Here is a 56,134-nt window from a genome sequence, read left to right as displayed (position 1 = left end):
GTGTCGTTTATCTTCGGTTGCATCGACGCGCTCAAGGGCGCCGGGCTGGCGGACTGGATGCCGGCGCAACTGGCGCACCTGCCGCTCAGCGAGCAGGGCCTGGCGTGGCTGGTGCCGTCGGTGATGACCCTGGTGGTTGCGGTGGTGATTGACCGGATGCTGGGCAAGCGTAGCGAAGCGATCGCGTAACACGGCTTCGACGCTGTACCGAAATGCCCCGTATCAATCGATACGGGGCATTTTTTATGTGTGTGACGCTACACCTTCTAAAGTTGGAACACGGTCAGTGTGGGAGCTGGCTTGCCTGCGATGGCGTTTATGCAGTCACCGCTGAGTGGCCTGTTCTACCGGCATCGCAGGCAAGCCAGCTCCCACATTGGGATCGCATTTACCTTCTATAAGGACCCGCATGTCGTTCGTCGAAACCAACCAAATCCACCTGCTCGCCGCCTTCTGGTTCGCCCTCTGCTGGGGCGGCTACACCCGTTATGCCACCTGGAAAGCCCGTGACACCGCGTGTCTGGCCAGCGTGCTGCACCTGTACCGTGAAGACTGGATGCGCCGCATGCTGCTGCGTGACAACCGCATCGCCGACGCGAGTGTGATCGGCAACCTGGAGCGCAACGCCTCGTTCTTCGCCTCCAGCACCCTGATCATCCTCGCCGGTATTCTGACCGTGCTGGGCGCTTCCGAGCGCGCCGTGTCATTGCTGGCAGACATTCCCATGGTGCAGCAGGCGTCCCAGGGCATGTCTGAAATCAAATTGCTGTGCCTGGCGCTGGTATTTGTTTACGCGTTCTTCACGTTCAGTTGGTGCATGCGCCAATACAATTTTGCGGCCGTGCTGGTGGGTTCGGCGCCGATGGTGGGGGAGCGGCATGTGTCGGAGCAGGAGCGCAACGCGTTTGCACTGCGGGCGGCGCGGGTTATCTCGATGGCAGCCAACCAATTCAACTTTGGGCTGCGTTCTTATTATTTCGGCATGACCATGCTCGCCTGGTTTGTCAGCCCCTGGCTATTCATGTTGATGAGTAGTGGTGTTGTGCTGGTGCTGTATCGCCGGGAGTTTCATTCCGACGTATTGCAGGTGATGGTCTACACACCGACCGATATGCCAGTGGGGGAGCCGACTAAAGACGTGGCATCTTGACCGGAGCGGTCTTAGTCCGGCTTTGTAAATTCGCAGACAAAAGAAAGCCCGCTATATAAGCGGGCTTTCTTTTTTGCAGCAATGGCCAGGCTATTAAGGCTTGGCAGGTGCTGTTGGAGTAGCGGTGCCGTCTTCTTTTGCTTTTTCAGCGTTCGCATCAGCCTGAGCTTTGGCAGCATCGGCGTTTTCTTTTGCTGCGTCGTTCACTTTATCCTGAGCCTTCGCCATGTCTTTCTGAGCTTGCTCAGAATGCGATTGAGCATCTTGGGCTTTGTCTTCGGATTTTTTATCGCAGGCAGCGAGACCGAGGGCAGCGGCCAGCATCATGGAAATAGCGAGAGTCTTGCGCATGGGGTGTTTCTCCTTATGGATATATCTACTGGCCTTTCGAGCTTGAGGGGCCAGCATTAGTTCCTTTTTTCCAACAGATATATAAAGGTTTTTGAAAAGGAACTTTCCTGGGTAGTCACTTTCAGCCGAAATCACACTAATAAGAGTCTGCAAACAATGACCGAAAACCCTTTGTTAGAGCGTGCCACACGCTTTGTTTCAGCTTTGCGCCATTGCCAGGTGCTGGGTGTTTGCGTTCATGCGGCGAACGAAGAGGGCATGACGCTGCTTCTGCCTTATGGCGAATCCATCGTCGGAGACCCGCAGACCGGCGTGATTCATGGCGGCGCCCTGACTTCCCTGATGGACACCGCCTGCGGCATGGCGACCCTGTGCGTGTTGCCGGAGTTCGAGGTGTGCCCCACCCTCGACCTGCGCGTCGACTACATGCATCCCGCCGAACCGCATAAACCCGTGTATGGCTTCGCCCAATGCTACCGCGTCACCACCGACGTGATCTTCACACGCGGCTTTGCCTACCAGGACGACCCGCAGCAGCCGATTGCCCACGTAGTCGGCACTTTCATGCGCATGGGCAAGCGGCTCAAAGGCACGCAGGGGCTGGGCAGCACCATCAAGGGAGACCGGGCATGACGCACCGATTCAAAACCCGCCTCCAACAAGCCCATGCGCGCGGGGATTACACAGCCCTGCTGGACCTTATTCCCTACGCCAAACTGATCGGCATTGAATGCACCCGGCTTGGCGATGAGCTGCTGTTCAAGATGCCCGCCAACAAGGACAACATTGGTAACCCAATTTTGCCGGCGCTCCATGGCGGGGTGATTGCAGGTTTCATGGAGCTGTCCGCGGCACTGCATTTGCTGGTCTTTACCGGTTCGCCTGGTGTCCCGAAAATCATCGATTTCTCCCTGGATTACCTGCGCGCCGGCCAGTTTCGCGACACCTACGCCAAATGCCAGGTGTGGCGCCAGGGCCGGCGCGTGGCGAATGTGGCAATCACCGCGTGGCAAAGCACTGCGGCCGAACCGATTGCCACCGCTCGCGCACATTTCAAGATTGAGGAGTCGGTGCGCCCTTGAAATCCCTGTCTTAGCCCCCAACTTTGATGACAACCCGCCGCCAACCCTCAAGGGCGCGGCCATTGCCATCCAATTGGAGTTTGATGACCATGAGTGTGGAAACTCAAAAGGAAACCCTGGGCTTCCAGACCGAGGTGAAGCAACTGCTGCACCTCATGATCCATTCGCTGTATTCCAACAAGGAAATTTTCCTTCGCGAATTGATCTCGAACGCCTCTGACGCTGTCGACAAATTACGCTTCGAAGCCCTGTCCAAGCCTGAGTTGCTGGAAGGTGGCGCCGAACTGAAAATCCGTGTGAGCTTCGACAAGGACGCCAAGACCGTCACCCTCGAAGACAACGGCATCGGCATGAGCCGCGAAGACGCGATTACCCACCTGGGTACCATCGCCAAGTCCGGCACCGCAGATTTCATGAAGAACCTGTCGGGCGACCAGAAAAAAGATTCGCACCTGATCGGCCAATTCGGCGTGGGCTTCTACTCGGCCTTCATCGTGGCCGACAAGGTTGAAGTGTTCAGCCGCCGTGCCGGCCTCGCTGCCGGCGAAGGCGTGCATTGGTCTTCCAAAGGTGAAGGCGAATTCGAAATCGCCACTATCGACAAGGCCGACCGCGGTACCCGTATCGTGCTGCACCTCAAGTCGGGTGAAGATGAGTTCGCTGACGGCTACCGCCTGCGCAACATCATCAAAAAGTATTCCGACCACATCGCTTTGCCGATTGAGCTGCCGAAAGAACAGGCCGCTGCCGAAGGCGAAGAGCAGCCTGCGCAGGAGTGGGAAACCGTCAACCGCGCCAGCGCCCTGTGGACCCGTCCGCGTACCGAAATCAAGGACGAGGAATACCAGGAGTTCTACAAGCACATCGGGCACGACTACGAGAACCCGCTGAGCTGGAGCCACAACAAAGTCGAAGGCAAGCTGGAATACAGCTCGCTGCTCTACGTACCGGCGCGTGCGCCGTTCGACCTGTACCAGCGTGAAGCGCCGAAAGGCCTCAAGCTCTACGTACAGCGCGTGTTCGTGATGGACCAGGCGGAATCTTTCCTGCCCCTGTACTTGCGCTTCATCAAGGGTGTGGTCGACTCCAACGATTTGTCGCTGAACGTGTCGCGGGAAATCCTGCAGAAAGACCCTATCATCGACTCCATGAAGTCGGCGCTGACCAAGCGCGTGCTCGACATGCTGGAAAAACTGGCGAAAAACGAGCCTGAGCAATACAAGGGCTTCTGGAAAAACTTCGGCCAGGTCATGAAAGAAGGCCCGGCAGAAGATTTCGCCAACAAGGAAAAAATTGCCGGCCTGCTGCGCTTCGCTTCAACCCATGAAGAGGGCGGCGAGCAGGTGGTTTCCCTGGCCGAGTACCTGGCACGTGCCAAGGAAGGTCAGGACAAGATCTACTACCTGACCGGCGAAACCTACGCCCAGGTCAAGAACAGCCCGCACCTGGAAGTCTTCCGCAAGAAAGGCATCGAAGTGCTGCTGCTGACCGACCGCATCGATGAGTGGCTGATGAGCTACCTCAACGAGTTCGACGGCAAATCCTTCGTCGACGTGGCCCGTGGTGACCTGGACCTGGGTAACCTGGACTCCGAAGAAGAGAAGAAAGAAGCCGAAGAAGTCGCCAAGGCCAAAGAAGGTCTGGTGGAGCGTATCAAGGCGTCCCTGGGCGAAGCTGTCAGCGAAGTACGGGTTTCCCACCGCCTGACCGACTCCCCGGCGATCCTGGCCATCGGCGAAGCGGACCTGGGCATGCAGATGCGCCAGATCCTCGAAGCCAGCGGCCAGAAGGTTCCGGATTCCAAGCCGATCTTCGAGTTCAACCCGGCTCACCCGCTGATCGAGAAACTCGACGGCGAGCAAAGCGAAGAGCGTTTTGGCGACCTGTCGCACATCCTCTTCGACCAGGCGGCCCTGGCCGCCGGCGACAGCCTGAAAGACCCGGCCGCCTACGTGCGCCGACTGAACAAGCTGTTGGTGGAACTGTCGGTCTGACACCGTTGTAGAAAAACCCGCTTCGGCGGGTTTTTTCGTTCTAGTGCACCTCAACTGGAGTAAATGATGAGCCAAGTCACTGTACGTTCCGTGGTCTATCAGATTGATGGCCAGTCTTATGAAAGCCGCCTCGCGTTCGATGCCAGCCATAAAGGCCCGCTGCCGGGCCTGCTGATGGCGCCGAACTGGATGGGGGTGAGTGCGGGTGCCGAAGACATTGCCAAAAGCGTCGCCGCCAAGGGCTATGTGGTGCTGATCGCCGACCTGTACGGGCAGACCGTGCGCCCGTCGAATGGTGATGAAGCCGGCGCCGCGATGATGCCATTGAAAAATGACAACCCGCAGTTGCTCAAGCGCCTGCAAGCGGCGTTCGAGCAACTCAAGGCCCAGGCCGAGGTGGATACCTCGAAGCTGGCGACCTTCGGTTTCTGCTTTGGCGGTTTCTGCTCGCTGGAACTGGCGCGTACCGGTGCGCCGCTGAAGGCGGCCGTGTCGTTCCACGGCACCATCGATACCCGGAACCCGGACGGCGCGAAACACGTCAAGGGCTCGGTGCTGGTGCTGCACGGCGCCTCCGACCCGTTGGTGCCAAAAGAGCAACTGCCGGCGTTCGAAGCTGAAATGAATGCAGCGGGTGTGGACTGGCAATTGCTGAGCTACGGCGGTGCGGTGCATTCCTTCACCGACCCGCACGCGAATATGCCGGGCAAGATGATGTACGACGAGAAGACCGCCAAGCGCGCGTTCAAGTCGATGCATGACTTGCTGGATGAAGTGTTCAAGGTCTGATGGCCCCATCGCAGGCAAACCAGCTCCCACATTTTGTGGGAGCGGGCTTGCCCGCGATGACTACCTCGCCGGCAACTCAATCCTTTCAGATTCACCCGGCACCGTCGGCCAATCCCCGGCCGCCCAGCGCTTCCGGGCCTGCTCAATCACCGCAGGGTCGCTTGCGACAAAATTCCAGTTGATCCGCCGTGGCCCATCCAGCGGCGCACCGCCGAAAACCACCAAATGGCAATCGCCCTCGGCGAACAGCGTCATTTCCTGGCCTGCAGGCAATACAACCAGGGTATGCACCGCCAGCGCTTCACCATCAAGCTGAGCCTCGCCTTCCAGCACATACACCGCCCGTTCCTCATGCTCATCGGGGATCAGCAGCGTGGTGGCCGTCTGCATGTGCACGTGCGCATAAAGCGTGGGCGACAGCACCGGCACCGGCGATTTGAGGCAGAAGCCGTTACCGGCAATCAGGCGAATCTGCACACCCAGATTGTTGCTCACCGGCAGACTCGCTGCCGGGTGGTGGCTGTAATGCCCCGGCCCGGTCTCGTGATCCTTGGGGGACGCGAGCCACACTTGCAGCCCGTGCAGGCTAAACCCACGAGCCTTGACCGCCTCGGGGGTGCGTTCAACGTGGGCAATCGCACTGCCGGCCGTCATCCAACTGACGTCGCCGGCTTCTACCACCTGGTCCGAGCCCAGGCTGTCCTTGTGCTGCAAGGTGCCTTCAAACAGGTAGGTGAGGGTGGATAGCCCGATATGCGGGTGCTGGCGGATATTCATGCCGCTGCCGGGGGCATAACGTGTCGGCAACATGTGGTCGAAAAACACGAAAGGCCCGACGCTGCGGCATTCACGCGAGGGCAGCGGGCGCAGGATAGGCTGGCCTTCGACATCTTCGGGGCGGGGGCGGATCACGGTGGTCATGGGGCATCCCTGTCTGAGCGGGTTGGGTAGGACTGAGCATAACCCGCTCGACAGGCGGTTGGCGTTATTGGCTGAATGCGCCTTCGGACAGTTTTGTTTCGATGGTCACTTCAGCCGTGGTCATCAGCTTGTGCACCGGGCAGCGGTCGGCTACGCGGTGCAACTCGTCGCGCTGTTCGTCGGTGAGCACGCCCTTGAGGGTCAGCTTGACGTTGAGCTTGTACTTGCCTTTCTGCTCCTCGGTGCTGTCGTGGGTCACTTCCACGGTCACGCCGGTGAGGGGGATGTCTTTCTTCTGGGCATAGAGTTTGACGGTCAGCGCTTTGCACGAGGCCAGCGCGGCGTCGAAATAATCGTGGGGCGAGGGCGCCGAATCGTCGCCGCCCAGGCTCTTGGGCAGGTCGGTGAACAGTTCGTGGTTATTGATGTTCACGCTGTGACGAAAGTTGTCGTGGTTCAGGGTATTGACGGTAACAGGCATGGCAAACCTCACACGGTGGCAGAAAGAAGGTCATGCAGTTATAGAGCATGCTGGCACTCTGGTGTTCCGCGTTTTTTGCCGGCTGAACCGCGGCAGGCGGCAAAGGGTCTACCGATACCAGCCATCGCCGAGGTTGTACCGTGCCTTTGAACCGTCTGAGTCTTGCCCTGTTGTTTGCCGTCGCCAGTGTTGGTGTGCAGGCCCGTGACTACGTCTACAGCGATGCGCACCTGCATTACGTCGACTTCTTCCAGGAAACGGCGGGCATGGACAAATTGCTTCAGGCCATGGCCGACGCACGCATTGAGCATGTGATGATTTCCGGCATTCCCGTGGCGAAGAAATGGCACGAAGACGAACCCAAACGCCCGCGCTATTACGCCGGTGATGACGCCGATGCCTATTGGTACAGCGCCACGGATGTGATCGTTGCGGCGGCAGTCAACAAGCTCGCACCCGAGCAGCGCCGGCACTTTCATCCGTTTTTGTCGGGCTTCAACCCCAACGACAAGAACTCCGCCGCTCATATCCAGCGCATGATCGACCTCAACCCGGGCCTCTGGCAGGGCATCGGCGAGGTGTTTACCCGCCATGACGACCTGACCGCCCTGACCGCGGGCGACACGCCGCGCGCCAACAACGAGGCGATGACGCGCATCTATCACCTGGCGGCGGAAAATGACCTGCCGGTGATGCTGCACTCCAATATCACCTCCAAACGCGAGCGCAACCCGCTGTACCTGGCAGAAGTGGAAGAGCCGCTGCGCAACCACCCGCACACGCGTTTTATTTGGGCGCACGCCGGTACCAGCAAGGAGATCCATCGCCATCAGGTGCAAATGGACTTTTTGCTGCCGACCTTGAGCAGAATGCTCGGGGCTTACCCCAACCTCTACATTGACCTGTCCTGGAGCATGCTCACGCCGTATTTGCTGGATGACGCGGGCCAACCCCGCGCCGAGTGGCTGAAACTGGTGGAGCGCTTCCCGGACCGCTTCATGCTGGGCTCGGACGTGGTAGGGCGTTTCAACAAATTGGGGAAGGAACTGCGCCGCTTCGACCCCTTCCTCGATGCGCTGCCCGAGGACGTCTCTCACAAGGTCGCGCGGGATAACTTTCTGGCGATTCTGCCGAAATCCGCTCGCGATGAGCAGGCACATTGATATCGCCTTTTCGTCTTACGCAAAACCGCTGAAGCGCCGATACCTTTCTTGAGACCTGCTGCAGGTGGATGCAGCGCACATGAAAGGAATCCGGGCATGAGTATCCGCAGTCTGAATATCGCCCCGCGCGCCGGTCTGGGCTTTGGCGTGCTGGCGTTGATGGTGTTCGCCCTGGGCGGCTTCGCTCTGTTGCAGATGGCCAATATGCGCCAGCAATCCGACCAGGTGGAAAACAATTGGCTGCCCAGCGTGATGGCGGTGGGGGAAATGAGCCAGGACCTGCTGCGGGTCCGCGCGTTGACCTTGCGCCTGCTGGTCAACCGTGACCCGCAGGCGCTGGCGCAGAACGAGCAAAAACTTACCGACCTCAAAAGTGGCCTGCACAAGGCGCAAACCCTCTACGAGGCGCTGATCGTGCTCCCCGAAGAGCGCGCGCTGTTTGACCGTTTCAAGGCCCAGGAGCAGCAATACCTGCAACGTCAGGAACAGGTCATGGGATTTTCCAAAGCCAATCAGCTGGAAGAGGCGGTAAGGGTGGTCAATGGCGAGATGAATCAACTCGCCGACGAAATGGCCGGCACCCTGCATGATCTGGTCGAGTTGAATAAAACCAATGCCAACCATGCGGCGAACCTGGCGCAAAGCGTGTTCAGTCAATCCCGCATCTGGGTGGTGGGCATGATCGTGCTCACGGCGCTGATCACCCTCGGGCTGGCATTGTGGCTGACCCGCAGCATTGTGCTGCCGCTGGCGCAGTCGCTGAAAGTCGCCCAGGGCGTGGCCAGCGGCGATCTGACGGGCGAGATCAGCGTAGCCGGCAATGATGAGCCGGCGCGTTTGCAGCAGGCGCTTAAGGGCATGCAGGAGAACCTGCGTGACACCATTCGGCGCATTGCCGAGTCGTCAAACCAACTGGCCTCGGCTTCCGAAGAGCTCAGTTGCGTCACCGAAGACGCCACACGCGGGCTGCACCAGCAGAATCAGGAAATCGAACAGGCTGCCACGGCGGTCAATCAGATGACGGCGGCGGTCGAAGAGGTGGCGAGCAATGCGGTGGCCACGTCCCAGGCCTCGCGGGAGTCTGACCGGATTGCCCAGCAGGGGCGTGAGCAGGTGCACCAGACCGTGGAGTCGATTGAAGCGCTGGCTACCGATGTCACGGCCAATGCAGCCCAGGTCGAGGACTTGGCACACAAGGTGTACGGCATCAGCAAGGTGCTGGACGTGATTCGCTCGATCGCCGAGCAAACCAACCTGTTGGCGCTGAACGCGGCCATTGAGGCCGCGCGGGCCGGGGACGCCGGGCGCGGATTTGCGGTGGTGGCGGATGAGGTGCGGGCGCTGGCCCATCGTACGCAGCAGTCGACCCAGGAAATCGAGGTGATGATCAGCGGGATTCAGCAGGGCACGGATCAGGCCGTGAGTTCGATGCAACTGAGCAACAGCCGTGCGCGCTCCACTCTGGATATCGCCAAGTCGGCGGGCGCGGCGCTGGAGGAGATTGCGTCAGCGTTTACGTTGATCAATGAGCGCAACCTGGTGATTGCCAGCGCATCGGAGCAGCAGGCGGCGGTGGCGCGGGAGGTGGATCGCAATTTGATGAATATCCGCGATCTGGCGCATCAGACATCGACAGGGGCGAATCAGACGAGTGCGGCGAGCCAGGAGTTGTCGCGGTTGGCGGTGGATTTGAACACCATGGTGGCGCGGTTTTCGGTGTAGGGCGATAGGCTCGGGTGGCCCGATCGCAGGCAAGCCAGCTCCCACAGGTAACCGTATCTACTCGGTCAAACTGTGTGGGAGCTGGCTTGCCTGCGATGAAGGCGACTCGGCCTTCCAACTGCCCACAAAAAAGCCCCGAACCGGTCGGGGCTTTTTCAGGTGATCAACCTACAGGTCTTACTGACCCTGCCAGCGTTTCAGCACCAGGGTGGCGTTGGTGCCACCGAAGCCGAAGCTGTTGCTCATCACGGTGTCGATCTTGGCGTTCTCGACGGTCTTGGTCAGGATCGGCATATCTGCCACCACCGGATCAATCTCGTCGATGTTGGCCGAGCCGGCCATGAAGTTGCCTTCCATCATCAGCAGGCAATAGATCGCTTCATGAACGCCGGCGGCGCCCAGGGAGTGACCCGACAGGCTCTTGGTGGAGCTGATGGCCGGCGCCTTGTCACCGAATACCGCACGCACGCCTTCCATTTCCTTGGCGTCGCCGACCGGAGTCGAAGTGCCGTGGGTGTTCAGGTAGTCGATTGGGGTATCCACGGTGGACATGGCCATCTGCATGCAACGGATGGCGCCTTCGCCGCTCGGGGCAACCATGTCGTAGCCGTCGGAAGTGGCGCCGTAGCCGACGATTTCCGCGTAGATCTTGGCACCACGGGCCAGAGCGTGTTCCAGCTCCTCGACCACGACCATGCCGCCACCGCCGGCGATGACGAAACCGTCACGCTTGGCGTCGTAGGCGCGGGAGGCCTTTTCCGGGGTTTCGTTGTACTGGGTGGACAGCGCGCCCATGGCGTCGAACAGGAACGACTGGCTCCAGTGCTCTTCTTCACCGCCGCCGGCGAACACGATGTCCTGCTTGCCCAGCTGGATCTGCTCAACCGCAGTACCGATGCAGTGAGCACTGGTGGCGCAGGCCGAGGAGATCGAGTAGTTCACGCCCTTGATCTGGAACGGTGTGGCCAGGCAGGCCGAAACGGTGCTGCCCATGGTCCGCGTTACACGGTACGGGCCAACGCGCTTCACGCCTTTTTCGCGCAGGATGTCCAGCGCTTCCATCTGGTTCAGGGTCGATGCGCCGCCGGAGCCGGCGATCAGGCCGGTGCGTACGTTCGATACCTGGTCGTCGCTCAGGCCGGAGTCGGCGATGGCGTCTTTCATGGCCAGGTAGGCGTAGGCGGCAGCGTGGCCGACGAAGCGATAGATCTTGCGATCGATCAGTTCTTCGAGAGGCAGGTCGATGGAGCCGGAAACCTGGCTACGCAGACCCATTTCGGCATATTCCGGGTTGAAGCGGATGCCAGGGCGACTTGCACGCAGGTTAGCGGTGACGGTCTCTTTGTCATTGCCCAGGCAAGAAACAATGCCCAGACCAGTGATAACGACGCGGCGCATGCGGATAACCCTTAAAAGTTGTCAGTGGAAGTGAATACGCCGACGCGAAGGCCTTCGGCAGTATAGATCTCGCGACCGTCGACAGTCACCGAACCGTCGGCGATCGCCAGGTTCAGCTTGCCCTTGAGGACGCGCTTGATTTGAATGTTGTAGGTGACTTTCTTGGCGGTCGGCAGGACCTGGCCAAAGAACTTCACTTCACCCGAACCCAGGGCGCGGCCGCGGCCCGGCAGGCCTTGCCAGCCCAGGTAGAACCCGACCAGTTGCCACATGGCGTCGAGGCCCAGGCAGCCCGGCATCACGGGGTCGCCTTCGAAATGGCAGGCGAAGAACCACAGGTCCGGGGTGATATCCAGCTCGGCGACCAATTCACCTTTGCCGTACTTGCCACCCTCTTCGCTGATATGGGTGATGCGATCCACCATCAGCATGTTCGGGGCGGGCAGTTGCGCGTTACCTGGGCCGAACAGCTCACCGCGACTGCAGCGCAGCAGGTCTTCCCGAGTAAAGGCGTTTTGTTTGGTCATGCGAGCTCCTCAATAATCCCATGCGGCAGGGTTGGGTAAATCTTCCCGAACCGACTGAAGCGTTCATGCCTCAGGTCAGCAGCCTACACATAGACTATTGCGTTGTAGTGAAAGTCACAGCGTCAAGGCACTGAATGTACACTTGTTCACTGAAATTTTAAACCGAGCCTGTTTATAGGCCCGTTCGGGTGCCTAAGACTGCCGCACTTTCGTCTTTCACGCCAGTCGCAGTTGGTTGATGGCGCGGCGCTATTGCACCCAGCGATGCAGGATTTGCTGCAAATCCGTACGTTTGAACGGCTTGGCCAGGTAATCGTTCATTCCGGCTGCCAGGCACGCTTCGCGGTCGCCCTGCAAGGCGTTGGCGGTGAGTGCGATGATCGGCAGATCGGCGCAGCCGGGCAACTGGCGGATTTGCCGCGTGGCTTCATAGCCATCGATCAGCGGCAGACGACAGTCCATCAAAATGGCGGTGAAAATCAGGCTCTCGGCGCTACGGATTGCTTCGGCACCGTCGTTCGCCAGGCTCACTTCAAACCCCAGGCTGCGCAGCATGGCTTCGACCACGGTACGGTTGACCGGGTTGTCCTCTACCAGCAACACATGACGACCCTCGCCGGCGCCACTTTTGCCTTCGGCATCCAGGGCAATCGCCGGCAGGCTTTGCTGGTCGATGGCCAGCGGAATTTCCAGGGTAAACACCGAGCCCCGGCCTTCTTCACTCTGGGCGCGCAGCGTGCCGCCCATGCGTTCGGCCAGCGTGCGGGCGATGGGCAGGCCCAGGCCGGTGCCGCCGTAACGTCTTGAAATGGAACTGTCCGCCTGCTGGAACGCGTCGAACATCAGCTCCAGGCGCTCGGCTGAAATTCCGATGCCACTGTCGCGCACCGTGCACGTGAACCATACCAGTTCATGGTCGAGGGTCTGCCAATGGGGCTCGACGGTGACGGTGCCGTGCTCGGTGAATTTGAGCGCGTTGCCGATCAGGTTGACCAGAATCTGGCGGATGCGCGTCGGGTCGCCCTGCACGCGCAACGCATCCATTCCCGGCGGAATCGGCAGTTCCAGCGCCAGCCCGCGCTGCTGGGCGCTGTGCTGGAAGGCCTGGGCGCAACTGCTGATCAGGTCCGCCAGGTTAAACGAAATGTGTTCCAGCTCCAGCGCGGCGCGCTCGATGCGCGAGAAGTCGAGGATGTCGTTGATCACCTTGAGCAGATGTTCGGTGGACTCCGACGCCAGCGCCGCATACTCGGTCTGCTCCTCGGTCATCTCGGTGGTTTCCAGCAACTGCAGCATGCCCAGCACACCGTTCATGGGCGTGCGCAACTCGTGGCTCATCATCGCCAGGAAGTCCGACTTGGCATTGTTGGCCCGCTCGGCTTCCTCGCGGGTCTGGATCAACTGCGCCATGGCCTGTTGTTGCTCGCGACTGGCCTGGTGCAGGCCTTCGGCGAGGTTGTTGATATGCCGCGACAGGTCGCCCAGCTCCGAGTCATCCACAATCGGCAGCGGCGTCTTGTAGTCGCCTTGCTGGATGGCCTTCACCGCATGGCCCATGGCGCTGATCGGCTGCGACAGGCTGGCCGCCAGGCGCCGTGCCAGCAGGAAGGTAAACAGCAGCGCGAACAAGGCGAGGATGCCGGCCTTGAACAGGATTTCCTGCTGGCGCTGGCTGAAGGCATCGTTGGACATGCCGACGATCACCCGGCCCAGATAGTCCGCGCGCGGTGCCTTGGGTTCGTTGAGGTTGTCCTGGAAGAAGTCGGTGCCCAACTGGATATGCTGCAGCCGGATCGGCGCCTGAAACACTTTCACCGACAGCGAGCGGTCGTGCTTCTCCGACGGTTGCTCCACATACACCAGAATGTTCTCCGAGCTGTCCTGAATCTCCAGAAAGCGCACATGGGGCGTGGCCAGGGTGGCGCGCAACAGGCTGTCGAGTACGTCGTTGTTGCCGGAAATCACCCCGTATTCGGTGGCGGGCGCGAGCTGGTTGGCGATCAACTGGCCGGTGTGGTCCAGTTCCTGACGCAAATCCTGGATACGCACGAAGGTAAAGAAGCTGATCAACAGCAACGTCAGCAACAGCGCCGGGCCCAGGGTGATGAGCTGGGTGCGGGTGTTGATGTCCCAACGACGACGCAAGGTCATGGGCGTTTTTCTCCTTCAGCCAATCGGGCGGCGACGGCGGCTTCGTCCACCTGTTCGATTCCCAGTGAGCGCGCGACTTGCGGGTTGCCCACGACTTTGAAGTGTTCCGGGTACAGGGTGCGCGGCCAGGAGGCCGGCGAATGGTCCAGCAGGCGGTCGAGTACATCGAGCCAGTCCGCCTGGTCGCTGTAGGTGCTGGCCAGGGCGCCGGCCTTGACGAACCCGGCATTGGGCCCCACCAGCGGCAATTGCTGGGCGTAGCTGCTGAGCAGCAGGTTCTTCACGGTTTTCGGGTTGTACAACTGCGGGTCGTCGAGGCCGAGCAGCACGTCACTGTTCTTGAACAGGTTCTGCAACGGGCGACTGTCATTAATGTTGTCCCAGAGCTGCGGCACGATCTCCAGGCCCAGCGGCGCGGCATACTGAGTCAATTCGCGCAGCAGAAATTCACTGTCGGTGCCGTAAAGCACGCCGATTCGTCGGGCCTGGGGCAGGATGCCGGCGATCAGGTTCAGTTGGCGCTCCAGCGGCGGGTCACTCCACAACAAACTGATCTTTGCCGGGTGCGCATTGCCCAGGCGCTGGCGGGCCTGCAGGCGGCTGATCCGCAGCACCAGGGTTGGCGGGCCCTGGGTATCCTGCAGGCGCCAGTCGAGGCCGGGCAGGTCCAGCAGGATCAGGCGGGTACTCGCCGCAAGCTCGCTCGGTGCGGGCAAGTCCTTGAGCGCGGTGAAGGTAACGTGATCTTCGGGGCGTTGCAGGGCCAGAGCCTGGGTGAAGGCCTGCACCCCGGCGCCGTCTTCGGCGGCGGTCAGCAGGATGTCGGCGCTCCACGCCGGCGCCGTCAGCAGCAGGCACACGAGCAGCAGGCCGCGTCGCCAGAGGCGGGCAATAGAGAGGAGGGTCATCCGTGACTGATCGCCCATGTCAGAATTCCAGCTCCGCGCTGAAATAGAGGACATGACGGCTGTCGTAATTGTTGTCGGCCCAGGTGGTGGGCTGGTTATCGAGGCGTTGTTGCAACATGCCGGCCAGCTCCACGTTGGCTTTGCCCAGGGCAATGCGCTTGGCCACCCGCAGGTCGACCCGTTCGAAGCGATACTGATTGAGTGCGTCGTCGCCATAGTAGAACAGCGCGCTGGACCAGCCCTGGCCCCATTCACGCAACCAGCCGGCGGAGCCGCTGTTGCGCGCGGTTTGTGCCTTGTCCTTGGGGTTGCTGGCGGAAGCGTCGACGTAAGCATAGGTCAGCCGCAGCCGGTCGGCATTGCTCATGCGCCAGTCGAACTGCGACTCTGCCCCGGTAAACCGTGCGCTGTTGGCGTTGCTGGCAATGTATTGGTTATTGCGCAGCGGCGAGCTGATCATGTCGGTGATTTCGTCGTAGAACAGTTTCACGTCGACATTCAGCCCGAGGTCGGCAAAGAAGCCGTTGTAGCCCAGCTCGCGCGAACGCATCAACTCTTTATCGAGGTTGCCGGGCCCGCGCGTTACCACAAAATATTGCCCGGCGTTCTGCCCGTAGGCCGGCGAGCTGAGGTTGGTGACGCGGTAGCTCCAGTTGACGTTGTTCTCGAACATGTCCGGCGAGCGGATTGCCTCGGAATACACCGCGCGCAGGCCGTGGCGCGGGTTGATCAAATAGTTGACCGCGACCCGCGGCGTCAGCGAGTTGCCGCTCAGGTGGGTGTCTTCGTACATGGCGCCACCCTGCAGCAACCAATGCTCGCTGGCGCGCCATTCCAGGTGGCCGAACAGGCGCCAAGTGGTGTCGTCCAGGGTGCCATTGAAGTAGGTGTCGGAGTCGGCGCGGTCGTAGCGATAGTTCATGCCGCTGACCAGGCGCAGGCTGTCGGACAGGCTGAGGGTGTCCTGAATCTCGATGTCGTAGCGGCTTTCGCGGGTGCTCTGGTCGATATCGCCGCACACGCTCTGGTTGGCGCCGTTACGCCACTGATCCAGCACCTGGTTGCCCAGCGTTTGCTCGGCAGCGGTGCCAGGCGGGGCGGTGCCCTGGCTATAGGTGTCCATGTGGCGGGCCAACTGCTCGGCATAGTTGGGGTTGATCTGCCACAGCTGGGTCAGCTCCGGACTGAACGACACCTTGGCGTCGCAAGCCTTCCAGACTTGCTGGCGGTCCCATTGCTGGGCCGAACCCTGGATATACAGGCTGTGCTCCGGGTTGAATTCGTAGTTCCAGCGTACCGAGCCGGCGTAATCCTTGGCGGTGACGTCGGAATTGGTACCGCCTTCGGTAATCCCGGCGAACACCGGCACGTAAGTATAAGGCCGCTGATTGCTGCCTTCCTTGGCATCCAGTTGCCAGTCCAGGCTTTGCTGCGCGTTCAGGGTCTGGCTGACCGCCAGGCTGAAACGGCTGAGGCGCCGGCTGTCCCGGCGGTCGGCGCCGACGGCATCGCTGTCGAAGCCATCGTCCTGCTGGCCGGATAAAGACAGGCGCAAGTCGCCGGTCTCCCAGCCCACCCCCTGGCTGGCATAGAAGTCGTTGATCCCGCGTGCACCACGGATGACTTTCACCCGCGAGCCCTGGCTGTTGGCCGGCGAGCGCGTGAGGATGTTGACCACCGCCATCAACGCATTGGCGCCATAGCTGACGGTGTTGGGGCCGCGGAATACTTCGATGCGCTCGATATCCTCCATGGCCACCGGAATGTCGCTCCAGTCCACGGTCGCCAGGCCCGCGCGGTACACCGAGCGTCCGTCGATCAACACCTGCATGCGCCGCGCATCGCTGGCGCTGGTGCCATGGTAGTTCACCGCCGCCTGGTTGCCCGTGGTGTAGCCGACCATCATTCCCGGCACCAGCCGCAGCAGCTCGGCGATATCCCGCGCGCCGCTGGCCTTGATCAATTCGCTGTCGATCACCGTCATGCTGCCGGGCACGGCGGCGGCCGATTGCTTCAGGCGCGTAGCGGTCAGCACTTGCGGCAGCGGCTGGCTGTCGAGAAACAGGTCGTCGGACAGGGCTGGTGCACTGCACAACAGCATCAGCCAAAGGGATGAACGGGGAGGAGGGCCCAAATACACGGCACGGCCTTGATAATTGCGGATAGCCGCCCATGTTAACCGAGGCGCGGCCATTTGCCAGTCGCCGGACTTGCGATTGCGTCACACAAACGTGGCATTTTCCGACAAACGTGTGAATTGACACGGGGGCTGGCCGCAAGCGGGTCGGCCCGTATAATGCCGCCATCGCCACTGGTATGGATTAACGGATTGCATATGACTGAACAGCGCCCAATTGCGGTCCTGGGAGGCGGAAGTTTTGGTACCGCCGTGGCAAACCTGCTGGCCGAGAATGGCCACGCGGTGCGCCAGTGGATGCGTGATCCCGAGCAGGCCGAGGCCATTCGCGTCCACCGGGAAAACCCGCGTTACCTCAAAGGCATCAAAATTCACCCGGCGGTCGAGCCGGTGACCGACTTGCTGGAAACACTCAATGCCTGCGACCTGTGCTTCGTCGCGCTGCCGTCCAGCGCCTTGCGTTCGGTGCTGGCACCCCACGCCGAGCGCCTGGCGGGCAAGCTGCTGGTCAGCCTGACCAAGGGCATCGAAGCGCAGACCTTCAAGCTGATGAGCGAAATCCTCGAGGAAATCGCCCCGCAAGCGCGCATCGGCGTGCTGTCCGGGCCGAACCTGGCGCGCGAAGTGGCCGAGCACGCGCTGACCGCCACCGTGGTCGCCAGCGAAGACGAGGAACTCTGCGAACGTGTCCAGGCCGTGCTGCATGGCCGCACATTTCGCGTGTATGCCAGTGGCGACCGCTTCGGTGTGGAGCTGGGCGGCGCGCTGAAAAACGTCTACGCGATCATTGCCGGCATGGCCGTGGCGCTGGGCATGGGCGAAAACACCAAGAGCATGCTGATCACCCGCGCGCTGGCCGAGATGACCCGTTTTGCGGTGAACCAGGGCGCCAACCCGATGACCTTCCTCGGGTTGGCCGGTGTGGGCGACTTGATCGTCACCTGCTCCTCGCCCAAAAGCCGCAATTATCAGGTCGGTTTCGCCCTCGGGCAGGGCTTGACCCTGGACGACGCCGTCACGCGCCTGGGCGAAGTGGCCGAAGGCGTCAATACGCTTAAAGTGCTGAAGGCCAAGGCTCAGGAAGTGGGCGTGTACATGCCGCTGGTGGCCGGGCTGCACGCGATCCTGTTTGAAGGGCGCACCTTGAATCAGGTGATCGAGCTGCTGATGCGCGCCGAGCCGAAAACCGATGTCGACTTTATTTCCACCAGTGGTTTCAACTGAGGAACGCGTCATGAACGATCCGAAAGCAGCCCCCCAATACGAGTCCATCCTGCTGCGCATTCTGTGGATGCTGGTGTTTGCCCTGGTGTGGCAAGTGGCGCAGTTCCTGCTCGGCGCGCTGGTGGTGGTGCAATTGATTTACCGCCTGATCTACAGCGCACCGAACCTGGGGCTGATGAATTTCGGCGACAGCCTCAGCCAGTTTCTTGCCCAGATCGGCCGTTTCGGCAGCTTCCATACCGAGCAAAAACCCTGGCCGTTCGCCGATTGGCCGGCGCCGCGCGCACCCGACGGCGAAGCCGCCCACAGCGTGCCGCCGGCGCCGCACCCGGTGCGCGATGAGGAGCCGAAGCTGTGAAGCTATGGATTTTGCGCCACGGTGAAGCCGAAGCGCATGCGCGCACCGATGCCGAACGCAACCTGACCGAGCATGGTCGCGGCGAAGTGTTGCGCAGCGCGGCGCATCTGATCGGGCAGCCCATCGCCGCCATCATCGCCAGCCCGTATGTGCGGGCGCAGCAAACCGCACACCTGGTGCGCGACGCGCTGGGCTTCGAGCCGCAAATCCGCACGGTGCCGTGGCTGACGCCGGAAGGCAACCCGTTGCAGGTGCTGGAAAAGCTCGACACCGACGACAACGTGCTGCTGGTCAGCCACCAGCCTTTGGTCGGCAGCCTGATCAGCTTTTTGCAGCATGGCCATCAGCGCCAGCCGCAGCCGATGCACACCGCCAGCCTGGCGGAACTGGAAGGGGACTTTCCGCTGGCGGGGCTGATGAGCCTGGTCAGTGTGAAGAATCCGTAGGACGCATCGGCGCTTTTTTGTGTGCTATATAGTCAACCAAGCAAGTGCTTGGTTGGCTATCATCGGATCACAAAGGAGCGCGTCCCATGTCTGTCGCTTTTCGTTTGCCGTTGCAGGTCTTCTTCGAACGTGAAGCGCGGCACCCGCGCAAACCCTTTCTGGTACAGCCCCTGGGTGGCAGCGAAGTGCAGACCCTCACCTGGGAAGACGTCGGCCAGCAGGCCCGCCGCGCCGCACACTGGCTGCGCGCCCGGGAGTTGCCCCAGGGCTCGCACATTGCACTGATCTCCAAAAACTGCGCGCACTGGATCATCGCCGACCTCGCGATCTGGATGGCCGGGTATGTCTCGGTGCCGCTGTACCCGAACCTGACGGCCGACTCCGTGAGCCATGTGCTGACCCATTCCGAGGCCGCGCTGGTGCTGATCGGCAAGCTGGACGACTGGCCGGCGATGGCGCCGGGTATCCCCAGCGGGCTGCCGACCATCAGCCTGCCGCTGTGCCCGGCCGGGCCGTTCGATTTCAGCTGGGCCGACCTGCAAACCTGCTCGCCGATTCAGGACAACCCTGCGCCAGAGGCCGCGAGCCTGGCCACCATCGTCTACACCTCCGGCACTACGGGCTTGCCCAAAGGCGTGATGCAAACCTTTGGCGCCCTGGGGTTTGCCGCCACGCGCGGTACCGAGCTGTTCGGGTTGGGGGAGGGCGACCGGTTGCTGTCCTACCTGCCGCTGTGCCATGTGGCAGAGCGAATGTTTGTGGAGCTGGCCTCGATCTACACCGGGCAAACCGTGTTTTTTGCCGACAGCCTCGACACCTTTCTTGCCGACTTGCGCCGCGCACGACCCACGGCGCTGTTTGGCGTGCCGCGAATCTGGACCCGGTTCCAGATGGGCGTTTACGCCAAAATCCCGCAACAGCGCCTGGAGATGCTGCTGCGCCTGCCGTTTATCGGCAAGCGCGTGGGCCGTAAAGTTCTCGCGGGTTTGGGGCTGGATGAGCTGCGCATTGCACTGTCGGGCGCGGCGCCGGTGCCGGAAGCCCTGCTGTGCTGGTATCAGCGCCTGGGCCTGGACGTGCTGGAGGTGTATGGCATGACCGAAGCCTGCGGATATTCCCACGTGTCGCGCCCGGGCCAGCAAACCCTTGGCTGGATCGGCTTGCCGTGCCCTGGCGTTGAAGTGCGTATAGCGGCGAGTGGCGAAGTGCAGGTGCGCAGCGGCGCGACCATGCTGGGCTACTTCAAGGACCCGCAGAAAACCGCCGAGGCCCTGACCGAAGACGGCTTTTTGCGCACGGGCGACAAGGGCGAGCAGGCCGCTGATGGCCGTTTGCGCCTGACCGGGCGCCTCAAGGAAATTTTCAAAACCAGCAAGGGCAAATACGTCGCCCCGGCGCCGATCGAGAATCGCCTGGCCGAGCATGCGCGCATCGAACAGGTGTGCGTGGTGGGTGATGGCCTCACCGCACCCATGGCGCTGTGCGTGCTGTCGGCGGGTGAACAGGACCGTGACGCGCTGGGCGCCAGCCTTGAACGCTGGCTGGAGCAGGTCAACGGCGGGCTGGATAAACATGAACGTTTGCGTCAGTTGGTGGTGGTCAAAGACAGCTGGGCGGTGGACAACGGCTTCCTGACGCCGACATTGAAGATCAAGCGCAACGTCATCGAGTCGACCTACGGCGCACAGTTTCAAGCCTGGAGCGCGCGCAATGAATCCATTCTGTGGCAGGATTAGGGCCGTAATAAAACCAATAAGGACAATTGCATGAGCCTGTGGCGCACCCAACCGAATATCGAGCAACTCAACGCGATCCAGAAAAACACCATCGGTGAATTGCTGGATATCCGCTTCGAAAGCTTTGACGACGAATCCCTCACCGCCAGCATGGTGGTTGACCATCGCACCCATCAGCCCTACGGCCTGCTGCACGGCGGCGCGTCGGTGGTGCTGGCCGAGAGCGTGGGGTCCATGGCGGCCTATCTGTGCATCGATGCCAGCAAGTTCTATTGTGTGGGCCTTGAGGTCAACGCCAACCACCTGCGCGGCGTACGCAGCGGACGGGTGACGGCGGTGGCGCGGGCGATTCATATCGGGCGCACCACGCAGGTGTGGGACATTCGCCTGACCAGCGATGACGGCAAGGCCAGCTGCGTGTCGCGTCTGACCATGGCCGTGGTGCCGCTGGGTGAAACGCCGCCGGCGCGATAGGCATGGCGTGAGTGTCATCATTCCTGGCAGTTACAGTCATTGCTGAGCTGCCCGGGGCTGGTGACAATCAGCTTCTGTTTTTGTTGATGGATCCGGTATGTCGCAGCACGTGTTTTTTGCCCACGCCAATGGCTTCCCTTCGGCCACCTACGGCAAGTTGTTTGCCGCCCTGGCCCCGGAATACGCAGTGGCTCACCTGCCGCAGCACGGTCACGACCCCAGGTTTCCGGTGGACGATAACTGGCAGAACCTGGTGGACGAGTTGATCCACCACCTGGAGCAACAGCCCGAACCGGTGTGGGGCGTGGGCCATTCCCTCGGTGGCGTGTTGCATTTGCACGCGGCCATGCGTTGCCCGCAGTTGTACCGCGGTGTGGTGATGCTGGACTCGCCGGTGCTGACCCGCGCCGACCGCTGGGTGATCCGTGCGGCCAAACGCTTCGGTTTTATCGACCGCCTTACGCCAGCCGGGCGTACTTTGGGACGTCGTGAAGAATTCACCGACCTGGCCAGCGCGCGCAGTTATTTCGCCGGCAAAACCCTGTTTCGCGGGTTCGACCCGGAATGTTTTGATGCTTACTTGCAACACGGCCTGCATCAAGTGGGCGACCGCTTGCGCCTGCGTTTTGATCCGGCCACCGAAATCAGCATCTACCGGGGCGTGCCTCACACCAGCCCGGGCCAGGTGCGCCAGTTGAAAGTGCCGCTGGCAGTGGTGCGCGGTCGCCAGAGCCGGGTGGTGATGCGTCACCACGCCAGCGGCGTCGACCGCCTGCCCATGGGTGAAATGCTCACCATGCCCGGCGGCCACATGTTTCCCCTTGAGCGCCCGCAGGACACCGCGACCTTGATCAAAAACCTGTTTTCCCGCTGGGAAGCCCGCGAGCGCAGTTGCGCATGAGTACGCCGGTCGAGGAAGTGCGCCTGAGCCTGCCGCACATCGAGCTGGCAGCCCACCTGTTTGGGCCGGAGGACGGTTTGCCGGTGATCGCCCTGCATGGCTGGCTGGACAATGCCAACAGCTTCGCGCGGCTGGCGCCCAAGCTTGAAGGGTTGCGCATTGTCGCCCTGGACATGGCCGGGCACGGGCATTCTGCGCATCGTCCTGTAGGTGCCGGTTATGCGTTGTGGGATTACGTGCACGATGTGTTGCAAGTCGCCGAACAGCTGGGTTGGAAACGTTTTGCATTACTTGGCCATTCCCTCGGCGCGATCGTTTCTCTGGTGCTGGCGGGGGCCTTGCCGGAGCGGGTCACGCACCTCGGTTTGATCGATGGCGTGATCCCGCCGACCGCCAGCGGCGAGAATGCCGCCGAGCGTTTGGGCATGGCGTTGCAGGCGCAATTGAACCTGCGCGACAAGAGCAAACCGGTCTACACCACCCTGGATCGCGCGGTCGAAGCACGCATGAAAGGCGTGGTGGCCGTGAGCCGCGAAGCCGCCGAACTGCTGGCCCAGCGCGGTTTGATGCCGGTGCCGGGCGGTTACACCTGGCGCTCGGACAGCCGCCTGACCCTGGCCTCGCCGATGCGTCTGACCGACGAACAGGCGATGGCTTTCGTGAAGCGCGTGGGGTGCCCTGCGCAATTGGTGGTTGCGGCTGACGGCATGCTGGCGAAACATTCCGAATTGCTTTCTCAGCTACCCTTTACGGTGACCACGCTGCCCGGCGGCCATCATTTACACCTGAATGACGAGCCCGGTGCCGCTCTTGTTGCAGACTGTTTCAATCGGTTCTTCTCCACGCCTTGACTTGGCGGGGTCAACTGCCGAGGCTGGGCGGATTGAAAGGGAGTCAACCATGAACCATCTTGAAACTGCTGCGACCTCCAATGGCCAGGGCTCATCCATCCGATGAGCCTGCGTAAAGGCTGTATACGTGCCCTCGGGCTGTGCTGTTTCAGCCCGTTGGTGTTCGCCGCCGACGTGCCGGGCAGCCAGGATTTGCCGGCCGTTTCCCGCCAGGTCGACGCGCAGATTGTCGATTACCGGCCCGCTGAAGAAAAAGAACGCATCTACCCCATGGGCGCGATCCGCAAGATCAGCGGTCAACTACGCTATGAAGGCCAGGCCACAGCCCGCGGCCAGGCCACAGCCATTACCTACGAACTGCCGCCCGAGCACACTTCCAGCGCGGCCTTTACCGCGACCCGCGAAGCCTTGCAGGCCAAGGGCGCGCAGCTGTTGTTCTGGTGCCAGGCCCGCGATTGCGGCGAGAGCAGCCTGTGGGCCAATGAAGTGTTCGGCAACGCCAAGCTGGTCGGTGCCGACGGCCAGCAGGAATACCTGTTGTTGCGCCTGGCTGCACCGCAGGACAACACTCTGGTGGCGTTGTACGGCATCACCCGAGGCAACCGTCGCGCGTACCTGCATGTGGAGCAACTGGATGCCGGCGCACCACTGGGCGAGTTGCTGCCGACGTCGGCGACCTTGCTGCGTGAATTGAAAAGCACTGGAGAGCTGGACTTCCCAGCACTCAACCGTGAACCCGACGCCACCTGGCTGACCCTGATTTCCCGCGGGCTCAACCTTGACGCCACCTTACGCGTCAGCCTGACCGGCACCACCGCCGAAGCCTGGCGTCAGGGCCTGATCGACAGTGGCGTACGCGCTGCGCGCCTGGAAACCGGCACCGATACCGCCAAAGGCCTGCACCTGCATCTGATACGCTAGGCGTCACTGGGCGAACGGACCCGCGCCGTTCGCCTAAGCTCTCTTCCTACAGCCTTTTTTCGAGATACCCGATGCTCAATAACGATCGCCTGCTGGTGCAAATCCTGCTGCTGGTGCTGTTCGGTGCCAGCTTCTGGGTGATGGCGCCGTTCTGGTCGGCGCTGTTCTGGGGCGCGGTGCTGGCGTTTGCCAGCTGGCCGCTGATGCGTTTGCTCACCCGCTGGCTCGGCGGCCGGGAATCCCTGGCGGCGGGCATCCTGACGTTGGGCTGGATGTTGCTGGTGGCGGTGCCGCTGGTGTGGCTGGGTTTCAACCTGGCCGACCACGTGCGTGATGCCGTGGGCCTGATCAAGGATATTCAGGTGGACGGCTTGCCGGCCGCGCCGACCTGGCTGGGTTCGATCCCGTTCGTCGGCGAGCGGCTGGTGGCAACCTGGGACAGCATCGACCAACAGGGCGCGGCGCTGATGGTCAGCATCAAGCCGTACCTGGGGCAGGTGGGGAACTGGCTGCTGGCGCGCAGTGCGCAAATCGGCGGCGGCATTCTCGAACTGACCCTGAGCCTGGTGTTCGTGTTTTTCTTCTACCGTGACGGCCCGCGCCTGGCGACCTTTGTGCACCGCCTGCTCGAACGCCTGATCGGCGATCGCGCCGGTTACTACATCGAACTGGTGGCCGGCACCGTGCAACGGGTGGTCAACGGCGTGATCGGCACCGCCGCCGCCCAGGCCTTGCTGGCGCTGATCGGCTTCCTGATCGCGGGCGTGCCGGGCGCGCTGGTGTTGGGCATCGTCACCTTCCTGCTCAGCCTGATCCCGATGGGCCCGCCGCTGGTGTGGATCCCGGCCACGGCGTGGCTGGCGTGGAAGGGCGATTACACCTACGCGGTATTCCTGGGTATCTGGGGGACGTTCATCATCAGCGGCGTGGACAACGTGCTCAAACCGTACCTGATCAGCCGGGGCGGCAACCTGCCGCTGGTGATCGTGCTGCTGGGCGTGTTCGGCGGCTTGATCGCCTTCGGCTTTATCGGCCTGTTTATCGGCCCGACCTTGCTGGCGGTGGCCTACAGCCTGCTGACGGACTGGAGCGCTACCCAGGCGCAAGCGCGCCGCGAAGACAAACCGATCTAGCTGATCGATGGCGATCATTGTGGGAGCTGGCTTGCCTGCTCCCACATGGGGCCGTGCCAGCCCATTAGGTCCTCGGCAACCACATCACGGCGGTCAACCCGCCGCCCGGGGTGTCTTCCAGACTGAGGTGGCCGCCGAGGCGTTCTACCGCCTCTTTGGAAATCGTCATGCCCAGGCCGACGCCGCCGGAGTTGCGGTTGCGCGAGCCTTCCAGGCGGAAAAACGGTTCGAACACTGCCTCGCGTTTATCCGCTGCGATTCCCGGGCCATGGTCGATCACGCGAATCACCAGGGCGCCCCGGCTGTCGGCCAGTTCCACGCGCGCCGTACCGGCATAACGCAGGGCATTGTCGATCAGGTTGTTAAGGCACGAGCGCAGCGCCATCGGCTGCACCTGTAAAGGCGCGCAGGTGCCGGAGAACTGCACGTCGGAGCCCTGGTCCTGGGCGTTTTCGCTCAACGATTCCACCAGCGCCTGCACGTCGAGCCAGTGCCGGGTTTCGCTGGTGCGCTGCTCGTGCAGGTAGCTCAGGGTGGCGTCGAGCATGCCGATCATGTCGTCGAGGTCCTGGCGCATCTGGCCTTGCAGCCTGGTGTCCTCAATCTGTTCCAGGCGCAACTTAAGGCGTGACAGCGGGGTGCGCAGGTCATGGGAAACCGCGCCAAGCATGCGTGCACGCTGGCTGACCTGTTCACGGATGCGCTTTTGCATCAGATTGAAAGTGGACGCTGCCTGGCGTGCCTCGCGAGGCCCGGACTCATTGAGGGGCGGGCTGTCGAGGTCGACGCTCAAGCGCTCGGCGGCGGCGCTGAGGCGCTGAATCGGCCGGCTGAGCAACTTGGCGCCGTACCAGGCCGCAATGATCAGCGAAATAAATTGAAAGGTCAGGGGCACTACCGGCCCGCCAAACCAGGGGCGCGGGTGTTTTTTGTGCAGCGGGGTGAAGCTGCCGTCGGCTTGCTGCACGAACATTTTGCCCGGTGGCGGTGGTGTCGGCCCGTAGTGGTGAAACCAGAAGATCGCCAGTACGTGGGCCAGCACAATGGCGACCAGCAATACGCCGAACAGCCTGCCGAACAGCGTATTGAACGCGTTGCGCATCAGCCGATATCCCGGGCGTCGAACAGGTAGCCCTCGCCACGTACGGTTTTGATCAACTGCGGGGCTTTCGGGTCATCGCCCAGCTTCTGGCGCAGCCGCGAGACCAGCAAGTCAATGCTGCGATCAAAGGCCTCAATGGAGCGGCCACGGGCGGCATCGAGCAATTGCTCACGGCTCAGCACGCGGCGCGGACGTTCGATAAACACCCACAGCAAGCGGAATTCGGCGTTGGACAATGGCACCACCAGGCCGTCATCGGCGACCAATTGGCGCAGCACGCTGTTGAGGCGCCAGTTGTCGAAGCGGATGTTGGCGCGCTGCTCGGTGCGGTCATCGCGCACCCGGCGCAGGATGGTCTGGATGCGGGCCACCAGCTCGCGCGGCTCGAAGGGCTTGGACATGTAGTCGTCGGCGCCCAGTTCCAGGCCGATGATGCGGTCGGTGGGTTCGCAGCGGGCGGTGAGCATCAGGATCGGGATGTCCGATTCGCCGCGCAGCCAGCGGCACAACGACAGGCCGTCTTCGCCCGGCAGCATCAGGTCGAGCACCACCACGTCAAAAGTTTCCGCCTGCATGGCGGCACGCATCGCGGCGCCGTCGGTGACGCCCACGGCCAGGATATTGAAACGCGCCAGGTAATCGATCAGCAGTTCGCGGATCGGCACGTCGTCATCGACGATCAGCGCGCGGGTGTTCCAGCGCTTTTCATCGGCGATCACCGCGCCTTTTTGCTCGTCGTTCACGGAGACTGAAGAAGTATGCATAGTGCGATCATCTGCCTGGTTGTTGCTGTCAGCATAGGCGCCCAGCCCCATGGCTGGAAGTGCTGGACGGTCGGTCATGTGCGCGAGGCTAGCGGCGGGGCGTGTTGAGGGCATGTCGTGAATGTATCGCTCTGGATACAATGGGCCGAAATGGCCGCCACAGGGCGGTCTGTGAGTATTTACCGATCATCGGATCCCGCAAGGCCGCTGCTTGCGCTACAATCCGCGCCGATTTCGACTTGCCTGAGAGCCCATTCCAATGTCCGTCTGCCAGACTCCTATCATCGTCGCCCTGGATTACCCCACTCGTGACGCCGCACTGAAGCTGGCTGACCAGTTGGACCCCAAGCTTTGCCGGGTCAAGGTCGGCAAGGAATTGTTCACCAGCTGCGCCGCGGAAATCGTCGGCACCCTGCGTGACAAGGGCTTTGAAGTATTCCTCGACCTGAAATTCCACGACATCCCCAACACCACCGCCATGGCGGTCAAGGCGGCGGCCGAGATGGGTGTGTGGATGGTCAATGTGCACTGCTCCGGCGGCCTGCGCATGATGAGCGCCTGCCGTGAAGTGCTGGAACAACGCAGCGGCCCCAAACCGCTGCTGATCGGCGTGACCGTGCTGACCAGCATGGAACGCGAAGACCTGGCCGGCATCGGCCTGGATATCGAGCCTCAGGAACAAGTGCTGCGCCTGGCTGCACTGGCCCAGAAAGCTGGCCTGGATGGCCTGGTGTGCTCCGCACTGGAAGCCCAGGCCCTGAAGACGGCGCACCCGTCGCTGCAACTGGTGACCCCGGGGATTCGCCCGGCCGGCAGTGCCCAGGATGACCAACGCCGCATTCTGACCCCGCGTCAGGCACTGGATGCAGGTTCCGATTACCTGGTGATTGGTCGCCCGATCAGCCAGGCGGCCGATCCGGCCAAGGCCTTGGCGGCAGTGGTTGCCGAAATCGCCTGAAAATGTGGGAGCTGGCTTGCCTGCGATGCAGGCAACTCGGTCTTTCTGTAATACCGAGTTGAAGCTATCGCAGGCAAGCCAGCTCCCACATTGATGTGTGCATGAATCCGGTCAGCTGACCTTCAGCACCAACTTCCCGAAGTTCTCGCCGTTGAACAGCTTCATCAGCGTCTCCGGGAACGTCTCCAACCCCTCCACGATATCTTCCTTGCTCTTGAGCTTGCCTTGCGCCATCCAGCCGGCCATTTCCTGCCCGGCGGCAGCGAAGTTCGCTGCGTGGTCCATCACCACAAAACCTTCCATACGGGCGCGATTGACCAGCAACGACAAGTAGTTGGCCGGGCCTTTCACCGCTTCCTTGTTGTTGTACTGGCTGATTGCGCCGCAAATCACCACCCGCGCCTTCAGCGCCAGGCGGCTGAGCACGGCGTCGAGAATGTCCCCGCCGACGTTATCGAAATACACATCCACGCCTTTGGGGCATTCGCGCTTGAGGGCGGCGGGCACGTCTTCGCTTTTGTAGTCGATGGCGGCGTCGAAACCCAGCTCATCCACCAGGAATTTGCACTTGTCGGCGCCGCCGGCAATGCCGACCACCCGGCAGCCTTTGATTTTGGCGATCTGCCCGGCAATGCTGCCCACCGCGCCGGCTGCGCCGGAAATCACCACGGTCTCGCCAGCCTTTGGCGCGCCGGTATCGAGCAGGGCGAAGTAGGCGGTCATGCCGGTCATACCCAGTGCGGAAAGGTAGCGCGGCAGCGGCGCCAGTTTCGGATCGACCTTGTAGAAACCGCGCGGCTCACCGAGGAAGTAATCCTGCACGCCCAGGGCGCCATTGACGTAGTCCCCAACGGCAAATTTCGGGTTGTTGGAAGCGATCACTTTGCCCACGCCCAGCGCGCGCATCACTTCGCCAAGGCCGACTGGCGGAATGTAGGATTTGCCTTCGTTCATCCAGCCGCGCATGGCCGGGTCGAGGGACAGGTATTCGTTGTGCACCAGCACCTGGCCGTCGCCGGGCGTGCCCACCGGCACCTCCTGATAGGTGAAGGTCTCCCGCGTGGCCGCGCCGACCGGACGTTTGGCGAGCAGGAATTGGCGGTTGGTCTGGGAGGTCATGGCAGAGGCTCTGTTGGAAGTGAGCCTTGAGTGATAGACCCTCACGGGCATGCAGGCAAGGTTGTGCCAGAGTGCGAATGCTCGTTGATAGGTGGGGTTGATAGTTGGCCCAGGCGCTTTATCACTGCCATTCATGCAACACCAACCGGCCTTCTGATAGTGCTGCCCCGGCCTGCCTGCCGTTGGCTAGACTCGAGCCACGGTTATTTCTTGCATAGGACATCCCCATGAGCATGACGTTTTCCGGCCAGGTCGCCCTGGTGACCGGCGCCGCCGCCGGTATTGGCCGCGCCACCGCGCTGGCGTTCGCCGCTGAAGGCTTGAAAGTAGTGGTTGCCGACCTGGATGTGGCGGGCGGCGAGGGCACCGTCGCGCTTATCCGGCAAGCCGGGGGCGAGGCGCTGTTCGTGCGCTGCAACGTCACGCTGGAAGCCGATGTGCAGCAATTGATGGCGCAGACCGTCGCCGCCTATGGCCGCCTTGACTATGCCTTCAACAATGCCGGTATCGAGATCGAGAAGGGCAAGCTGGCCGACGGCAGCCTGGACGAGTTCGACGCGATCATGGGGGTCAACGTCAAGGGCGTGTGGCTGTGCATGAAGCACCAATTGCCGCTGTTGCTGGCTCAGGGCGGCGGGGCGATCGTCAACACCGCGTCGGTAGCCGGATTGGGAGCGGCGCCGAAAATGAGCATTTATGCCGCCTCCAAGCATGCGGTGATCGGCTTGACCAAATCGGCGGCGATTGAATACGCCAAGAAAAAAATCCGCGTCAACGCCGTGTGCCCTGCGGTCATCGACACCGACATGTTCCGCCGCGCCTATGAAGCCGACCCGCGCAAAGCCGAGTTTGCGGCGGCCATGCACCCGGTCGGGCGTATCGGTAAGGTCGAGGAAATCGCCAGTGCCGTGTTGTATCTGTGCAGCGACGGCGCTGCGTTTACTACGGGCCAGGCGCTGGCGGTGGACGGTGGTGCAACGGCTATCTAGGAACGCGTGCCGTGCCCCATTCGAAAAGGGTGGGGTGCGCTGTGGGGCGTTTCCAGGGCTGGCACAAGGCCTCGTCAGAATGTGTATCAGCAGGTAAATAAGTTAATAAAATCAATACTTTAATAAATCTTGGCGGGCGGCTGAATCGTGCTTCTGTGATTAACTGTTTGCGGTTGAATAACAGACAGTTGAAGTGAGTGGCTCATGGATTTAGGGATCGATCGACAAGCCCTTGTACCGGTGGTGCAGCAAATCGTCAGCGCAGTGGCGCAGTGGATCCGCAACAGCGGGGCCGGGCCCGGCACGCGCCTGCCGTCCATCCGGCAATTGGCCCTCGACAACCTGCTGAGCCAGTCCAGCGTGGTCGAGGCGTTCGAGCGAATGGTGGCCCAGGGCGTGCTCGAGTCCAAGCATGGCGCGGGTTTTGTGGTGGCCCAGCCTCCGGTCTTTCAGGAAAGCCAGTGGTACGAGGGCGCAGAGCTTGGGTGGGGCGCGTACCTCGACAGCCCGCTGGGCGAGTTGAAGCTCGGGTGTGGCTGGTTGCCGGACGCCTGGCGCGAGAGTGATGACATCTGCTACGCGATCCGCGAAATCAGCCGCACCGACACCGCCGCGCTTTTCAGCTACAGCACGCCACTCGGCTTGCCGGCCTTGCGCGAGCAACTGCTCAAGCGGCTGGCACGAATTGACGTGACGGCCAGCCTTGACCGCATCCTCACCACTCATGGCGCCAGCCACGCGCAGGACCTGCTGATACGCACCTTGCTCAAGGCCGGCGATACGGTGGTGGTTGAAACGCCGGGGTATGCCAACCTCTATCGTCAACTGGAGCGTCACGGCGTCGCCCTGCTTGAGGTGCCGCGCACGCCCACCGGTCCGGATATCCAGGTGCTGGAAACCCTGCTGCAACAGCATCGTCCCAAGTGCCTGTTTATCACCAGCGTGTATCACAACCCCACCGGCAGCAGCCTTTGCCAGTCGGTGGCCGAGCGGCTGTTGCAACTGGCGGGCAGCGAAGATTTCCTGATCATTGAGGAGGACGTCTACGGCGACCTGCAGCAGGCCAATTGCACGCGGCTGGCGGCGCTGCCCCATGAGGGCCGGGTGATCTACGTGTCCAGTTTCTCCAAAACCCTCAGCAGCGCCTTACGAGTGGGTTACCTCTGCGCGAGTGCTTCGATCATTGCGCAATTGGCCAGCCTCAAAACGCTGACCGGCATCGGTACTTCACGGTTTGCCGAAGCGGTGGTGGCCACGCTGCTGGCCAATGGCACTTACCGCAAGTGGGTGCAACGCCTGCGCAAGCGCTTGCATACACAAATGGCCGCCACGTTGCAGGTGTTGGAGGACGAGGAGTGGGACGTGTTCGCCGTGCCCGCCGGAGGCATGTTCGTATGGGCGCGGCCAGGCGTGGGCGATGGCTTCCGCTTGCAGGCCTGCGCGCGCAGGCTGAGTGTGCTGTTATCACCCGGCGGGCTGTTCAGCCCGAGAGGCGAGCACAGTGACTGGTTGCGCATCAATGTGGCCTATGCTGATGATCAGCGGGCGCTGGCGTTGTTTCGCGCCATGGGGCCTGCCAGATCGACCTCTACCATTCTGAAAACGACGAGCATGTAGCTTTTTGCCATTATTGTGGCGCCAATCTCTTGTGTCGGTGGCGCGCGGTTGCGAATCTCGCTGCATGAAAACCGGGCTCGCTGGCATTCGCCACTGCAAGAGGATGACCGCGCAATGATTTCGGCCGTGCAACGACGTTTTGCCAACCTTGGTATGGCGAAAAAACTGGGCTTGGGCTTCCTTCTGGTGCTGCTGCTCACGGCGTTGGTGGCGGCCATTGGCGTGTGGTCCCTGCAAACCGTTGGCCAGCGGTTCGAGGGCCTCAAGGCGATGTCCTCGCTCAACAGCGGCCTGCTCAAGGTGCGCTTGATCGAGCAGGATTACGCGCTGCACGCCGACCCCAAGTCCGTCGATGCCCTGCATGAAAGCGTGGATGCCCTCGCGGCGCTGGCGGCTACGCTCAAGGCTCAGTCTGCCGCCAACGTGCCGGTGATGACTGACGTTGAACACGCGCTGGCGGCGTACCGCAAGGCGTTCGACGAGTTTGTCGAGTTGACTCAAACCAAAGACCTCGCGCTGGAAATGGCCAGTTGGTCTGTGTCCAGCGTGGCCAATAACCTTGACGTGCTGCAGGCGGGTCTGGCCGACGACGGCGGTTATGGCCTCAAGGAAAGCCAGGGTAAAGACGGCGCCGAGTTTATCGAGCAGGCCGGGCAGGTCAGCCAGGTGTCGCGCCTGATGTTGCAGGCCATGAACGAAGCGCGGGTGCGCCTGGATCAGAGCCGCAAGGCCGATGCGGACAACGCCGAACAGGGCAAGATCGAACAGGCCGACCAGGCGCTCGCGCAGGTCGAACAATTGAAAACCGCGGTCAAGGATGCGGGTTATCAGACTGTGCTCAATGAGGTGGCCGGGCATATTGCCTCGTTCAGCGAAAAGCTCGGCGAATACACCGGGCTGCTGGCGCAGGAAAAGGTCGTCTACAAGCAGTTGCATGACCGCGCCGATGAGGTGGTCAGCCGGGTCGACCAGGCGTATGCCGCCGAAGACGACTCGATGCAGGCGCAATTGAAGAAAAGCGCGCTGCTGATTATCGGCTCGTCCGCCCTGGCGCTGCTGGTGGGGTTGATTGCGGCGTGGGTGATCACCCGGCTGATCGTTGCGCCCCTGCGCAGCGTGATTGCCGTGGCGCAACAGATTGCTTCCGGCGACCTGAGCGGGCGCATGGAGGTCAACCGTCGTGATGAAATCGGCCAGTTGATGCAAGCCATGCAGCAGATGGGCAATGGCCTGAGCCATATGGTCAGCGGGCTGCAGGCGGGCATCGAGCAATTGGCCAGCTCGGCGCAATCGTTGTCAGGGGTGACTGAGCAGACCAACGTCGAAGTCAGCAGCCAGAAAGAAGAAACCGAACAAGTCGCCACGGCCATGAATCAGATGACCGCCACCGTTCACGACGTGGCCCGCAACGCCGAAGAGGCCGCGCAGGCCGCGCAGACTGCCGACGACAAGGTCGACAGCGGCCAGCAGGTGGTGCGTCAGAGCCTGCAGCGCATTGAGCTGCTGGCGGCCTCCAGCACCAGTGCAAGCGCGAGCATCGAAAGCCTCAGCGCGGAAATTCAGCACATCGGCACCGTATTGAGTGTGATCAAAAGTGTGGCCGAACAGACCAACTTGCTGGCGCTCAATGCGGCGATTGAGGCGGCCCGCGCGGGCGAGCAAGGCCGGGGCTTTGCGGTGGTGGCCGATGAGGTGCGGGCGCTGGCCAAGCGTACGCAACAATCCACGGAAGAGATCGAGCGCCTGGTCAGCACTTTGCGCAATGCCGCGCATTCCTCTGTCCAGCAGATCCAGCAAAGCGGCGAGCTGGTGAAACTGGCGGTGAGCGACGCGCTGGAAACGGAAAGCGCGTTGGGCAGCATCGCAGCGGCCGTGTCGTTGATTCAGCAAATGAACCAGCAAATCGCGGCCGCGGCCGAAGAGCAAAGCTCGGTGGCCGAAGAGATCAACCGCAGTGTCACCAGTATCCGGGCGAGTGCCGATCAGTCGGCGTTGAGCATGCAGGGTAACGCCGCGTCGAGTATTCAACTGGCGCAGTTGGGGGCGGAACTGAAGGGGATGGTGAGGCACTTTCGCCTGTAATCGCCGCTTGAAGGCGGCGCTCACAGGCGAAAGCGTCAGGCGTTGTTGGCGAGGAAGGTCAGCAGCGCTTCGTTGACGAAGTCCGGGTTCTCACGGGCGGAAATATGCCCGGCTTCGGGGATCAGGATCAGGCTGCAGCCAATCAATTCGGCCATTTCCCGGGATTCGGCGGGCGGACGGGGTTTGTCTTGCTCGCCGCACATGACCAGTGTGGTATCGGCATCCAGGCGTGGCAGTTGGTCCAGAATGTCGGCGCGGCTGAAGATGATGCGGCCCAGCGGCACGATGCTGTTCAGCAGGCGTTCCCGGGAAAAACCCTGCAAGGCTTTGCGGTAGTCCTGGTACAGCGCGGATTCGCGGTCGATGCCGGGACGGAAGAAGATCGGCGCGACCACATCCAGCAACGGCTCGGGAATGGCGCCGGCGTCTTCGATCATCTTGAACAGCGAAAAGTAGTACTGGCGCGTGGTCTCGGGCTCGGCGCCCAGGTGCGTGTCCATCAGCACCACGCTGTTCATGCGCTCAGGGGCCAGCAGGGCCAGGCGCGCGCCCCACATGCCGCCCACCGACAGGCCGACCAGGTTGACCTGGGCGATGTCGAGATGGTCGAGCAGCGCCAGGTTTTGGCGTGCCAGGTCGTCCAGGGAACCGGTTTGCGCGGGCAACGGGCCCGATTCGCCATGGCCCCACAGTTCCGGAACGATCACTCGGTACTGTTGCGACAGGGCCTCGATTTGCGGGGCCCACATCTCCTGGCCCCACAGGTAACTTGAGCCCAGCAGAACGACGGGGCCGGTGCCCACGTCAACATAATGCAGCGGTTGTCCATCAATCACGGCGACGGGCATATCAGGCCTCTGGCTTCACGGAGTGAGGGGCACTTTTTTACGCTAGTCGGGGGCGGGGGGATAGATGCAATTTGATGGCATGTGGCGAGAATCTCGCCACATGGGCAGAGGCGGGATCAGTCGTAGATGACTTTCTTCTTCCAGTCCGCGTCGGCGTCGACCACTTTCAGGCCTTCGGTCAGTTCGTTGACCTCGTCTTCGGCCGGCTTGCTGTTGGTCAGCACGGTGGAGTTGGCGCGGTCCAGCTGTTTCTCCAGCAATTGCAGCTGTGCGCTGTAGACCACCGGTTCCGGTTGTTTGCGCAAGTACTGCACGCCACGCTCGAACGCCAGACGCGCCTGGCCGGGCTGACCCTGCTGCAGGGCGTGTTGGCCGAGGTTGTTGAAGAATTCGATGTGCAGCAGCACCAGGATGTGGCGAATTTCGCGGATCCAGTGCTTGGCCTCATTGGCTGGCAGGAAACCGTCCTGGGCGGCGCGGGTGACCTGACCGTGCAAGGCTTCGAGCAGGAAGCGGACGTCCTTGGCCTTGGCTTCGGTCTGGATCGGGGAGGGCGGGTTGGTTACCGGGATCGATTCGCCCTGGGCCACTAGCGTGTTCAACTCGGTAATGCGCGCCTTGAACGCGGCACTGGATTTGTTGAGCGCCAGCAAGCGCTGGTTGACGTTGAGCTCCAGACGGGTGAGCAACAGTTTGAGCGCCGGGGTCATCAGTTGGCCGGGGAAGGTCTCGGTGATTTCACCGCAGCGACGCAGCCGGTCATTGAGCTCGATCTCGGTGCGCTTCTTTTCCAGTTTGTTGTTTTCCACCACGTGGTTCATGTAGCCAATGGCGATCAGTATTACGATCCCGGCTACTACCAGCAGGGTGATCATGAGTGGTGTCACCGGTGTGACCTCTTTATAGGGTTTGCTGTTGAGTGTAGTGACTGGGCCATCCGGCGGATAGGATTGTTCGACCAGTGCCCAGGTAGTTTCTTCTATATAGGTAAGCGTTCCCTGCGTAGATGCACATTGCCATCATTTGCGTGTGCGAACTATAGCGCCTTGTCGGGCGCCAGAATATAGGCGTCAAGGTCCGGACGGGCCAAGCCCCCGCAAAGGGCTGGAAAGAGGGGGGAAGTCATTGATTTAAATAAATTTATCCTTGGGGGTTGACGACCTTTCAATCCATCCATAGAATGCGCGCCACTTACAGCGTAAAGCACACAGCGAAACGCGGTAGGGAGTGAATGTTGTACGTGTGTCCCCTTCGTCTAGTGGCCTAGGACACCGCCCTTTCACGGCGGTAACAGGGGTTCGAGTCCCCTAGGGGACGCCAATATGCGGGAATAGCTCAGTTGGTAGAGCACGACCTTGCCAAGGTCGGGGTCGCGAGTTCGAGTCTCGTTTCCCGCTCCAAATTTAAGCAGTGTTGCTCTCGGGCGGCACTGAGTGAAACCAGGGCGTAACCTTCGGGTTTAATCTCTGGACACTGAAATACACACCATGTGTTTCAGTTGTGTGTCCCCTTCGTCTAGTGGCCTAGGACACCGCCCTTTCACGGCGGTAACAGGGGTTCGAGTCCCCTAGGGGACGCCATTTGCGGGAATAGCTCAGTTGGTAGAGCACGACCTTGCCAAGGTCGGGGTCGCGAGTTCGAGTCTCGTTTCCCGCTCCATATTCAACGAAAACGCCGATCAGAAATGATCGGCGTTTTTTTTGTGCGCGTTTCAGCATGTAGTTATCGCTTGGGCCAAGCGCAGATTCCGCACAGGGCCCACTTTTTGCGGCATCCGGTGAAACTGCTGAAATCCACTTGCCTCGATGAGGCACCCGCCAGGGCTTCCTGTGGGAAACACAGGGCTGAAGGCAAGATGATTGCCGGAGGGGGCGGATGCCGAAGAGCTGTCATATAGGCTGCTATCTGTCGCTATCACAATGGCTGCAGTCCCATCCAGCGCCAGACGACTCTCTCACCCTCCACGGTCGGCATCAGAACGCCGTGCTCAATGACTTGCTGGTTCCCCGGTTTATATTCACATATCCAAGTGCCCGGATACGGACAGGGCTGACCGCTGTTCGCGCGCATACCGCTGACCGTCCAGTGCCAGCGCACGACACGGCCTTCATGGGTGGGGAGCGGTTCATTCAACTGAACTTCGTGTGCGACGAATGGGTTGTTTTCAACTTCCCAGCGTCCTGCACGAGGAGCCGGTTCATGGGTGTTGGCATAGCGGGCAGGCGCTGGTGGTGTTTGATCAAGGTCACGCTGCCATGTCACCAGATCGTCTATGGGTGCCGTATCGAGGTCTGGCATGATCTCGCCCTGTTTGAAGGCTCGACGGGTGTGCGCCTGCCCTGGAACCAGCCACCATCCGGCTTGAATGCAAGCTGTTCCCGGCACCACGCGTAAAGGCATCGGTGCAGGGATTTGGGCAGAAGGCATGGGCAATGGAGCGATGAAGCGCGTTGCTGGCGTAGGCCAATCGCTGTCAGCGTCAAAGCGGGCCATCCAGCGCCGGCTGTCAGCATCGGTAAAACGCTCGTTGGGGTCGCCGTCCCATTGGCCGAAGCCCAGCAATCCCAAGTCGTCGTTGCGGATCGGCTTGAGCAGTTTGTTCAAGAGCATGGGCAGTTCGGGCATACCTTTTTCAACCGGATACAACTCTGGCTGTTCGCCCAATTCGATCCATTGGCCGCTCTGTAATTCGGTGATGCTGATGCGTGGGTGAGACAGCGCCGTACGTATTTGCTCGCGGGTCAGGTCAAGTTTTTCGCGCCAGTGGTCGGCGAGCAGGAAGGCCCAGGTGGGAGGGCGGATGCCGTCGAGCAGTTCGCCGCGCATACTAAAAGCGTAATCGATATCCAGACCGTAGAAACTGGGGGTTAGTGCTCGCTCCCAAGTGGTGACGGCTGATCGCGTACCAAATTCAAGCGGGTTGGCCATGGCGAAGCCGCTGTAGACCTGATGAGCCTTCAGCAGGTCAATGGTCTTGAGCACAAAGCGGCGCCATGCTTCGCGGTTGTCCAGCCACCATTGCCAACGGTAATAGAACGTGATTGAGGAGTACGCGGTTTCTCTTCCTTCGTATCTTTTGAACCATGTGTGCCAGAAATATCCTGCTGTCGTCGGTGACGAGGCATGATTTTTTTCGTCGGTAAAATTGAAAGCAAAGGGTTCGTCGTCGAAACTCTTCCTGGCCTGTTCACGCAGGTCCGGCAGGCGTGATGAGCCGTAGGGGTGTGGGCGTTCCGAAATTGGGTGGGTGCCAACGGTGTACGGCTTGCCAAGAAGTTGTTCGAAGGCTTCGTGGATATCCACCATCAGCAGCGCATCTTCTTGGTGTTTGTCCGGCGTAGGGGGGAAATAGAAGTTGATGAAAGGGCTGACGGCGTGTGAAGCCTCCTCCGTGCCTGATTCGGAGTTTGGCCACTCCTTAAGCAGCTCGACAAACAAGTCTCGCTCTTCGGCGGTAAACATCTGATGAGTAGTGCTCATGATTATTTCTTCTTCCGTGACTGCTCGGTTGGCGTGGATTTTTTTTCATCTGCATTAAAACCGGTGCAATCTTCCGGAACGCGTAGCAAGGCCACTTTCTCGTGCCCAATCTTTTTTCGGTTGGCTCCAGTTCTCGGCTGCATAAGCTCAGCGTATTGCTCTATTTGTTTGTGTTTTACCCAATCCCCTGGAAACTTGATCTCGACCGCCGCAAATACGTTTTCGATCTCAAAGGGTTCCTGGCGGTATTCCACTACCACCAGATCAGGTGCCAGAGCGCGCGGGCGAGGCCAGAATGGCTGGATCGCGCTGCCAAACCTTTTGGGGCGAGTCGCTGGATCGCCAAGCAACGCTTTTTGGCTGCTTTGGTTGTAATTTGGCTCGGCCTTGAGCGGGCTTCTCCATTGCAGCGCCTCGTCCACGGACTCAAAGAACAGCGAGGCCGTGAACTGCTTGAGTGCAACCTCAATCGTGGTTTCCACTCTGTCGCCAGCGATCTTCTTGCGAATGCGGCGTGGCACCTTGATCGGCACCTGCAGGGCGACTGTGCAGACTTGGCTGATAGCGGGGCGAAAAGGCACTTTACGTTCGATGTATTCCTTGAAATTCACGTTCTCCTGACCTCTTCGAGAAACCGTGCTATTGCCCCCCCGGTCTACTGCGGCAAACGTGGAGCTTTTGAGGTCGATTTCACGCGCCATTGCTTCGATAGTGTCTTGAAGAACTTTTTTAATCTGCTTTCTTCGCTCGTTAATCTCTACAGCGAGCCGGGCCAGTTCGGTGGCAGTCTTGGCGTTCTCATAAGCCTGGTTTGCTCGGTAGGCCCGATAGGCTTTGTCGATAACGTGAGCGAGCGTTCGGGCGATGGGGGCTACTGGCATCAGTCGAGGCCTTCGCTGTAATGAGCAAGAAGGTCATCAGGAAACATGACCTTGGTCTCTACGGGTGGGGCTTCATCATCGAAAGCCATCAGGTAGGGCTGCCAGCCCTCGGTGATTCGCTGATCGTCGCGCATGATCGCCTTTTGGGCTTGCACGGATTTGGATGCCTCGGTAACAGTCCAGTCAGTTCCCCCTTGGGGGCAGGTGAGGCCTTCGGTCAGTAGGCTGGCGCCATCAGTGATGCGATATCGATAGCCTGCGAAAGCACGTTGATCGTTCTTCAGCAACGTGTACCGTCCCAGGAATGCACCAAGCGGTAGGGGAGGCGATTGTGGACTGCCAAGCGGATGGCCCGTACCGATTGCGTCTGTAGTGACGGGGCCTTTGATCTTGATGGTCAGCCCATCAAGGGTAATGCCATCGCTATCAATCGTGATGCTGCCACCTGGGGCTCTCAGAACAATGCGCTCGCCCGATGAAACATCGAACACGGTCGTTTTTTGCTCAATGCCCTGTCCTGCGCGCAGGTAGTAGCGATTTTGGACTGAATACTCGGCACTGCCTCCAATCTGGATGTTATGGTCAGCGGCAATTTTATCATGCCGGTTGTTGGCAATTTCCTCGACCCGATCCCCGCCGATGCTGGTGTGATGATTACGCCCCAGCGTCTGAATTCGATCACGGCCCAGTTGCAGATGCTGATCCTGCGCAATAGAAATGTGCTCATCGTTACCTACTCGCTCGCTGCGGTTATGACCAATTTCAACCTGCTCGTCGTGTTCCACCTTCTTGCTTCGGTCGTTACCGACGAAGATGCCGTTGTTGTTTTTGATATGGACGTTCTTGTCTTTTTCAGCGTGGATGAACACTTCCTGGTGCCCTAACTCATCCTCAAAGCGCAGCTCGTTGAAGCCAGGTCCCTTATGGGTTCGGCTCTTGATAGTCATCCGCGTCTTGTGTTTGGGCAGTTGATAGGGCGGCAGGTTGGTCTGTCGGTATGCGGTCCCCGTGGCGATCGGTTGATCTGGATCGCCGTCCAGATAGCTGATCACTAATTCCTGACCCACCCGCGGGATGGCCATGGAGCCCCAGGTTGCTCCGGCCCAGCCCTGGGTGACGCGGATCCAGCACGAGCTGTGGTCGTTGTTTTGGTCCGAGCGGTCCCACGGAAACTGCACCTTGACCCGGCCCCATTCATCGCAATAGATCTCCTCGCCGGGCGGGCCGACCACCGTGGCAATCTGCGGGCCGTCGATGCAGGGTTTATTGCGCAGCGGCGCTTTCCAATCGGAGGTCCAGCGGATGGCGCTGGCTTTCAACGCGTAAGACGTACCGAGGCCGCTGCCGAACGATTCTTCCTGCAAGCTGGTGTGCTGTTTGCCTTCGTGCTTGATGGCGATGGTGCGCCAGCGATCATTGAAGTCCTCACGCGGGTGGTCGTTCAGGTCGAACGCCAACCCCGGTTGCAGACGCTCATCGTCGCCTTCCAGGTGTGCCAGCTTGGCGTCATTGCGAAGGGCTGCCAGGCGCGTCTTGGTGAAGGGTTTACCGGCGACATCGCGCTTGTAACGGCCGGGATAGTCGTAGCGTTCGTAGTCTTTATGCTGGTTGTTCAGGTCCTGATTGCCGGTGGCAGTGTGCTGCTGGTTGTAGCGCGGATGGGTGAAGGTGTAGTCGCGCTGCACCTGTACGGCGGTGCGCACTTGTTCGGTGTAGTGGAAGCTGTTCAACGCCGGTTCTTTGGAATCGCCGCCACCCATGGGCTGGTAGATCACCGGGCAATCGGTGTGGGTGCCGATGGTGCCCAGCCCACCGACGCGGTCGGTAAGGACGAGGGTGTGGCCGTCGGCGCGGTGTTCGAAGGTGTAGAGCAGGCCTTCTTCGGCGGCCAGGCGGGCGATGAAGTCGAGGTCGGTTTCGCCGGCCTGTACGCAGTATTCACGGGGTTGGTGGTCGAAGCAGATTTCGCTGCGGATGTCGGTCAGCTTTTGTTCGGCCAGCATGCTGGTGATGATGTCGGGTACGGTCTGGCCCTGGAAGATGCGCCAGTTGGAGCGCAGGCCGAAACGCGCGAGGGTGGGTTCGACCACGGCGGTGTAGCGGGTGCGGCGAAAGCCGGTATCGCCTTGCTGAAACAGGCTGACCAGGCCGTGGACGTAGCGCACCGGGGTGTCATCGCGCCAAATGGTGAACAGTGCGCCCAGGTCGAGCATGCGGTAGAAGTCGATGGCCGGGTGATGGCTGACCAGTTCGAGTTCGAGTTTGAAGGGTTGGGACAGGCCTTCTTCAAGGGTGAATGAGACCACTTCAAAGGGATCGCCGCGCAGCGGTTCGAAGGTGTAACGCAGGTCGCTTTGACGGGGCATGAAACCTCCTTGTGGTGAGTGCGGGTCAGTTGATCAACCAGCTGGCGTCGCCGTTTTCCAGCACGCCGCCGTGATCGGTGGTGTCCCCGATCCGTGCAACAGGTTGGCCTTCAATAGTCATCACAGCTGACCCAATGGTGACTGTGACCGGGCCACACGCTGGACAAGCATGCTCGTGACCGACCAAAACGACGGCAGGCATATGGCCTCCTGATAGTTTTTACATAGGGGTTAGAGCTTGAGAATTTTGTCCAGCGAGGCAAGCACCTCTTGGGTGATAGCGTTCAGGCGCAAGGTGTAGATCGTGTAAGCCGTGACGAGTACGACGGCGGCCAGCGCCCACGGAGTCCACAGCGGCAACGTCCGTTTGATGCGGTAATTGCGCGGAGCAACGTTGGTCAACGGGTCGGTCAGGCGCTTGGGTGTCTCGCCCCGCAGGGGGCGCAGCAGGCTGTGTAGCAGGTTGATGATGTTTTGTATTTCGTCATCTCCCTTGGCATGAGCACCATATTTGCCTTTGAGACCGGAGATCAGGCACTGGTACATGAACTCCAGCACATGCTGGTACCGGGCTGCTTCGGGAATCATGTTGTTCATGACGGTAAAGAATTTTTCGCCGCCCCACGTCTCTTCATGAAACTGACTGAGCAGTGAGCGTGCACTCCAAGTGGAAGACTTGCCCCAGGTAGTGCTCATGACTACTTCATCCAGCAACAGGCACAGGCTGTAGGAGTAGGCCTTGAGCATGCCGGCGTCGTAGTCGAGCTGATTGACTTCTTCCATAATCGTGTTGATTTGGTTGCTGACGCTTCGGTACAGCGCGGGCACATCGTCGTGGTGGTCCAGACGGCGCAGGCGAATCACCAGCCCGATCAGGGGCGTGGCGGCGTCGCATAACGGGTTCCAGGCCAAGCCACGCATATCGAATTCCGGGTCCGCCAGCAGCGGGGCAGGTTTGGTGTTCGTCGATGTCGGTTCAGGGGTGGTTTCGGTCGAGGTGACGAGTTCTGGCGCAGTGTTGGGGGCTTTGTTTGATATGGCGACACTCATCAGGTGCACTCTTGGTGGTTGAGAGCTGCAACGCTGATCCGGCTTTGGAGTTCGTTGCTGGCGCTACTCTAGGCAGACAAGATTAGGTGTCTCAATAGGGCCTGGGCGATCAAGAGTCGTCCTACAAATGCTGGTGTAATAGGCTGTCAGTGTTGACTGTCTTTGATCGGCGTTTTTGTTTGTGCGGATTTTACGTCCGGTAGCTTTGTAGGACTCTTTTTCAAGTGCCTCGGATTAATCTGAGCCTGCGCCCGGGCAGGTGTGCGCTCGCTTCATCCTCTCTACTCTGGCCAGCTTCTTCTGCCTGCTGACACCAGAGAACCGCCCAAATGCTTCAGCTTGATTTCTATTCAACACTGGTTGCCGCCTCCCTGGTGCTGTTACTGGGGCGTTGGCTGGTCGCCCGAATCGGCTTTTTGCGCACTTACAGCATTCCGGAGCCGGTTGCCGGTGGTTTGCTGGTCGCCGCGTTGTTGCTGGCATTGCGTGGACTGGCGGATATCGAAGTCCGCTTCGACGGTTCACTGCAAGCGCCGCTGATGCTTGCCTTCTTTGCCACCATCGGCCTGAACGCCGACTTCGCCAGCCTGAAAAAAGGCGGGCGGGTGCTGGGGATTTTCCTGTTGGTCGTGACGGGCCTGCTGGTGATGCAAAATGCCATGGGCATTGCGTTAGCCAAAGCCTTGGGGCTGGACCCCTTGATGGGCTTGCTGGCCGGCTCCGTCACTCTGTCGGGCGGGCACGGCACCGGCGCTGCGTGGGCGGCGGTCTTCAGCGAGAAATATGGCCTGGCCTCGGCGGCCGAACTGGCTATTGCCTCGGCAACCTTTGGCCTGGTGCTCGGTGGCCTGATCGGCGGCCCGGTGGCGCGCCTTTTGATCAAGCGCGTCGCGGTTCCAGGCGCGGAGCAGGCACAGCCGCGCTTGCCGAAGGGGTTCGAGCAACCCCATCAGGAACGCATGATCACCTCGTTTTCATTTATTGAAACCCTTGCACTGCTGGCGATCGCCTTGCAGGTCGGCACCTTTCTGAGCGGGCTGATTCACGGCACGGCTTTCGAATTGCCGACCTTTGTCTGCGTGCTGTTCGTCGGCGTGGTACTGCGCAACGGCTTGTCGGCACTGGGCTGGCACCAGGTGTTCGAGCGTGAGGTGTCACTGCTGGGGAATGTCAGCTTGTCGTTATTCCTGGCGATTGCCCTGATGTCGCTCAAGCTTTGGGACCTGGCTGCGCTGGCCTTGCCCATTGTGATTCTGTTGGCGGCGCAGGCCTTGCTGATGGCCCTGTTTGCGATTTTCGTGACCTTCCGGGTCATGGGCCGCAACTACGATGCGGCGGTATTGGCGGCGGGGCACTGCGGCTTCGGGTTGGGCGCGACGCCCACCGCCATTGCGAACATGCAGGCGGTGACGCAACGCTTCGGCCCCTCACAGATCGCTTTTCTGGTGGTGCCGATGGTGGGCGCGTTCTTTATCGATATCACCAACGCGGTGGTGATCAAGTTGTACCTGGCGTTGCCGTTTCTGGGCAGCACCAGTTGAATGAAGCCCTGAGCGGTATTTTTGATGTGTTCAACGCAGATTCAGCGCCCGCGCCAGGCGTTGCGTAGCTGTTCGAATCTCCTCCCGGTCCAGCGAAGCAAACCCCAGCCGCAAGGCATTTTCCGGCAACCCCATGGGTGAAAACTGCCGCGCGCTACGCACCACCACGCCGTGGTCCTGCGCGCGGTTTACCCACTGATCCACATCCGTGTCGTCCTGCATACGCACCCAAAGCGCCAGGCCGCCCTCCGGTTCTCGCACCTGGATACGTTCGCCAAACGCCTCATGCAGGCAGCCCTGCAACACATCGCGGCGGGCCGCGTATTCCTTCGAAACGCGGCGCAGGTGTTTCTTCAATTCGCCGTCATTGATCAGGTCGGCCAGCATTTTCTGTGCGACGGCGTCGGTGTCACCCACAATCAGCGCGGCGTTGCCTTGCAGGGCTTTGATCACATCCGTTGGCGCCACCACATAGCTGCAACGAAACGTCGAACCCAGTGCCTTGGACAATGAGCCGATATACACCACATGCCGTTGCGCGGTGTCACTGGCCAGCGGCAGGTACGGCCGGCCATTGAAGTGATATTCGTGGTCGTAGTCTTCTTCGATCACACAGAAATTATGCAACGCCGCCAACGCCAGCAACTGCTGGCGCCGCGCCGCGTGCAGGCTCACGGTAGTTGGAAACTGGTGGTGCGGCGTGAGGTAAATAAACTTCACGTCGTGGCCCCGGCACAGCTGTTCGATGTGGTCCGTGCGGCAACCTTCATCGTCCATGTCGACCGTGACCAGTTGCGCGCCGAGCCTGCGGAAAATCTCCCAGGCCGGCGGGTAACTCAGGCGCTCCACCAGTACCACGTCACCGGGCTTGATCAACAGGCTGGCAGTCAGGTACAGCGAGACCTGAGTGCCGGGCGTCAGGCAGATGTTCTCGGCGCTGACCGCCAGCCCACGGTTGCTGCGCAACATGTCGGCCAGCGCACAGCGCAGGTAATAGCCGGTGCCCTCACTGCCGAAGCGCACCGTGTTGGAGGCAAAGCTGTTGCGCAGGGCATTACGGTAATAGCGATGCAAAACAGCTTGCGGCAGAAGGCGGTGGTCGCAGGCGCCGTTGTCGACAAACAGCGCGTCATGCCGATGCTTCAGGGCGATCACCTGGGCGTTTCGGGTGAAATACGGAACGGCGGCCTGCTCAAGGATGCGTGGGGCGAAAGACTGCTGCGCCGGGCTTGAAACCGGCGTGGAGGCCAGTTGCGTGTTGACGAACGTACCGCGGCGCGGTTCGCTGATCAGCCAGCCTTTGGTCAAGGCCTCTTCGTAGGCGAGGATCACCGTCTTGCGGTTGACGTCGAGCAGCTGTGCCATCTCGCGTGTGCCCGGCAGCATCGTGCCGGGCGGCAGTCGCCCCTCGGTAATTGCATTCACCAGGCCTTCGGTGATCTTGCGGTAGCTTGCCTGAGGCGCGCCGTCATCCAGCTTGAGCAGGGGGCGCCACTTTCGCATCTGGACCATCTGAAGTATCCAAAACTGGAGGTTCTAATGGGCCCAGTCTAGCGCAACAATCGAGGCCTCACTCACCCCCGAGGTCTTTATGAACGCACGCCATGTCATCGAACTCTCGCCCTCGGGCACCACCTTTGAGGCCGGTGACGAACTGTTGCTGGACGCCATGCTTGCCAGCGGCCTGCCGGTGCCGTTTTCCTGCCGGCGCGGGGCGTGTGGCTCCTGCAAGGTGGTGGTCGCGCAGGGCGAATACCGAGCCAAACAGCGGGCACCCGGCGCTCCAGCCCCCAGCTACCCCTTGGCCGCCAATGAAATGCTGCTGTGCCAAAGCCACGCCTGCGGTGACATGTGCCTGGAGATTCCCGGCTGGTCGCTGGACACGCCCGCGCTGGCTGTCGAGGCCACGGTGCTCAACAAGCGCGCATTGAGCCCCGATATTATCGAGTTGGTGGTGATGCCGGATATGCCACTGGCCGTGCGCGCGGGCCAGTACCTCAAATTTCGTCTGGTCGGCGGTGACTCGCGCTGCTTTTCGATCGCCAACCTGCCGGCCGAGGGCGACGGGCGTCTGGTGTTCCAGATCCGCAGGGTGAGCGGCGGGCTATTTTCCGAAACACTCTTGAGTGACCTTGAGGCCGGCGACGTGCTGCAACTGGAAGGGCCTTTCGGCGCCTGCACCTGGCAGGACGATGAAGTTGCGCCTGTCGTTCTGTTCGCCACGGGCACCGGCTACGCCGGCATCAAGCCGATCCTGCAGACCGCCTTGAAGCGTGATGTCGACGTCACCTTTTACTGGGGTGGCGCACAGCCGACGGATTTTTACGACCGTGCCTTCCTCGACCAATCGGTGATCGACCATCCGCGTTTTCACTGGCACCCGGTGCTGGCCTGCGAGGGCCGGATACAGGACGTTGCGCTGAGCCATGGGCATGATTGGGATACCGCCCAAGTGTACGCCTGCGGTAATGGCAGCATGATCAGCCAAGCGCGCTCGGCTTGCCTGGAGGCGGGTTTGCCCGGCCACCGGTTTGTCGCCGAAGCCTTTGTGCCCAGCGGCCAAGGCAGTGTTGGCACGGTGCTCGATTCACTGGATCAAACCTGGGAAAAAGTCGGCCCGCGGTATTCTCTGGACGGCATGCTCGCCGCCCGTGAGAAAACCGTGCGTGCGCTGGCCGCCATCGCCAGTCAATTGACCGTCGGCATGACAACAGGCGCCGCCCTGGAAATGGCCAGCCAAACCTTGCAGGCCATGGGCGCTTCCCATACCTGGCACCCCACCTACATCCGTTTTGGCGACGACACGGTGCGTCCGCCTCGGGAGGGGATCGATCCGCTGCGCACCTTGCGCCCCAGCGACATCGTCGTGGTGGATCTTGGCCCGGTGTGGGACGGTTACGAAGGGGATTACGGCGACACCTTCATTTTCGGCGAGGCGCCCTTGCACCTGGAGTGCCGCACAGTGCTGCACGAAGTTTTCGATGAAACCCGCGAAGCCTGGCTGCGCGGCATGACCGGCTGCGAGCTGTATGACTTTGCCGAACGCTGCGCCGTGTCCAAAGGCTGGCGCCTGTCACGCAACCTCGCGGGCCACCGCATTGCGGACTTTCCCCACGCGTTGTTCGGCAACACAAACCTGGCCGATCTTGCGATCACGCCAAGCGAAATGGTGTGGGTGCTGGAGATTCAGCTGTGCCATCCCGTGTTACCCATTGGCGGGTTCTTCGAAGATATCCTGATGCGATGAGCCCGCCATTGCGGCGGGCTCAAGGGGCCTTTAGAGCTTCGGTAACTGCCCGACGCGGCCCATCATTTCGGTGACTATTTGCAGGTCCAGCAGGAACTGGTTGACGGTCTTGAACTCACCGTCGGTGTGCCCGGTGTACTTCTCTTCCGGGCGCGCCAAACCGAATTGCACACCGTTGGGCAGTTCGTGCACCGAGGTCGCACCGGCAGAGGTGCCGAACGTGTGCTCCATGCCGAGGTTTTCAGTGGCGACAGCCAGCAAGGCCTTGACCCATTCGCCTTCCGGGTTGCGGTACATCGGCGCGGCCACCGAGTAGGTGAAGCTCACGTTGACCTTCGTCTGCTTGTCCCAGGCGCTGAGCTTGTCGGCGATTTCAGCCTTGAGTTTCTCCGGCGACTTGCCCTTCGGCACGCGCAGGTTCACCGCCAGTTTGAACGCTTTGGCATCCTGACCGACAAAGGTCAGCGAGGTGGTCAGCGGCCCCATGAAATCATCGCTGAAGCCCACGCCCAGTTTGCCGCCCAGGTAGTCCAGGCCCCAGTTGTCGGCGGCGTAACGCGCCGCGTCGGTGATGTGGTTGTGCTTGAGGGCGATCTTGCCATCAACGCTGTGGATCAGCTCCAGCATGCGCGCGACCGGGTTGACCCCCGTTTGCGGCGCGGAGGAGTGCGCAGACACGCCGGTGACCGTCAGCTTGACGTCTTTGCCGACCACTGTGGCGGCGACTTCAAAATCGCCACCGTTGGCCTTGGCGTAATCCGCCCCGGCTTTCTCCAGGCTGGCCGCCAGTTCAGCCGGCTTGTCGCTGACCAGGGTCGCAACCGACACCGAAGGAATCTGGTTGGTCGCCATGCCGCCGGTCATCGAAATGATCTCCGCGCCTTTGCCTTCGCCCTTGCGCACCGGGAAGGTGGCCATGACGGTGCCGTAGCCTTTCTCCGCGATCACCACCGGGTAGCCGCCGTCCAGCGCCAGATTGTATTGCGGCGTCGGGTTGTGTTCAAAGTAGTACGGGATTGCGTCGCCGGAGGTTTCTTCGGTGGTGTCCACCAGCAGCTTGAAGTTGCGCGCCAGCGGCAGCTTTTCTTCCTTGATCACTTTCATGGCATACAGGGCCACCACGATGCCGTTCTTGTCATCCTCGGTGCCACGGCCGTACATGCGGTCGCCGATCAGCGTGACCTTGAACGGGTCAAGTTTGGTGCCGTCCTTGAGCACCCAGTTTTCCGGGGTTACCGGCACCACGTCGGCGTGGGCGTGAATGCCCACCACTTCATCGCCGCTGCCTTCCAGGCTGATCTCGTAGACACGATTATCGATGTTGCGGAAGGTCAGGTTAAACGCCTCTGCCAGTGCTTCGATCTTGGCGGCGATCTTGAGGAATTCCGGGTTCTTGTACTGCGGCAGGCCATCGACGTTGAACGTCGGGATCTCCACCAGCTCGCGCAAGGTTTCGAGGGCGGCTTTGCCGTATTTCACGCGGGTATAAATGCCGAGCAGGCGGTTGATTTCGTTCTGCTGTTCGGCGGTCAGGGTTTTGTTGCCGAGAAAGGCGCTGATGGCCGGGCCCGCGTCAGCGGTTTTCGCCAGGTCGCCCTTGGCGAGGGTGCCGAGGAAACCGCGAAAATCGGTGACAGGCGTTTCGCTGAAACTCTTCAGAATCGCTGCGCTTTGTTGCTCGGTGATGTTGGCAAAAGCGGGGCTGGCGACGGCCGACAGGCTGGCGGCAAACAGAGTGGCCGCCACGATTTTTTTCAGTGGAAAGTGCATGGGTAGAGCATTCCTTTGCAGGTCGTGAGTAAGGGGTTTCTGATCGATCTGTCAGAAACATTTCCACACACTACCATCACCACGCCATGGATTGGGAGGCGTTGCTGTCAGAAATGTCTTACTCGAATCCCCCGGGGTGTGGAGATCCAAATGTGGGAGCGGGCTTGCCCGCGATGGCAGAATGTCAGCCGACTCTTGCGGTGGCTGATGCACTGCTATCGCGGGCAAGCCCGCTCCCACAGGGGTCACGGTTTACCGGGATGTGGCTCCGGGTACTGCGCCGCTACATCCAGCGACTTGGCATACGGCCCATCCCACAACTGCTCGTGCAGTTCTCCTATACGCCGGGCCATCGCCTCGCTGCGCATCACCACCTCCAGGTTGCGTGAATTATCGAGGTAGCCGCCCAGCCAATTGCTGGTACCGACCCACGCCACCTGGCCGTCGATTTCCATGGTTTTGCTGTGAATCACCCGCGCGTATGGAATAAACCCCTGTTTGGCTTCGGGCAGGGTGACGATTTTCACTTCGATGTTGGGCAGCACCGCGAGGCTCTTGAGGTAGGGCAGTTCCAGCGCGTCGGTGTTCCAGTTCGACACCATCAGTTTGACCGACACCCCGCGCGCAGCGGCGGCGCGCACGGCGTTGTCGATCACCGCGTAATAGGGCCGGGTTCTGTCAGGCCCATAGGACAGCGGCGCGTAGTCCAGCAGTTGTACGCGTACTTCCTTTTTCGCTTCGCCCAGCAGGCGCGGCAGTTCCAGCTGTGAGTCGCCCACGCCGGGCGGGTTGTAGTGTTGCGGGCTGGCCACCAGATAATTGCCGGTGCGCGCAGGTGCCTGGCCCGCTGCGGGCAGAGGCACGGGTTTGTTTTCGCTCAACGCCGCTTGCGCTTGCCAGTCCTGATCGAAGATCGCCTGCACCTGGCCAACCACGTTTGCGTCGCTGATGCGCAGCCCGGTTTCGTGGATATGTTCCAGCGAGCGCCAGTCGAAATTCTGGCTGCCGACAAACGCCTGCTGGCCGTCCACCACCATGTATTTGGCGTGGATGATTCCGCCGCTCAACTGGCCGTAGGGCAGCACGCGAAAGGTCAGGTTGGGGATCGCGCGCAAGCGTTCCAGGGTGGACGCTTCCGACAATTTGATGCCTTTTTCTTCCAGCAGAAAGCGAATCTTCACACCGCGTTTGCCGGCGGCTTCCAGGTGTTCGATTACCGTGTCCATCACCGAGCCTGGGTGGTCGGCGGCGTAGAACTGGCCGATATCAATGCGGGTTTTCGCCGCGTCGAACAGCTCGATCCATACGGGCCCCGGCTGGCGCAAATCGGCGGTGGCAAGCGCGGTGTCCACCGGCACGGTGTGCACCAGTTCAAACCCCGGAATGGAAAAGTCCGCCTGGGCCAGCGGACTGAGGAGAAAGGCGGTCAGGCCTGCGATACGCAACTTCATCGAGAGGGGCATGGGCGTCTCATCGGGCAAAAGAACAAAAGCGGGCGCATTAAAGCGGTAAACGAAGCATCTGTGGCGAGCGGGCTTGTTGTGGCGAGCGGGCTTGCCCCGCGTTGGAGTGCGAAGCGCTCCCAATTCAAACGACGCGGTGCAGCTGATAAACCGCGTCGTCAGGTTTTAGGGCCGCTTCGCAGCCCAACGCGGGGCAAGCCCGCTCGCCACAGAGGTGAGTTCGTTCTGGCGGTTACGCTGTGCGAGTGTGCAACGGGGTCGGCACCAGATGCGGCACTTCCTGCACGCGGGCACCGGTGGCGGCGCGGATCAGCAGGATTTTCAGCTGGTCGTTGATGCGCTCCAGGCTGTCCTGGAAGAAGTTGTGGAACACCACGCAGAACAGCGCGATGGCAATCCCCAGGCCGGTGGCGAACAACGCCGTACCGATACCACCGGAGATCTGGCCCGGGTCGGACACGCCGGCCGATGCCAGCGCCTTGAAGGTGTCGATGATGCCGAGGATGGTGCCCAGCAAACCCAACAGCGGCGCAGCGGTGGTGATGGTTTCGATGATCCACAGGCTGCGCGACAGCGGTGCGCGAGTCTTCAGGTACTGGGTTTCGATTTCATCGTCCAGGTCCTTGCGCGAGCCGTGGCTGGCCTTTTGCGCGAGGATCGGGCGAACCATGTTCAACGGCAGGCTGTCGCGGCGAGTCAGGTTTTCCGGCAAGTCGCGCTCGCTGTGCACGCTGGCGCCCAGTACCTCAGTCAAGGCGCGGGCCTGACGGCGCACGTAGGCGAAGTAGATGCCACGCTCGATGGTGATAAAAATCGCGATCGCCATCGCGGCATACATCACATAAAAGGTGATGTCGTGGAGCAGGTTCATGTCCATGTTTGATTACCTCGCAATTAGAAATTGGCTTCCAGAGAAACCGTTACCGTGCGGTCCAGGCCAACGATGTACGCCGGGTCGCCGTCGCGGAAACCGCTGTAGGTGGCCGCGTTGGTTTTGGTGGTGTACACGCCGTCCAGGTATTTCTTGTCGAACAGGTTGTCGACGTTCAGGCGCAGGGTCGCGTCCTTGACCACTTTCTTGTCCACCGGCAGGTAGATACCGGCGCCGAGATTGAACACGGTGCGGCCGGAAATTGCCTCATCGTTGGTCAAGTCGCCGAACAACTTGCTGGTGTATTTGCCGCCGAAGGTGCCGTAGAAACGGCCGTCGTCGTAGCCGATATTCGCCGCAAGCATGTTCTTCGGCACGTTGGCGAACTGCTTGCCGCTGGTGGGCAACACGATGGCCTTGCCGGCGTTGTAGACGGTCAAATCGTCCTGCTGCTCGGCCTTGGTGTAGGTGTAGGAGGTGTAATAGTTGAAGTGGTTGGGCAGCAGGCCGCTCCATTCCAGCTCCAGGCCGCTGTTGTTGACGGAGCCGGCGTTGATGTCGGCGAAGTCACCGTTGATGTCCTTGGACGAGACCTGGCGATCCTTGAACTGCATGTAGAACAAGGTGGCGGCCACGGTCATGTCTTCACCGGTGAAACGCCAGCCCAGTTCGTGGTTCCAGCTGGTTTCAGGCTTGGAGTCGATCGAGCCGGCGCCCTTGTCGTACAGCACGTAGTTCTGCGGGATGCGCATGTTGCGCGACAGGCTGTAGAACAACTGGTCACGCTCATCCAGCTGGTATTTCAGGCCGGCATTGGGCAGCAGTTTGTTGTAGCTCTGGTTACGTTTTTCCGGCTGCTCGGTGAGGCTGCCGTGGTTGGTGCCGTCACGCTTGACGTTCATGTAGGCCAGGCCGGCCACCAGGGTCCAGTCCGGGTTGATGTACCAGGTGTCCTGGGCCCAGACCTTTTGCGCCGGAGTAATGGTGAAGCGGTCACGGCCTTGCACGGTGTTGCCGTTGGCGTCGACCACGGCATCGCCATCGGGCCAGGTGTCGCTCGGCTTGCCGCTGTTTTTCAGGGCAATGAACGGTTGGGTCTGGCTTTGGCGCGCGCGCTCATACCAGTAGCCGAATTGCAGGCTGTGGTCGCCCAGGTCCCAGTTCAGTTTGGTGGTGATGCCCGGGCGCCAGGTCTGGGTGCGCGAAGGGCGGTAGTACACGCCGGTGGTCGAGGAACCGTCGGCGTTGTATTGGGCGGCGGTGGGCAGGTTACCGAGGTCGAACACGCCGCCCTGGTTGGAGCCGCGGTTCAGCGCATAGCTGGACGAACCCACACCACTGCCGTTGCCCCAGTAGTAATACGGGATGACCGACAGGGCCAGGTTGTCGGCCAGTTTGAATTGGGTGTTGAGCACGCCGGTAAAGGTCTGGAACGGGTTCTGCGCCAGGGCGTAATAGCTGTTGAGCTTGCCGTTGCTGCCCACGGTCGGGTTGGCCGGGTAGGGATCGTATTTGCGCCCGTACTGCTGGAACTGCGCCTTGGTCAACTGGCTGTAACTGTTGTTGTCCTGCTCGTGGTACTTGAGGATCAGGTTGGCGGTGTTGCCATTGCCGGCGTCGAAGAAGCTGTTCCACTCGACCTTGTCCGCACGCACCGCACCCGAACCGCGCCACATGTCGCCTTCGGTATGGGACACCGACAGCCAGTTGCTCAGGCCGTTGACCTCGCCGGTGTTGAGCCGCGCGAAGGTCTTGCGGGTGGCGTTGCTGCCGACGATCTGTTTGACGAACGCCCCGGTTTCCTTGGTGGGGCGAATGGTCACGATGCCGATGTTGCCGCCGCTGGAGCCGATGTGCGGGCCGTCGGCCTCGGACGAGCCCTGGGTGACGAAGATCTGGTCGATGTTTTCCGGGTCGCCCAGCAGGTTGGAGTACAGCGCGTAGTTGCCGGAGTCGTTGATCGGCATGCCGTCCACCGACATGCCCACCTGGTCGGAGTTGAGCCCGCGCATGGTGAAGCGAAAGCCCGACAAGCCGGTGTTGTCCTCGCTGGAGATGTTCAGCCCCGGGGTGTACTTGAGCTTGTCGATCGCGTTGCCAGTGGCGGTCTGTTTGTCCAGCGCCTCCTTGGTCACGGTGGAGCGGCCCTTGATGCTTTCTTCCTGCACCATGTAGCCGCCACCCGCAGTGGCCTTGCCTTGAACCCCAATGGTGCCGACGTCACTGTCGCCTGTATCTGCCATAGCCATCCCATGGCCCATGCTTGCGGCAACGAGTGCCAGATGAATCCGTGTGAACCTCATCACTGTCGTCCTGGTGTCGGGTGCTTATTGCACGCTGTAGTTGAAGGTGGCGGTGAAGCGCTGCTCATTGCGCCCCCCGAAGGCTTGCTCGGGGAACGGCTTGACTTGCTTGATGCGACGCAAGCTGGTGGTGGCGGCTCGGTTGAGCAACATGCTCGACGCCTGGGTCTGTATGCCTGAGTCCAGAACGCGGCCCTGGCGGTCTACCAGCAACCACACCACCACTTCGCCGCTGGGGCGTTCGAGGGAGGCCTGGCGGCCGGTGGGGTATTGCTTGTAGGTATCCAGCTCGTTGCGCAAACCCTTGAGGTAACCGCCTTCCAGCGCCTGGCCGTCGACCTTGGGCGGCGCCGGCGGGGCGGGGGGCGCAGGTGTCGGGGCTGCTGCAGCCTGGACCGGCTTGGCTGCAACCGGCGGGGCTGGCGTGGGGGTCGGCGTGGGCTTGGCCGCCACCACAGGTTTGGGTTTGGGCACCGGTTTGGGCTTGGGTTCGGGTTTTGGCAACGGTTTTGGTGGAGGCGGAGGCGGGGCCGGTTCGGCCTCTTCATCCTCGATCACCGGGGGTGGCGGCTCTTGCTCCACCACGGGTTCCGGGACCACTTCCGGCTCGGGCTCGACCAGCGCCAGCTCGACCGCGGATTCGTCGTAAACCGGCTCGACCTTCAACGTCTGTGACTGGATGCCCATTGCAATCAGCACCAGGGCGATCAGGGCCGGGACACTGCCCAGCAGCTGTCGCGCACGAAACAGAACGTACATGATCAGGATTTACGCGTGGCAATGGACACGGAGGTGAAGCCACCCAGGCGCAGGGTGTCCATCACTTCCACCAGGCGCGAAACCTCGACGCCCTTGTCGCTGTTGACGATGATCGTCGACTTGGTGTCCGGCTTTTCGGCGGCCTTCAGCGCCGGTACCAGAGCGTCCACCGTGAGGTCTTTGCCATCGAGTTGCAATTGGCCTTCCAGGCCCAGAGTGAGGATGAATTTGTTTTGCGGTTTGAGCTGTTGCGAACTGCTGGCGCTGGGCAATTGGGTTTTCATGCCGAGGGCCGGAATCACGTTCAGGCTCACCAGTACGAAAAACACCAGGAGGAACATCATCACGTCGATCATCGGGATCAATTCGATGTGCGCCTTGCGTTTTTTGGGTTCGTCCCAGGTTCTCATTCCGTTACCCCGTCATTGAATTAGGGGCGACACGCTAACAACCGAAAATGACCGATTGGTTAACTTTAATTTACGTTTTGAAGGCTCTAGTACGGGTATTGCAGTGAATTTACCTTGCAATTTTGTGACGTAGTGAAATTGACATAAAGACCGTACATTCTTGGAGAATTTACCTTCTGAGCCATCCCGTATGCCGACCGAACTGCCTCGATTGACCACATCGCGACTACTATTGCGGGCGCTCGAGAGCGACCAGGCCGAGACGCTTTTCAGTCTCGCCAACGGGCCTGAGATTGCTGACAACACGGCCAATATTCCCTCGCCCTATACCCTGGAAACGGCACAGAGCTTTATTGAGTCGATCGCGGAAAAATACCGCGCGGGCGATTTGCTCAATTTGGGCATGCATGTGCGCGAAACCGGTGAGTTGGTCGGCGTTATCAGCCTGCGTATCAACGCGCGACACCACGCGGGGCATTTGGGTTACTGGGTGGCGGCGCACGCCCGCAACAGAGGTTATGCCGCCGAAGCCGCCGGCGCGGTGATGGGCTTCGGGTTCACCGAGTTGGCACTACAGCGAGTGGGTAGCCAGTGTTTTGGCCGTAACAAGGCATCGGCGCGGGTCCTGGAAAAAATCGGCCTGCGGTTTGAAGGGTGCCTGCGTCAGGCCTTTCTCAAGAACGGCGTGTACGAGGATTTGCTGGGGTTCGCCGCCGTGCGTGAAGACTGGGAGCGTGGCCTGTGAGTGGCGTGGATCAGGGCCGGCGCCGTGTACTCGGCGGGCTGGCGGTTGCCACGGCGTTTTCGATCCTCAGCCCGTTTGCGCGCAGTGCCGGGGTCGACTATCCATTCACCCTCGGCGTGGCTTCGGGTGACCCGTTGCCCGATGGCTTTGTGATCTGGACGCGCCTGGCGCCGTTGTTCAATGCCGTGGATGGGCGTGGCGGTTTGAGCCGCGCGGTGCCGGTGCGCTGGCGAGTCGCCAGCGATGCGGCGATGACGCGTATCGTGCGCCAGGGCGAGGTCACGGCCACCGAACACTTCGCCCATTCGGTGCATGTGGAGGTCGCCGGGTTGGAGGCGGGCCGGCCGTATTGGTACCAGTTCGACAGTCTGGGCGCGCAAAGCCCTGTGGGCCAGGCGCGCACCTCGCCACCCGTGCAGGCCATGGCGGCAGCGCGTTTGGGGTTTGTATCGTGCTCCCATTGGGAGCGCGGCTACTTCAGCGCCTATCGCCACCTGGCCGCCGAGCAGCCGGACCTGGTGTTCTTCCTCGGCGACTATATCTATGACAGTTCCTACGCGGTGGATTCGGGCAAGATCATCCGGCCCCACGGCAGCGGCAATGCGGTAAGCCTGCGCGATTACCGCAACCGTTATGCCTTGTACAAAACCGACCCGGACTTGCAGGCGCTGCACGCCGCCGCGCCCAGCGTGGCGACCTGGGATGATCACGAAGTGCAGAATGACTACGCCAACCGCTGGTCCCAGGACCCGAAGATCCCGGTGGCGCAATTTCTCCAGCAGCGCGCGGCCGCCTACCAGGCGTTTTACGAGCACATGCCGCTGCGTGCCAGCAGCCTGCCGAAGGGTCCCGACATGCGTGTTTACCGGCGGCTGGATTACGGCCGGCTGGCACGTTTCCACGTGCTTGATGGCCGCCAGTACCGCTCCGAACAACCCTGCATCCCGGCCA

At 61.1% G+C, this 56,134-nt stretch carries 50 protein-coding genes, 4 tRNA genes and 2 pseudogenes (2 of these 56 cut by a window edge); 31 read left to right on the top strand and 25 right to left on the bottom strand.

Features of this window, described 5'->3' with window-relative positions:
- A protein-coding gene (gene brnQ, locus ATI14_RS28655; protein ID WP_016974685.1) for a branched-chain amino acid transport system II carrier protein crosses the window boundary here: on the top strand, positions 1-189 show its 3' portion. Its footprint begins 1,125 nt before the window's first position; only the last 189 of its 1,314 coding nucleotides appear in the window; its start codon lies off the left edge, out of view; the stop codon is at positions 187-189.
- A 220-nt stretch (positions 190-409) separates the two neighbouring features.
- Positions 410-1,150: a DUF599 domain-containing protein gene (locus ATI14_RS28650; protein ID WP_016974684.1), complete on the top strand. Its 741-nt coding sequence runs from the start codon at positions 410-412 to the stop codon at positions 1,148-1,150.
- A gap of 93 nt (positions 1,151-1,243) precedes the next feature.
- Here ATI14_RS28650 and ATI14_RS28645 read toward each other — a convergent pair whose 3' ends face one another.
- Positions 1,244-1,501, bottom strand: coding sequence for a hypothetical protein (locus tag ATI14_RS28645; RefSeq protein WP_016974683.1), 258 nt, complete (start codon positions 1,499-1,501; stop codon positions 1,244-1,246).
- A 156-nt stretch (positions 1,502-1,657) separates the two neighbouring features.
- On the opposite strand from ATI14_RS28645, the gene ATI14_RS28640 reads away from it, so the two are divergent.
- The 4 genes from ATI14_RS28640 to ATI14_RS28625 all read left to right on the top strand — a co-directional run bounded on the left by ATI14_RS28640 (position 1,658) and on the right by ATI14_RS28625 (position 5,366).
- Positions 1,658-2,134 carry a PaaI family thioesterase gene (locus tag ATI14_RS28640; protein ID WP_016974682.1) on the top strand — a complete coding sequence of 159 codons (477 nt, stop codon included), beginning with the start codon at positions 1,658-1,660 and terminating at the stop codon, positions 2,132-2,134.
- On the top strand, positions 2,131-2,583 hold the full coding sequence (locus ATI14_RS28635) for a PaaI family thioesterase (protein ID WP_016974681.1): 453 nt from the start codon (positions 2,131-2,133) through the stop codon (positions 2,581-2,583). The genes ATI14_RS28640 and ATI14_RS28635 overlap by 4 nt, the downstream gene beginning before the upstream one ends.
- Before the next feature lie 89 nt (positions 2,584-2,672).
- On the top strand, positions 2,673-4,577 hold the full coding sequence (htpG, locus tag ATI14_RS28630) for a molecular chaperone HtpG (protein WP_026083304.1): 1,905 nt from the start codon (positions 2,673-2,675) through the stop codon (positions 4,575-4,577).
- A gap of 66 nt (positions 4,578-4,643) precedes the next feature.
- On the top strand, positions 4,644-5,366 hold the full coding sequence (locus ATI14_RS28625) for a dienelactone hydrolase family protein (protein ID WP_016974679.1): 723 nt from the start codon (positions 4,644-4,646) through the stop codon (positions 5,364-5,366).
- A gap of 60 nt (positions 5,367-5,426) precedes the next feature.
- Here ATI14_RS28625 and ATI14_RS28620 read toward each other — a convergent pair whose 3' ends face one another.
- Complete coding sequence (locus ATI14_RS28620) at positions 5,427-6,287, bottom strand: pirin family protein (RefSeq protein WP_016974678.1); 861 nt, start codon at positions 6,285-6,287, stop codon at positions 5,427-5,429.
- A 64-nt stretch (positions 6,288-6,351) separates the two neighbouring features.
- Positions 6,352-6,768, bottom strand: coding sequence for an OsmC family protein (locus ATI14_RS28615; RefSeq protein WP_016974677.1), 417 nt, complete (start codon positions 6,766-6,768; stop codon positions 6,352-6,354).
- 140 nt (positions 6,769-6,908) lie between these two features.
- Here ATI14_RS28615 and ATI14_RS28610 point away from each other — a divergent pair, with 140 nt between their 5' ends.
- From ATI14_RS28610 to ATI14_RS32065, 3 genes and pseudogenes are all read left to right on the top strand, one after another.
- Positions 6,909-7,931 (top strand): amidohydrolase family protein, encoded by a 1,023-nt coding sequence (locus tag ATI14_RS28610; RefSeq protein ID WP_016974676.1) that lies wholly within the window; start codon positions 6,909-6,911, stop codon positions 7,929-7,931.
- Positions 7,932-8,027: 96 nt separating this feature from the next.
- Positions 8,028-8,798, top strand: a pseudogene (locus ATI14_RS32070) (MCP four helix bundle domain-containing protein); the annotation flags it as partial.
- Positions 8,790-9,653 carry a methyl-accepting chemotaxis protein gene (locus ATI14_RS32065; RefSeq protein ID WP_370589133.1) on the top strand — a complete coding sequence of 288 codons (864 nt, stop codon included), beginning with the start codon at positions 8,790-8,792 and terminating at the stop codon, positions 9,651-9,653. The pseudogene ATI14_RS32070 and the gene ATI14_RS32065, both read left to right, overlap by 9 nt.
- A gap of 177 nt (positions 9,654-9,830) precedes the next feature.
- Here the strand turns inward: ATI14_RS32065 and fabB are convergent, their stop codons facing one another.
- The 5 genes from fabB to ATI14_RS28580 all read right to left on the bottom strand — a co-directional run bounded on the left by fabB (position 9,831) and on the right by ATI14_RS28580 (position 16,777).
- A complete protein-coding gene (fabB, locus tag ATI14_RS28600; protein WP_016974674.1) occupies positions 9,831-11,051 on the bottom strand; it encodes a beta-ketoacyl-ACP synthase I in 1,221 nt (406 codons plus the stop codon).
- 11 nt (positions 11,052-11,062) lie between these two features.
- Positions 11,063-11,578 (bottom strand): 3-hydroxyacyl-[acyl-carrier-protein] dehydratase FabA, encoded by a 516-nt coding sequence (gene fabA / locus ATI14_RS28595; RefSeq protein ID WP_003210552.1) that lies wholly within the window; start codon positions 11,576-11,578, stop codon positions 11,063-11,065.
- Positions 11,579-11,827: 249 nt separating this feature from the next.
- Positions 11,828-13,729, bottom strand: coding sequence for an ATP-binding protein (locus ATI14_RS28590; RefSeq protein ID WP_080520174.1), 1,902 nt, complete (start codon positions 13,727-13,729; stop codon positions 11,828-11,830).
- Entirely contained in the window at positions 13,726-14,655 is a 930-nt protein-coding gene (locus ATI14_RS28585) for an ABC transporter substrate-binding protein (RefSeq protein WP_016974672.1), read from the bottom strand. Before ATI14_RS28585 ends, ATI14_RS28590 begins: the two co-directional genes overlap by 4 nt.
- A gap of 1 nt (position 14,656) precedes the next feature.
- On the bottom strand, positions 14,657-16,777 hold the full coding sequence (locus ATI14_RS28580; RefSeq protein WP_335739931.1) for a TonB-dependent receptor plug domain-containing protein: 2,121 nt from the start codon (positions 16,775-16,777) through the stop codon (positions 14,657-14,659).
- A gap of 195 nt (positions 16,778-16,972) precedes the next feature.
- Here ATI14_RS28580 and ATI14_RS28575 point away from each other — a divergent pair, with 195 nt between their 5' ends.
- From ATI14_RS28575 to ATI14_RS28535, 9 genes are all read left to right on the top strand, one after another.
- Complete coding sequence (locus ATI14_RS28575) at positions 16,973-17,998, top strand: NAD(P)H-dependent glycerol-3-phosphate dehydrogenase (protein ID WP_016974670.1); 1,026 nt, start codon at positions 16,973-16,975, stop codon at positions 17,996-17,998.
- Between the two features lie 10 nt (positions 17,999-18,008).
- Positions 18,009-18,356: a DUF4389 domain-containing protein gene (locus ATI14_RS28570; RefSeq protein WP_017255244.1), complete on the top strand. Its 348-nt coding sequence runs from the start codon at positions 18,009-18,011 to the stop codon at positions 18,354-18,356.
- Entirely contained in the window at positions 18,353-18,802 is a 450-nt protein-coding gene (sixA, locus tag ATI14_RS28565; RefSeq protein ID WP_016974669.1) for a phosphohistidine phosphatase SixA, read from the top strand. The genes ATI14_RS28570 and sixA overlap by 4 nt, the downstream gene beginning before the upstream one ends.
- An 86-nt stretch (positions 18,803-18,888) precedes the next feature.
- On the top strand, positions 18,889-20,538 hold the full coding sequence (locus ATI14_RS28560) for an AMP-binding protein (RefSeq protein WP_080520176.1): 1,650 nt from the start codon (positions 18,889-18,891) through the stop codon (positions 20,536-20,538).
- 30 nt (positions 20,539-20,568) lie between these two features.
- Positions 20,569-21,012: a hotdog fold thioesterase gene (locus tag ATI14_RS28555; protein ID WP_016974667.1), complete on the top strand. Its 444-nt coding sequence runs from the start codon at positions 20,569-20,571 to the stop codon at positions 21,010-21,012.
- 97 nt (positions 21,013-21,109) lie between these two features.
- Positions 21,110-21,913 (top strand): alpha/beta fold hydrolase, encoded by an 804-nt coding sequence (locus ATI14_RS28550; RefSeq protein ID WP_016974666.1) that lies wholly within the window; start codon positions 21,110-21,112, stop codon positions 21,911-21,913.
- Positions 21,910-22,764 carry an alpha/beta hydrolase gene (locus ATI14_RS28545; protein ID WP_016974665.1) on the top strand — a complete coding sequence of 285 codons (855 nt, stop codon included), beginning with the start codon at positions 21,910-21,912 and terminating at the stop codon, positions 22,762-22,764. Before ATI14_RS28550 ends, ATI14_RS28545 begins: the two co-directional genes overlap by 4 nt.
- Before the next feature lie 102 nt (positions 22,765-22,866).
- Entirely contained in the window at positions 22,867-23,685 is an 819-nt protein-coding gene (locus tag ATI14_RS28540) for a DUF4892 domain-containing protein (protein ID WP_016974664.1), read from the top strand.
- 71 nt (positions 23,686-23,756) lie between these two features.
- Complete coding sequence (locus ATI14_RS28535) at positions 23,757-24,818, top strand: AI-2E family transporter (RefSeq protein WP_016974663.1); 1,062 nt, start codon at positions 23,757-23,759, stop codon at positions 24,816-24,818.
- A gap of 64 nt (positions 24,819-24,882) precedes the next feature.
- Here the strand turns inward: ATI14_RS28535 and ATI14_RS28530 are convergent, their stop codons facing one another.
- Both ATI14_RS28530 and ATI14_RS28525 read right to left on the bottom strand, forming a co-directional pair.
- The gene (locus ATI14_RS28530; RefSeq protein ID WP_016974662.1) at positions 24,883-25,920 is read right to left on the bottom strand and encodes a sensor histidine kinase; all 1,038 of its coding nucleotides are present in this window, start codon (positions 25,918-25,920) and stop codon (positions 24,883-24,885) included.
- Positions 25,920-26,684, bottom strand: a complete 765-nt coding sequence (locus tag ATI14_RS28525) for a response regulator (protein WP_042918848.1) — start codon at positions 26,682-26,684, stop codon at positions 25,920-25,922. Before ATI14_RS28525 ends, ATI14_RS28530 begins: the two co-directional genes overlap by 1 nt.
- Before the next feature lie 259 nt (positions 26,685-26,943).
- Here ATI14_RS28525 and pyrF point away from each other — a divergent pair, with 259 nt between their 5' ends.
- On the top strand, positions 26,944-27,642 hold the full coding sequence (gene pyrF, locus ATI14_RS28520) for an orotidine-5'-phosphate decarboxylase (RefSeq protein WP_010211681.1): 699 nt from the start codon (positions 26,944-26,946) through the stop codon (positions 27,640-27,642).
- 111 nt (positions 27,643-27,753) lie between these two features.
- On the opposite strand, the gene ATI14_RS28515 is transcribed toward pyrF, so the two are convergent.
- Positions 27,754-28,761, bottom strand: coding sequence for an NADP-dependent oxidoreductase (locus tag ATI14_RS28515; RefSeq protein ID WP_016974660.1), 1,008 nt, complete (start codon positions 28,759-28,761; stop codon positions 27,754-27,756).
- 227 nt (positions 28,762-28,988) lie between these two features.
- On the opposite strand from ATI14_RS28515, the gene ATI14_RS28510 reads away from it, so the two are divergent.
- The 4 genes and pseudogenes from ATI14_RS28510 to ATI14_RS32055 all read left to right on the top strand — a co-directional run bounded on the left by ATI14_RS28510 (position 28,989) and on the right by ATI14_RS32055 (position 33,449).
- Positions 28,989-29,750, top strand: coding sequence for an SDR family oxidoreductase (locus ATI14_RS28510; RefSeq protein ID WP_016974659.1), 762 nt, complete (start codon positions 28,989-28,991; stop codon positions 29,748-29,750).
- Positions 29,751-29,954: 204 nt separating this feature from the next.
- Positions 29,955-31,367 carry an aminotransferase-like domain-containing protein gene (locus ATI14_RS28505; RefSeq protein ID WP_016974658.1) on the top strand — a complete coding sequence of 471 codons (1,413 nt, stop codon included), beginning with the start codon at positions 29,955-29,957 and terminating at the stop codon, positions 31,365-31,367.
- 114 nt (positions 31,368-31,481) lie between these two features.
- Positions 31,482-32,588, top strand: a pseudogene (locus ATI14_RS32060) (HAMP domain-containing protein); the annotation flags it as partial.
- A complete protein-coding gene (locus ATI14_RS32055; protein ID WP_425272481.1) occupies positions 32,568-33,449 on the top strand; it encodes a methyl-accepting chemotaxis protein in 882 nt (293 codons plus the stop codon). The pseudogene ATI14_RS32060 and the gene ATI14_RS32055, both read left to right, overlap by 21 nt.
- A 35-nt stretch (positions 33,450-33,484) precedes the next feature.
- Here ATI14_RS32055 and ATI14_RS28495 read toward each other — a convergent pair whose 3' ends face one another.
- Together ATI14_RS28495 and ATI14_RS28490 are read right to left on the bottom strand one after the other, a co-directional pair.
- The gene (locus tag ATI14_RS28495) at positions 33,485-34,297 is read right to left on the bottom strand and encodes an alpha/beta fold hydrolase (RefSeq protein ID WP_016974656.1); all 813 of its coding nucleotides are present in this window, start codon (positions 34,295-34,297) and stop codon (positions 33,485-33,487) included.
- Positions 34,298-34,413: 116 nt separating this feature from the next.
- Positions 34,414-35,172 (bottom strand): hypothetical protein, encoded by a 759-nt coding sequence (locus tag ATI14_RS28490; protein ID WP_031320516.1) that lies wholly within the window; start codon positions 35,170-35,172, stop codon positions 34,414-34,416.
- Positions 35,173-35,541: 369 nt separating this feature from the next.
- Between ATI14_RS28490 and ATI14_RS28485 the strand changes: the two genes are divergently transcribed.
- From ATI14_RS28485 to ATI14_RS28470, 4 genes are all read left to right on the top strand, one after another.
- A tRNA-Glu gene (locus ATI14_RS28485) sits at positions 35,542-35,617 on the top strand.
- 4 nt (positions 35,618-35,621) lie between these two features.
- A tRNA-Gly gene (locus ATI14_RS28480) sits at positions 35,622-35,697 on the top strand.
- Positions 35,698-35,801: 104 nt separating this feature from the next.
- Positions 35,802-35,877 (top strand) — tRNA-Glu (locus ATI14_RS28475).
- Positions 35,878-35,880: 3 nt separating this feature from the next.
- A tRNA-Gly gene (locus ATI14_RS28470) sits at positions 35,881-35,956 on the top strand.
- A gap of 255 nt (positions 35,957-36,211) precedes the next feature.
- Here ATI14_RS28470 and ATI14_RS28465 read toward each other — a convergent pair.
- Genes ATI14_RS28465 through icmH form a run of 5 tightly spaced genes read right to left on the bottom strand, consistent with a single transcriptional unit; the run spans position 36,212 to position 42,074 of the window.
- Complete coding sequence (locus ATI14_RS28465; RefSeq protein WP_031320514.1) at positions 36,212-37,777, bottom strand: type VI immunity family protein; 1,566 nt, start codon at positions 37,775-37,777, stop codon at positions 36,212-36,214.
- Between the two features lie 2 nt (positions 37,778-37,779).
- Complete coding sequence (locus ATI14_RS28460) at positions 37,780-38,658, bottom strand: VRR-NUC domain-containing protein (RefSeq protein WP_016974653.1); 879 nt, start codon at positions 38,656-38,658, stop codon at positions 37,780-37,782.
- Entirely contained in the window at positions 38,658-41,024 is a 2,367-nt protein-coding gene (locus ATI14_RS28455) for a type VI secretion system Vgr family protein (RefSeq protein ID WP_100831527.1), read from the bottom strand. The genes ATI14_RS28460 and ATI14_RS28455 overlap by 1 nt, the downstream gene beginning before the upstream one ends.
- 25 nt (positions 41,025-41,049) lie before the next feature.
- Positions 41,050-41,226: a PAAR domain-containing protein gene (locus ATI14_RS28450; RefSeq protein ID WP_080519954.1), complete on the bottom strand. Its 177-nt coding sequence runs from the start codon at positions 41,224-41,226 to the stop codon at positions 41,050-41,052.
- A gap of 29 nt (positions 41,227-41,255) precedes the next feature.
- A complete protein-coding gene (gene icmH, locus ATI14_RS28445) occupies positions 41,256-42,074 on the bottom strand; it encodes a type IVB secretion system protein IcmH/DotU (protein WP_016970215.1) in 819 nt (272 codons plus the stop codon).
- 329 nt (positions 42,075-42,403) lie between these two features.
- On the opposite strand from icmH, the gene gltS reads away from it, so the two are divergent.
- On the top strand, positions 42,404-43,615 hold the full coding sequence (gene gltS / locus ATI14_RS28440) for a sodium/glutamate symporter (protein ID WP_016970216.1): 1,212 nt from the start codon (positions 42,404-42,406) through the stop codon (positions 43,613-43,615).
- Between the two features lie 30 nt (positions 43,616-43,645).
- Here gltS and pdxR read toward each other — a convergent pair whose 3' ends face one another.
- Positions 43,646-45,127, bottom strand: coding sequence for a MocR-like pyridoxine biosynthesis transcription factor PdxR (gene pdxR / locus ATI14_RS28435; RefSeq protein WP_016970218.1), 1,482 nt, complete (start codon positions 45,125-45,127; stop codon positions 43,646-43,648).
- 79 nt (positions 45,128-45,206) lie between these two features.
- Between pdxR and ATI14_RS28430 the strand changes: the two genes are divergently transcribed.
- Entirely contained in the window at positions 45,207-46,862 is a 1,656-nt protein-coding gene (locus tag ATI14_RS28430) for a M24 family metallopeptidase (protein ID WP_016970220.1), read from the top strand.
- 30 nt (positions 46,863-46,892) lie between these two features.
- Here the strand turns inward: ATI14_RS28430 and ATI14_RS28425 are convergent, their stop codons facing one another.
- From ATI14_RS28425 to ATI14_RS28400, 6 genes are all read right to left on the bottom strand, one after another.
- A complete protein-coding gene (locus tag ATI14_RS28425) occupies positions 46,893-48,632 on the bottom strand; it encodes a dipeptidase (protein ID WP_016970221.1) in 1,740 nt (579 codons plus the stop codon).
- 245 nt (positions 48,633-48,877) lie between these two features.
- The gene (locus tag ATI14_RS28420) at positions 48,878-50,095 is read right to left on the bottom strand and encodes a phospholipase D-like domain-containing protein (RefSeq protein WP_016970222.1); all 1,218 of its coding nucleotides are present in this window, start codon (positions 50,093-50,095) and stop codon (positions 48,878-48,880) included.
- 232 nt (positions 50,096-50,327) lie between these two features.
- A complete protein-coding gene (locus ATI14_RS28415) occupies positions 50,328-50,972 on the bottom strand; it encodes a MotA/TolQ/ExbB proton channel family protein (RefSeq protein WP_016970223.1) in 645 nt (214 codons plus the stop codon).
- A 17-nt stretch (positions 50,973-50,989) separates the two neighbouring features.
- Positions 50,990-53,269 (bottom strand): TonB-dependent receptor, encoded by a 2,280-nt coding sequence (locus ATI14_RS28410; RefSeq protein ID WP_026083020.1) that lies wholly within the window; start codon positions 53,267-53,269, stop codon positions 50,990-50,992.
- Positions 53,270-53,293: 24 nt separating this feature from the next.
- Entirely contained in the window at positions 53,294-54,028 is a 735-nt protein-coding gene (locus ATI14_RS28405) for an energy transducer TonB family protein (RefSeq protein WP_016970225.1), read from the bottom strand.
- Positions 54,029-54,030: 2 nt separating this feature from the next.
- Complete coding sequence (locus ATI14_RS28400; RefSeq protein ID WP_005786670.1) at positions 54,031-54,438, bottom strand: ExbD/TolR family protein; 408 nt, start codon at positions 54,436-54,438, stop codon at positions 54,031-54,033.
- Positions 54,439-54,628: 190 nt separating this feature from the next.
- Between ATI14_RS28400 and ATI14_RS28395 the strand changes: the two genes are divergently transcribed.
- Both ATI14_RS28395 and ATI14_RS28390 read left to right on the top strand, forming a co-directional pair.
- Complete coding sequence (locus ATI14_RS28395) at positions 54,629-55,183, top strand: GNAT family N-acetyltransferase (RefSeq protein ID WP_026083021.1); 555 nt, start codon at positions 54,629-54,631, stop codon at positions 55,181-55,183.
- Positions 55,180-56,134 carry the 5' portion of an alkaline phosphatase D family protein gene (locus ATI14_RS28390; protein WP_080519955.1) on the top strand. Its footprint extends 617 nt past the window's final position, so only the first 955 of its 1,572 coding nucleotides appear in the window; its start codon is at positions 55,180-55,182; its stop codon lies off the right edge, out of view. The genes ATI14_RS28395 and ATI14_RS28390 overlap by 4 nt, the downstream gene beginning before the upstream one ends.

The sequence above is a fragment of the Pseudomonas tolaasii NCPPB 2192 genome, from assembly GCF_002813445.1.
GTDB lineage: Bacteria > Pseudomonadota > Gammaproteobacteria > Pseudomonadales > Pseudomonadaceae > Aquipseudomonas > Aquipseudomonas tolaasii.
Note: the sequence above shows the minus strand (reverse complement) of the source record. Positions and strands in the feature narration are given on the sequence as shown.

Bases quoted from the DNA above. Each gene is read 5' to 3' on its own strand.
- ATI14_RS28650 (WP_016974684.1), top strand. From the start codon at position 410: ATGTCGTTCGTCGAAACCAACCAAATCCACCTGCTCGCCGCCTTCTGG.
- ATI14_RS28645 (WP_016974683.1), bottom strand. From the start codon at position 1,501: ATGCGCAAGACTCTCGCTATTTCCATGATGCTGGCCGCTGCCCTCGGT.
- ATI14_RS28640 (WP_016974682.1), top strand. From the start codon at position 1,658: ATGACCGAAAACCCTTTGTTAGAGCGTGCCACACGCTTTGTTTCAGCT.
- ATI14_RS28635 (WP_016974681.1), top strand. From the start codon at position 2,131: ATGACGCACCGATTCAAAACCCGCCTCCAACAAGCCCATGCGCGCGGG.
- htpG (WP_026083304.1), top strand. From the start codon at position 2,673: ATGAGTGTGGAAACTCAAAAGGAAACCCTGGGCTTCCAGACCGAGGTG.
- ATI14_RS28625 (WP_016974679.1), top strand. From the start codon at position 4,644: ATGAGCCAAGTCACTGTACGTTCCGTGGTCTATCAGATTGATGGCCAG.
- ATI14_RS28620 (WP_016974678.1), bottom strand. From the start codon at position 6,287: ATGACCACCGTGATCCGCCCCCGCCCCGAAGATGTCGAAGGCCAGCCT.
- ATI14_RS28615 (WP_016974677.1), bottom strand. From the start codon at position 6,768: ATGCCTGTTACCGTCAATACCCTGAACCACGACAACTTTCGTCACAGC.
- ATI14_RS32065 (WP_370589133.1), top strand. From the start codon at position 8,790: ATGCAGGAGAACCTGCGTGACACCATTCGGCGCATTGCCGAGTCGTCA.
- fabB (WP_016974674.1), bottom strand. From the start codon at position 11,051: ATGCGCCGCGTCGTTATCACTGGTCTGGGCATTGTTTCTTGCCTGGGC.
- fabA (WP_003210552.1), bottom strand. From the start codon at position 11,578: ATGACCAAACAAAACGCCTTTACTCGGGAAGACCTGCTGCGCTGCAGT.
- ATI14_RS28590 (WP_080520174.1), bottom strand. From the start codon at position 13,729: ATGACCTTGCGTCGTCGTTGGGACATCAACACCCGCACCCAGCTCATC.
- ATI14_RS28585 (WP_016974672.1), bottom strand. From the start codon at position 14,655: ATGGGCGATCAGTCACGGATGACCCTCCTCTCTATTGCCCGCCTCTGG.
- ATI14_RS28575 (WP_016974670.1), top strand. From the start codon at position 16,973: ATGACTGAACAGCGCCCAATTGCGGTCCTGGGAGGCGGAAGTTTTGGT.
- ATI14_RS28570 (WP_017255244.1), top strand. From the start codon at position 18,009: ATGAACGATCCGAAAGCAGCCCCCCAATACGAGTCCATCCTGCTGCGC.
- ATI14_RS28560 (WP_080520176.1), top strand. From the start codon at position 18,889: ATGTCTGTCGCTTTTCGTTTGCCGTTGCAGGTCTTCTTCGAACGTGAA.
- ATI14_RS28555 (WP_016974667.1), top strand. From the start codon at position 20,569: ATGAGCCTGTGGCGCACCCAACCGAATATCGAGCAACTCAACGCGATC.
- ATI14_RS28550 (WP_016974666.1), top strand. From the start codon at position 21,110: ATGTCGCAGCACGTGTTTTTTGCCCACGCCAATGGCTTCCCTTCGGCC.
- ATI14_RS28545 (WP_016974665.1), top strand. From the start codon at position 21,910: ATGAGTACGCCGGTCGAGGAAGTGCGCCTGAGCCTGCCGCACATCGAG.
- ATI14_RS28540 (WP_016974664.1), top strand. From the start codon at position 22,867: ATGAGCCTGCGTAAAGGCTGTATACGTGCCCTCGGGCTGTGCTGTTTC.
- ATI14_RS28535 (WP_016974663.1), top strand. From the start codon at position 23,757: ATGCTCAATAACGATCGCCTGCTGGTGCAAATCCTGCTGCTGGTGCTG.
- ATI14_RS28530 (WP_016974662.1), bottom strand. From the start codon at position 25,920: ATGCGCAACGCGTTCAATACGCTGTTCGGCAGGCTGTTCGGCGTATTG.
- ATI14_RS28525 (WP_042918848.1), bottom strand. From the start codon at position 26,684: ATGCATACTTCTTCAGTCTCCGTGAACGACGAGCAAAAAGGCGCGGTG.
- pyrF (WP_010211681.1), top strand. From the start codon at position 26,944: ATGTCCGTCTGCCAGACTCCTATCATCGTCGCCCTGGATTACCCCACT.
- ATI14_RS28515 (WP_016974660.1), bottom strand. From the start codon at position 28,761: ATGACCTCCCAGACCAACCGCCAATTCCTGCTCGCCAAACGTCCGGTC.
- ATI14_RS28510 (WP_016974659.1), top strand. From the start codon at position 28,989: ATGAGCATGACGTTTTCCGGCCAGGTCGCCCTGGTGACCGGCGCCGCC.
- ATI14_RS28505 (WP_016974658.1), top strand. From the start codon at position 29,955: ATGGATTTAGGGATCGATCGACAAGCCCTTGTACCGGTGGTGCAGCAA.
- ATI14_RS32055 (WP_425272481.1), top strand. From the start codon at position 32,568: ATGCAAGCCATGCAGCAGATGGGCAATGGCCTGAGCCATATGGTCAGC.
- ATI14_RS28495 (WP_016974656.1), bottom strand. From the start codon at position 34,297: ATGCCCGTCGCCGTGATTGATGGACAACCGCTGCATTATGTTGACGTG.
- ATI14_RS28490 (WP_031320516.1), bottom strand. From the start codon at position 35,172: ATGATCACCCTGCTGGTAGTAGCCGGGATCGTAATACTGATCGCCATT.
- ATI14_RS28465 (WP_031320514.1), bottom strand. From the start codon at position 37,777: ATGAGCACTACTCATCAGATGTTTACCGCCGAAGAGCGAGACTTGTTT.
- ATI14_RS28460 (WP_016974653.1), bottom strand. From the start codon at position 38,658: ATGCCAGTAGCCCCCATCGCCCGAACGCTCGCTCACGTTATCGACAAA.
- ATI14_RS28455 (WP_100831527.1), bottom strand. From the start codon at position 41,024: ATGCCCCGTCAAAGCGACCTGCGTTACACCTTCGAACCGCTGCGCGGC.
- ATI14_RS28450 (WP_080519954.1), bottom strand. From the start codon at position 41,226: ATGCCTGCCGTCGTTTTGGTCGGTCACGAGCATGCTTGTCCAGCGTGT.
- icmH (WP_016970215.1), bottom strand. From the start codon at position 42,074: ATGAGTGTCGCCATATCAAACAAAGCCCCCAACACTGCGCCAGAACTC.
- gltS (WP_016970216.1), top strand. From the start codon at position 42,404: ATGCTTCAGCTTGATTTCTATTCAACACTGGTTGCCGCCTCCCTGGTG.
- pdxR (WP_016970218.1), bottom strand. From the start codon at position 45,127: ATGGTCCAGATGCGAAAGTGGCGCCCCCTGCTCAAGCTGGATGACGGC.
- ATI14_RS28430 (WP_016970220.1), top strand. From the start codon at position 45,207: ATGAACGCACGCCATGTCATCGAACTCTCGCCCTCGGGCACCACCTTT.
- ATI14_RS28425 (WP_016970221.1), bottom strand. From the start codon at position 48,632: ATGCACTTTCCACTGAAAAAAATCGTGGCGGCCACTCTGTTTGCCGCC.
- ATI14_RS28420 (WP_016970222.1), bottom strand. From the start codon at position 50,095: ATGCCCCTCTCGATGAAGTTGCGTATCGCAGGCCTGACCGCCTTTCTC.
- ATI14_RS28415 (WP_016970223.1), bottom strand. From the start codon at position 50,972: ATGGACATGAACCTGCTCCACGACATCACCTTTTATGTGATGTATGCC.
- ATI14_RS28410 (WP_026083020.1), bottom strand. From the start codon at position 53,269: ATGAGGTTCACACGGATTCATCTGGCACTCGTTGCCGCAAGCATGGGC.
- ATI14_RS28405 (WP_016970225.1), bottom strand. From the start codon at position 54,028: ATGTACGTTCTGTTTCGTGCGCGACAGCTGCTGGGCAGTGTCCCGGCC.
- ATI14_RS28400 (WP_005786670.1), bottom strand. From the start codon at position 54,438: ATGAGAACCTGGGACGAACCCAAAAAACGCAAGGCGCACATCGAATTG.
- ATI14_RS28395 (WP_026083021.1), top strand. From the start codon at position 54,629: ATGCCGACCGAACTGCCTCGATTGACCACATCGCGACTACTATTGCGG.